The 57,671-nt window shown below is 38.0% G+C and carries 55 protein-coding genes and 1 pseudogene (1 of these 56 running past the window's edge); 4 read left to right on the top strand and 52 right to left on the bottom strand.

The features are described 5' to 3' along the window. Both ACLIBG_RS05285 and ACLIBG_RS05280 read left to right on the top strand, forming a co-directional pair. Positions 1-1,053, top strand: the 3' portion of a protein-coding gene (locus ACLIBG_RS05285; protein WP_439311710.1) for an MFS transporter. The gene continues 183 nt to the left of window position 1, outside the view; the window shows 1,053 of its 1,236 coding nt (coding positions 184-1,236); its start codon lies beyond the left edge, outside the window; its stop codon occupies positions 1,051-1,053. Positions 1,054-1,181: 128 nt separating this feature from the next. Then, a complete protein-coding gene (locus tag ACLIBG_RS05280; RefSeq protein WP_439311709.1) occupies positions 1,182-2,243 on the top strand; it encodes an NAD(P)/FAD-dependent oxidoreductase in 1,062 nt (353 codons plus the stop codon). Between the two features lie 307 nt (positions 2,244-2,550). Here ACLIBG_RS05280 and ACLIBG_RS05275 read toward each other — a convergent pair whose 3' ends face one another. From ACLIBG_RS05275 to ACLIBG_RS05050, 46 genes are all read right to left on the bottom strand, one after another. Beyond that, positions 2,551-3,534 (bottom strand): metallophosphoesterase, encoded by a 984-nt coding sequence (locus ACLIBG_RS05275; protein ID WP_439311708.1) that lies wholly within the window; start codon positions 3,532-3,534, stop codon positions 2,551-2,553. A gap of 27 nt (positions 3,535-3,561) precedes the next feature. Then, positions 3,562-5,358 carry an ABC transporter ATP-binding protein gene (locus ACLIBG_RS05270; protein ID WP_439311707.1) on the bottom strand — a complete coding sequence of 599 codons (1,797 nt, stop codon included), beginning with the start codon at positions 5,356-5,358 and terminating at the stop codon, positions 3,562-3,564. Continuing rightward, entirely contained in the window at positions 5,355-6,518 is a 1,164-nt protein-coding gene (locus ACLIBG_RS05265) for a nucleotidyltransferase domain-containing protein (protein ID WP_439311706.1), read from the bottom strand. Before ACLIBG_RS05265 ends, ACLIBG_RS05270 begins: the two co-directional genes overlap by 4 nt. Next, entirely contained in the window at positions 6,515-6,979 is a 465-nt protein-coding gene (locus tag ACLIBG_RS05260) for a lasso peptide biosynthesis B2 protein (RefSeq protein ID WP_439311705.1), read from the bottom strand. Before ACLIBG_RS05260 ends, ACLIBG_RS05265 begins: the two co-directional genes overlap by 4 nt. 1 nt (position 6,980) lies before the next feature. Then, complete coding sequence (locus ACLIBG_RS05255) at positions 6,981-7,277, bottom strand: lasso peptide biosynthesis PqqD family chaperone (protein WP_439311704.1); 297 nt, start codon at positions 7,275-7,277, stop codon at positions 6,981-6,983. After that, positions 7,243-8,202 (bottom strand): aldolase, encoded by a 960-nt coding sequence (locus ACLIBG_RS05250; RefSeq protein ID WP_439311703.1) that lies wholly within the window; start codon positions 8,200-8,202, stop codon positions 7,243-7,245. The genes ACLIBG_RS05255 and ACLIBG_RS05250 overlap by 35 nt, the downstream gene beginning before the upstream one ends. A 75-nt stretch (positions 8,203-8,277) precedes the next feature. Then, on the bottom strand, positions 8,278-8,415 hold the full coding sequence (locus ACLIBG_RS05245; RefSeq protein ID WP_439311702.1) for a paeninodin family lasso peptide: 138 nt from the start codon (positions 8,413-8,415) through the stop codon (positions 8,278-8,280). A gap of 33 nt (positions 8,416-8,448) precedes the next feature. Continuing rightward, on the bottom strand, positions 8,449-9,378 hold the full coding sequence (locus ACLIBG_RS05240; protein WP_439311701.1) for an aldolase: 930 nt from the start codon (positions 9,376-9,378) through the stop codon (positions 8,449-8,451). Positions 9,379-9,563: 185 nt separating this feature from the next. Then, a complete protein-coding gene (locus ACLIBG_RS05235; RefSeq protein ID WP_439311700.1) occupies positions 9,564-10,280 on the bottom strand; it encodes a metallophosphoesterase family protein in 717 nt (238 codons plus the stop codon). 21 nt (positions 10,281-10,301) lie between these two features. Next, positions 10,302-11,459, bottom strand: coding sequence for an NAD(P)-dependent oxidoreductase (locus tag ACLIBG_RS05230; protein WP_439311699.1), 1,158 nt, complete (start codon positions 11,457-11,459; stop codon positions 10,302-10,304). A gap of 71 nt (positions 11,460-11,530) precedes the next feature. Beyond that, on the bottom strand, positions 11,531-12,586 hold the full coding sequence (locus ACLIBG_RS05225; protein ID WP_439311698.1) for an NAD-dependent epimerase/dehydratase family protein: 1,056 nt from the start codon (positions 12,584-12,586) through the stop codon (positions 11,531-11,533). Between the two features lie 146 nt (positions 12,587-12,732). Further along, positions 12,733-13,317, bottom strand: coding sequence for a dTDP-4-dehydrorhamnose 3,5-epimerase (gene rfbC, locus ACLIBG_RS05220; protein WP_439311697.1), 585 nt, complete (start codon positions 13,315-13,317; stop codon positions 12,733-12,735). A 101-nt stretch (positions 13,318-13,418) separates the two neighbouring features. Beyond that, the gene (gene rfbA, locus ACLIBG_RS05215) at positions 13,419-14,321 is read right to left on the bottom strand and encodes a glucose-1-phosphate thymidylyltransferase RfbA (protein ID WP_439311696.1); all 903 of its coding nucleotides are present in this window, start codon (positions 14,319-14,321) and stop codon (positions 13,419-13,421) included. Between the two features lie 164 nt (positions 14,322-14,485). After that, on the bottom strand, positions 14,486-15,688 hold the full coding sequence (locus ACLIBG_RS05210; RefSeq protein WP_439311695.1) for a hypothetical protein: 1,203 nt from the start codon (positions 15,686-15,688) through the stop codon (positions 14,486-14,488). Positions 15,689-15,798: 110 nt separating this feature from the next. Next, the gene (locus ACLIBG_RS05205) at positions 15,799-17,571 is read right to left on the bottom strand and encodes an ABC transporter ATP-binding protein (protein WP_439311694.1); all 1,773 of its coding nucleotides are present in this window, start codon (positions 17,569-17,571) and stop codon (positions 15,799-15,801) included. Positions 17,572-17,618: 47 nt separating this feature from the next. Continuing rightward, positions 17,619-18,713, bottom strand: coding sequence for a polysaccharide pyruvyl transferase family protein (locus tag ACLIBG_RS05200; protein WP_439311693.1), 1,095 nt, complete (start codon positions 18,711-18,713; stop codon positions 17,619-17,621). Between the two features lie 21 nt (positions 18,714-18,734). Further along, positions 18,735-19,946, bottom strand: a complete 1,212-nt coding sequence (locus tag ACLIBG_RS05195) for a hypothetical protein (RefSeq protein WP_439311692.1) — start codon at positions 19,944-19,946, stop codon at positions 18,735-18,737. A 58-nt stretch (positions 19,947-20,004) separates the two neighbouring features. Next, positions 20,005-21,036, bottom strand: a complete 1,032-nt coding sequence (locus ACLIBG_RS05190) for a glycosyltransferase family 2 protein (RefSeq protein ID WP_439311691.1) — start codon at positions 21,034-21,036, stop codon at positions 20,005-20,007. Positions 21,037-21,073: 37 nt separating this feature from the next. Further along, positions 21,074-22,123 (bottom strand): glycosyltransferase family 2 protein, encoded by a 1,050-nt coding sequence (locus tag ACLIBG_RS05185; protein ID WP_439311690.1) that lies wholly within the window; start codon positions 22,121-22,123, stop codon positions 21,074-21,076. Positions 22,124-22,199: 76 nt separating this feature from the next. Beyond that, a complete protein-coding gene (locus tag ACLIBG_RS05180; RefSeq protein ID WP_439311689.1) occupies positions 22,200-23,201 on the bottom strand; it encodes a glycosyltransferase family 2 protein in 1,002 nt (333 codons plus the stop codon). A 68-nt stretch (positions 23,202-23,269) separates the two neighbouring features. Further along, on the bottom strand, positions 23,270-24,502 hold the full coding sequence (locus ACLIBG_RS05175; protein WP_439311688.1) for a glycosyltransferase: 1,233 nt from the start codon (positions 24,500-24,502) through the stop codon (positions 23,270-23,272). A 23-nt stretch (positions 24,503-24,525) separates the two neighbouring features. Continuing rightward, on the bottom strand, positions 24,526-25,710 hold the full coding sequence (locus ACLIBG_RS05170) for a glycosyltransferase (protein ID WP_439311687.1): 1,185 nt from the start codon (positions 25,708-25,710) through the stop codon (positions 24,526-24,528). Further along, complete coding sequence (locus ACLIBG_RS05165) at positions 25,707-26,714, bottom strand: glycosyltransferase family 2 protein (RefSeq protein WP_439311686.1); 1,008 nt, start codon at positions 26,712-26,714, stop codon at positions 25,707-25,709. Before ACLIBG_RS05165 ends, ACLIBG_RS05170 begins: the two co-directional genes overlap by 4 nt. 59 nt (positions 26,715-26,773) lie before the next feature. Continuing rightward, positions 26,774-27,748 carry a glycosyltransferase family 2 protein gene (locus ACLIBG_RS05160; protein ID WP_439311685.1) on the bottom strand — a complete coding sequence of 325 codons (975 nt, stop codon included), beginning with the start codon at positions 27,746-27,748 and terminating at the stop codon, positions 26,774-26,776. A gap of 26 nt (positions 27,749-27,774) precedes the next feature. Beyond that, positions 27,775-28,743 (bottom strand): glycosyltransferase family 2 protein, encoded by a 969-nt coding sequence (locus ACLIBG_RS05155; protein WP_439311684.1) that lies wholly within the window; start codon positions 28,741-28,743, stop codon positions 27,775-27,777. A gap of 12 nt (positions 28,744-28,755) precedes the next feature. Next, entirely contained in the window at positions 28,756-29,172 is a 417-nt protein-coding gene (locus ACLIBG_RS05150; protein WP_439311683.1) for an adenylyltransferase/cytidyltransferase family protein, read from the bottom strand. After that, entirely contained in the window at positions 29,159-30,334 is a 1,176-nt protein-coding gene (locus ACLIBG_RS05145; protein WP_439311682.1) for a CDP-glycerol glycerophosphotransferase family protein, read from the bottom strand. The genes ACLIBG_RS05150 and ACLIBG_RS05145 overlap by 14 nt, the downstream gene beginning before the upstream one ends. Continuing rightward, positions 30,335-31,363, bottom strand: coding sequence for a glycosyltransferase family 2 protein (locus tag ACLIBG_RS05140; protein WP_439311681.1), 1,029 nt, complete (start codon positions 31,361-31,363; stop codon positions 30,335-30,337). Next, positions 31,339-32,559 carry a glycosyltransferase gene (locus ACLIBG_RS05135; protein WP_439311680.1) on the bottom strand — a complete coding sequence of 407 codons (1,221 nt, stop codon included), beginning with the start codon at positions 32,557-32,559 and terminating at the stop codon, positions 31,339-31,341. Before ACLIBG_RS05135 ends, ACLIBG_RS05140 begins: the two co-directional genes overlap by 25 nt. Then, positions 32,525-33,679 carry a glycosyltransferase family 1 protein gene (locus tag ACLIBG_RS05130; protein WP_439311679.1) on the bottom strand — a complete coding sequence of 385 codons (1,155 nt, stop codon included), beginning with the start codon at positions 33,677-33,679 and terminating at the stop codon, positions 32,525-32,527. Before ACLIBG_RS05130 ends, ACLIBG_RS05135 begins: the two co-directional genes overlap by 35 nt. A 12-nt stretch (positions 33,680-33,691) precedes the next feature. Beyond that, entirely contained in the window at positions 33,692-34,039 is a 348-nt protein-coding gene (locus ACLIBG_RS05125) for a helix-turn-helix domain-containing protein (protein ID WP_439311678.1), read from the bottom strand. After that, entirely contained in the window at positions 34,036-35,232 is a 1,197-nt protein-coding gene (locus ACLIBG_RS05120) for a DegT/DnrJ/EryC1/StrS family aminotransferase (protein ID WP_439311677.1), read from the bottom strand. Before ACLIBG_RS05120 ends, ACLIBG_RS05125 begins: the two co-directional genes overlap by 4 nt. Before the next feature lies 1 nt (position 35,233). Next, complete coding sequence (locus ACLIBG_RS05115) at positions 35,234-35,887, bottom strand: acetyltransferase (RefSeq protein ID WP_439311676.1); 654 nt, start codon at positions 35,885-35,887, stop codon at positions 35,234-35,236. After that, positions 35,862-36,488: a sugar transferase gene (locus ACLIBG_RS05110; protein WP_439311675.1), complete on the bottom strand. Its 627-nt coding sequence runs from the start codon at positions 36,486-36,488 to the stop codon at positions 35,862-35,864. Before ACLIBG_RS05110 ends, ACLIBG_RS05115 begins: the two co-directional genes overlap by 26 nt. 81 nt (positions 36,489-36,569) lie before the next feature. Further along, positions 36,570-37,595: a UDP-glucose 4-epimerase GalE gene (galE, locus tag ACLIBG_RS05105; RefSeq protein WP_439311674.1), complete on the bottom strand. Its 1,026-nt coding sequence runs from the start codon at positions 37,593-37,595 to the stop codon at positions 36,570-36,572. Positions 37,596-37,618: 23 nt separating this feature from the next. Continuing rightward, on the bottom strand, positions 37,619-38,692 hold the full coding sequence (locus tag ACLIBG_RS05100) for an EpsG family protein (RefSeq protein WP_439311673.1): 1,074 nt from the start codon (positions 38,690-38,692) through the stop codon (positions 37,619-37,621). Between the two features lie 16 nt (positions 38,693-38,708). Continuing rightward, positions 38,709-39,617 carry a glycosyltransferase family 2 protein gene (locus ACLIBG_RS05095; RefSeq protein ID WP_439311672.1) on the bottom strand — a complete coding sequence of 303 codons (909 nt, stop codon included), beginning with the start codon at positions 39,615-39,617 and terminating at the stop codon, positions 38,709-38,711. Further along, positions 39,614-40,732, bottom strand: a complete 1,119-nt coding sequence (locus ACLIBG_RS05090) for a glycosyltransferase family 1 protein (RefSeq protein ID WP_439311671.1) — start codon at positions 40,730-40,732, stop codon at positions 39,614-39,616. Before ACLIBG_RS05090 ends, ACLIBG_RS05095 begins: the two co-directional genes overlap by 4 nt. Next, positions 40,717-41,871, bottom strand: a complete 1,155-nt coding sequence (locus ACLIBG_RS05085; protein ID WP_439311669.1) for a glycosyltransferase family 4 protein — start codon at positions 41,869-41,871, stop codon at positions 40,717-40,719. Before ACLIBG_RS05085 ends, ACLIBG_RS05090 begins: the two co-directional genes overlap by 16 nt. A gap of 58 nt (positions 41,872-41,929) precedes the next feature. Continuing rightward, complete coding sequence (locus ACLIBG_RS05080; RefSeq protein ID WP_439311668.1) at positions 41,930-42,307, bottom strand: hypothetical protein; 378 nt, start codon at positions 42,305-42,307, stop codon at positions 41,930-41,932. A gap of 30 nt (positions 42,308-42,337) precedes the next feature. Beyond that, a complete protein-coding gene (gene galU / locus ACLIBG_RS05075) occupies positions 42,338-43,231 on the bottom strand; it encodes a UTP--glucose-1-phosphate uridylyltransferase GalU (protein WP_439311666.1) in 894 nt (297 codons plus the stop codon). 35 nt (positions 43,232-43,266) lie between these two features. Next, positions 43,267-45,090 carry a polysaccharide biosynthesis protein gene (locus ACLIBG_RS05070; protein WP_439311664.1) on the bottom strand — a complete coding sequence of 608 codons (1,824 nt, stop codon included), beginning with the start codon at positions 45,088-45,090 and terminating at the stop codon, positions 43,267-43,269. Positions 45,091-45,761: 671 nt separating this feature from the next. Beyond that, positions 45,762-46,409, bottom strand: a complete 648-nt coding sequence (locus ACLIBG_RS05065) for a CpsD/CapB family tyrosine-protein kinase (RefSeq protein ID WP_439311662.1) — start codon at positions 46,407-46,409, stop codon at positions 45,762-45,764. Beyond that, positions 46,396-47,121, bottom strand: a complete 726-nt coding sequence (locus ACLIBG_RS05060; protein ID WP_439311659.1) for a YveK family protein — start codon at positions 47,119-47,121, stop codon at positions 46,396-46,398. Before ACLIBG_RS05060 ends, ACLIBG_RS05065 begins: the two co-directional genes overlap by 14 nt. Positions 47,122-47,264: 143 nt before the next feature. Continuing rightward, on the bottom strand, positions 47,265-47,891 hold the full coding sequence (locus ACLIBG_RS05055) for a GNAT family N-acetyltransferase (RefSeq protein WP_439311657.1): 627 nt from the start codon (positions 47,889-47,891) through the stop codon (positions 47,265-47,267). Between the two features lie 102 nt (positions 47,892-47,993). Further along, complete coding sequence (locus tag ACLIBG_RS05050; protein WP_439311655.1) at positions 47,994-48,131, bottom strand: paeninodin family lasso peptide; 138 nt, start codon at positions 48,129-48,131, stop codon at positions 47,994-47,996. A gap of 251 nt (positions 48,132-48,382) precedes the next feature. On the opposite strand from ACLIBG_RS05050, the gene ACLIBG_RS05045 reads away from it, so the two are divergent. Then, positions 48,383-50,296, top strand: a complete 1,914-nt coding sequence (locus ACLIBG_RS05045; RefSeq protein WP_439311653.1) for a tetratricopeptide repeat protein — start codon at positions 48,383-48,385, stop codon at positions 50,294-50,296. 216 nt (positions 50,297-50,512) lie between these two features. On the opposite strand, the gene ACLIBG_RS05040 is transcribed toward ACLIBG_RS05045, so the two are convergent. The 6 genes and pseudogenes from ACLIBG_RS05040 to ACLIBG_RS05015 all read right to left on the bottom strand — a co-directional run. Then, entirely contained in the window at positions 50,513-51,424 is a 912-nt protein-coding gene (locus ACLIBG_RS05040; RefSeq protein WP_439311651.1) for a prenyltransferase, read from the bottom strand. Positions 51,425-51,449: 25 nt separating this feature from the next. Further along, a complete protein-coding gene (locus tag ACLIBG_RS05035) occupies positions 51,450-51,947 on the bottom strand; it encodes a hypothetical protein (protein WP_439311649.1) in 498 nt (165 codons plus the stop codon). A 225-nt stretch (positions 51,948-52,172) separates the two neighbouring features. Further along, complete coding sequence (locus ACLIBG_RS05030) at positions 52,173-53,507, bottom strand: DUF4129 domain-containing protein (protein WP_439311647.1); 1,335 nt, start codon at positions 53,505-53,507, stop codon at positions 52,173-52,175. Beyond that, positions 53,504-54,946, bottom strand: coding sequence for a DUF58 domain-containing protein (locus ACLIBG_RS05025; RefSeq protein WP_439311645.1), 1,443 nt, complete (start codon positions 54,944-54,946; stop codon positions 53,504-53,506). Before ACLIBG_RS05025 ends, ACLIBG_RS05030 begins: the two co-directional genes overlap by 4 nt. After that, complete coding sequence (locus ACLIBG_RS05020) at positions 54,943-55,896, bottom strand: AAA family ATPase (RefSeq protein ID WP_439311643.1); 954 nt, start codon at positions 55,894-55,896, stop codon at positions 54,943-54,945. Before ACLIBG_RS05020 ends, ACLIBG_RS05025 begins: the two co-directional genes overlap by 4 nt. A 92-nt stretch (positions 55,897-55,988) precedes the next feature. Then, a pseudogene (locus tag ACLIBG_RS05015) lies at positions 55,989-56,597 on the bottom strand (LrgB family protein); the annotation flags it as partial. Between the two features lie 105 nt (positions 56,598-56,702). On the opposite strand from ACLIBG_RS05015, the gene ACLIBG_RS05010 reads away from it, so the two are divergent. Continuing rightward, positions 56,703-57,662 carry an IS30 family transposase gene (locus ACLIBG_RS05010; RefSeq protein WP_439311396.1) on the top strand — a complete coding sequence of 320 codons (960 nt, stop codon included), beginning with the start codon at positions 56,703-56,705 and terminating at the stop codon, positions 57,660-57,662. Positions 57,663-57,671 lie beyond the last annotated feature (9 nt).

Here is a 57,671-nt window from a genome sequence, read left to right as displayed (position 1 = left end):
TTTACTGTAAATATGGTCTCATCTGTCATGCAGCCTGCTGTAGGAATGTACACCGATAAACGCCCAATGCCATATGCGCTTCCGATTGGTCTTATGTCCAGCATGTTTGGCATGCTCGGATTAGCGCTTGCTCCTAATTTCTGGACAATCCTCATTAGCGTTATTTTTATTGGCTTAGGATCTGCAATTTTTCATCCCGAAGGTTCCCGCGTTGCATTTTTAGCGGCGGGAACAAGGAGAGGTTTAGCTCAATCCATATATCAAGTTGGCGGCAATAGTGGTCAGGCGCTCGCACCGATTATTACTGCCTTAATTCTCGTTCCATTAGGACAAATAGGAGCGATTTGGTTCACATTTATTGCTTTTTTAGCGGTTCTATTTCTTACTTATATTGCAAAATGGTATAAAGAGCAAATCGCCGCTTACACCAAAACCAAATCAACTTCCAAAGCTTCCGGTCAAAAAGATGCCGGAGTATCCAAGGCGATTAAAAATGCTGTCATTGTTCTTGTATTTATTGTTTTTGCTCGTTCTTGGTATCATAGTGCCATTTCCAATTTTTATGCATTCTATGCGATTGACGGTTATGGACTGTCCATCGCCCAAGCACAAATTTATATTTTCACCTTTTTATTTATGGGGGCATTGGGAACGTTTTTGGGCGGTCCGCTTGCAGATCGATTTGGAAAGCGAAATATCATTATTACTTCTTTATTAATACCGGCGCCACTTGCGATTTTGTTGCCTTATGCCGGTCCTATAATCGCGTTACTCGTGCTCGGTTTAATCGGTTTTTTATTGTTATCCAGTTTTTCTGTTGCAGTCGTGTATGCACAAGAATTAATTCCGGGAAAAATTGGGACGATGTCCGGCTTAATTATCGGGTTGGCATTTGGAATGGGTGCGGTTGGATCTGTTGCACTCGGTTCACTTATTGATTGGTTCGGGCTAACTCCTACAATGCTGGTGATTTCCTTTTTGCCTTTGCTCGGTTTGTTATCTTTTCTACTGCCTTCTGATGAAAAGATCAGCAATTGGTACGCCACCAACTAGTCTTATCTTCATTCGCGCAAAATTGCTAGAGTTATTATTCATTTTTTGTTACGCTTAGTGCAAAGCGTAAACTACCTCGAACGGATTGAGGAGTTTTAAAATATGTCTATGAAAAGCGGGGTCATCTGATGAAAAGATTAGTAATACTGGGCGGCGGTTATGGTGGGATCAAATTGTTGTATGGATTAATAAACCAACATTTGCCCGAAGATTTGGAAATTATTGTTGTTGATAAGAATCCATATCATTCGATGAAAACGGAATTTTATACCATTGTAGCCGGAACTTCTGCGGATACAGATGTACGTTCAGCTTTCCCAACCAATGATCATGTAAAATATGTCTTCGCAGAAGTGAATGCCATTGATATAGAAAACCAACAATTAACCTTTAAAGATAAAAGCGATCCTGTTACCTACGATTATTTAGTCATAGGAATCGGATGCGAAGATAATTACCATGGAATAGAAGGAGCAGAAGCGTTCACAGAAAGTGTGCAAACCTTCTCAAAGGCCCGACATGCCGGGCTTGCCGTTGGAAATCTAAAAGCTTATGGTAAGGTATCTATTGTCGGGGCAGGGTTAAGCGGTATTGAGGTTGCTTCTGAAGTCAGAGAAAGCCGTCCAGATTTAAATATTCGACTACTTGATCGCGGGGCTTCTGTTCTAAGCGCTTTTGATCCAAAAGTACAAGCTTATGTTGCAGATTGGTTCATTCGAAATGATGTAGATGTTCTGCATCACGCTAATGTGGAATATGTAGAAAAAGATGGGGTTTGCAACAATGGTGTATGTTATGTAAATGATGTCACAATATGGACTGCAGGCGTTCAGCCGCATCATCTCGTTCGTGAATTGCCATTTGAAAAAGATGAGCAAGAAAAAATTGTAGTCAATAACTTTTACCAAGTCCCGACTCAACCGAATGTGTACGTCATCGGAGATTGCGCATCCTCTGAGTTTTCTCCAAGTGGGCAATTAGCGGGACAGCAGGGAGAACAGCTTGCAGAAGTTCTTCATGATATTTTCCATAACAAAGAGCCAAAAAAGCCAAAGGAGATCCGACTCCGAGGTACTTTAGGTTCATTAGGGAAATCGGACGGATTTGGAAGCATGTTCCAAAAATCTTTAACTGGACTATTACCACGCCTTGCAAAGTCAGGCGTACTCTGGCTGCATAAACGGCATTAGAAAAAGAAAAGCGCAAGCGCCCTGGTCAGCCGCAGGCATAGCTTAAGCAAGAAATCGTAGTGGCGGTTATTGCCACGAAGAGTTTTTGCTTAAGACCTCGAGGGGCTGGGCGCTTAAGCTAGACAGCTATGAACAAAATTTTATATTTTATGACCTTTAAATAACCCTATCGGCACACATTCTGTGATGCCGACTTTTCATTTGCACACAGAAACTCTCCTATATTTCGTTCGAAGCTTTACTTTCTTAGAAGCTTCAGTTTGCAAGTAATAGTATGAGACTTTTTAAGAAGTTAAAACTTGTACCATCATTTTCGTTTCAACGTTAAGATGTTAATTTCAGGTGGATTGAATAATCGAAATTTCAAAAACGGAATCGCTTCGCTCGTACCAAGGCCAGCACTGACATATTGCTGTGTTTCCCCTACTTCCCATAATCCTTGCACACGATCCTGCGGTGGAAAAAAGCTGTTCGGTTCGTACCACGGATCAGGAATAAACATGGCTCCTAAAAAGGGGAGACGGATTTGTCCCCCGTGGTAATGACCAGCAAGGATGACATCAAAATCGCGCCAAATTGTTTTTGAATCATTTTTAATATAGTCATAACGAATATCCGAAATTGGGTAGTGGGTCAGCCCAATGAATACATCCTTTTCTCCAGCTTGTTCAAAAACGGCCGTCTTTGCCCAGTTTTTTCTCTCATGACTTTTGTACGCTTCTGTCTTCATATAGTCTTTATAATCAACCCCATTAATCGTGCTAACATAATCCTTTTTCTTCACTAGGGATAATTCCACATTCGCAAAATGAACACGCGCATCTCCTTGTTCAACAGTCAAGACAGATTCTACAAACTGCACTCCTCTTTTTTCCAATTCTTTGATAAAGAAACTCTTTTCCAAAACAGGGCTTACGTCATAGCTTGGCGGATCATCATTTCCAAGTACAAAGAAACGGTTGTCCTGATGATCAAGTTGGTCGAGCAAAATAAAAAAAGGCACGTCTTCTTCTAACTTTTCCGCATCGTCAACCATATCTCCCGTAAACACAATCGCATCAAAATCAAGTGAATTAATGACGTTTGCCAATCTGTGCTGGTTTTTCCCAAACATTTTATCGTGCAGATCACTGACTTGCAGGATTGTGTAATCATCCAGCGCGTCCGGTAAATTTTCCAGAACAATCGCTTGTTCCCGAACTGTGATCCGTTCATTGTCCCAAAACATAAATACAAATAGACATACTAGGGCAACGATTAAGACAACAAAGCCTTTTTTTATTTTACTCACCGAAAATCCTCCACCTTGTTACACGATTTATCTCGTTGCACCGATTTGGTTATGCAGCAAATGCCGAAAGACACCTTGACGATCTTTGGACAATTGGGAAAAACCCCCGTTTTGAATGACATTCCCCTGATCTAATACGATAACCTGGTCTGCATGCTGGATTGTTGATAACCGATGTGCAATAACAACGATTGTCATCTTCCCTTTCAAGCCCTCCAGCGCCGCTTGGATTCTTGCCTCATTATCCGTATCAAGCGAGCTTGTTGCTTCATCAAGTATAAGAATAGATGGTTTGCGCAGAATGGCTCGTGCAAGAACAAGTCGCTGTCGTTCTCCACCTGAGAGTTTCATTCCTCTATCTCCGACTAGCGTATCTAATCCTTGGGGAAGATTGCGTACAAATTCAGCTGCAGACGAAAATTCCAGCGCTTTCCACATCTCTTTTTCATCTGCTTCCTCCATCACAAGCTGCAAGTTTTCCCTAATCGTTGCATTAAATAAAAAGGGATCTTGTGGAACATAGCTGACTGCTCGGCGCCACGCAATGAGATTTCTTCTCTCCAAAGGTGCTCCATCAATTAGTATGTGTCCGTCCTCCGGTTCATTCAACCCCATTAATATATCAATAAGTGTGCTTTTACCGGCACCCGATTTGCCGACGACTGCCGTCATTTCATTAGCACGAATAACAAGATTGATATTATTTAATGCATATGAGGGGCGCTTTTTATCGTAACGAAAAGACAAGCGTTGGCATCTGATTGACTCGTTAAGTTTGTAAACTCCCGAATCTCTAATGACTGATTCATCGAGTTCCTTTGCACGCTTACTATCCATTTGTAATTGTTTTACGGCTTCAAAAGCCGGCACGGTTGTGGCGATTTTTTCAACCGATGCTTGAATATCGGCTATCGTCGGCCATAACCTAGAGAAAATAACAACAATGAGTAACAATTGAGCACCCTCTGTTTGAAACAGTTGAACAGCTATATAAATAAAAACAGCAATTAAAATGGCAGATGCTATTTTATAATATAATTGCGAAGTTGTTCGTAACTTGGTATAGTTCACTTGTTCATTTTGCATTTTTTCGGTAATGGACATAAACCAGTTCATTCGAGACGCTTCCAGTGTGTTACTCTTTACATCTTTCATACCGTTGATTTGTTCACTAACACCGGCTACATAATCTTTTCCAAGCGTATAGTTTCTTCTTCCTAATGCAAGTGACTTTTTAAAAAACTTCCGATTAAAAATGAGCAAGATCGTTCCACAACATAAAACAAGTGCAGTAATTTTTGCGGATAGGAAAAATGCCAGACCAACTTGTATCATTGTAAAAATAAAAGAAGAAAAAAATTGCAGTAATGAATTAATTCCTGATGTTGTACGGGATATTTCCGTACGTAGTAAGTTAACGATATCTGATTTTCGTCTTTTAATAAAAAAATCCCAATTGGAATAAAGAACGGATTGATATGTCTCAGTCCGAATATGTCTTAAGAAGCCTTGATGAATGATCGTATTACGAATTGACATTTGTCTATAAAGCAAATGCTGACCAATGACTAAGATGACAAATCCACTTAAAATAATAGGCAATCCCGTCGAAATCGGAAGTTCCTTTAAAAACTGAAAATAATGCATAAAAGGAATACCGTCCAAGTTCACATCAACGATTCCAGTTATACTAATCATAGGTACGAGCAATAAAATAATGCCACCTTCCAAAAAGCCCATCAGCATCATTCCAAAGAGATTAAAATACATTCTTTTACCCGCGTATTTATGGATTTTCTTTAAAAAGTAACCAATTGCTGTCATACCGAGTCCGCTCCTTGCGTAACTGCATTTTTCTTCAGTTTTCGCCCCAACGCTAAAAAAGGTCGTAATCCAAAATATAAAAAGTGAAATCCATTTGGTAAAGGCAATGTTTCCTTGTCTTCCGGATACGGGTATAAAAAGCTTAATAAAAAAAGCACCTTTTGCTTGAATGACATGTTCGAAAATAGGTAAGAGGCGTGATAGTCTGACACTTTTTCTGGAATAGGATAATGGTGTAAATTGATCATTGACTCTAAGTAAAAAACAGTTGACTGGGCAAGTTGGTGAGAGCGAGGATGCAATTTCATGGATTGTTCACTGGTTGAAAATAATACATTCATCAAATAAAGTGCTTGGCCACCAATCTTAATAGCATCATATTTTTTAAGCAGCTTGGAAATAGTTTGCCAATCCGGCTTTCGTTCGACCAACTGCCCTATATCGTAAAGCCAGCGGAGACGCGACCACCCATGACGTGCACCATGCATAATGAGAAATAAAAACAAATATTCTTCGTTTAATGTATAAACAGATGACCCGAACATGTTGATATTGCACCGGTTTTCCCATAATTCTGTGAAGCTAGGTTCCTTGGACGGTCCTGGATTTAATCTCCAATGAACTTCCACTTTTTTATTCTCTTCCGCGTGAAAATATGTAACATGATGGTGTCGCCACTTCCAATCACCAAGCACCGTTTCGATATAATCATGCTTTTCATACCCATTTTCGACAAGTGCCTTTTCAGCAATTGCTAGCTTGTCAATCGGAATGAGTACGTCAATATCGCTCGATGTTCGGTTGGAGATTTCTCCGTACAATTGCTGTGCCAGTACTGGGCCTTTCATAAATAGTACACGGATATGATGACCTGTAAATATGCGGTTTATTTGTTCGATATCCGCACACATAGATAGCATCTGAAATGTATTTTTTTCATAGAGACGCTTCATGGAATGTTTGACATAATTAGGGACATAGTCAATATTTTTTATTTTAGGGTATAAAAGTGGAAATATACGATGGTGTTTTACTTGCTTTAAAAAAGCTTTCCAATCAAGCGATTCAAATGTGTATCCATCAATTTCAGGCTCCGCAAGCAATGTTAAAATATACTTCAATTCTGATGGAACACGTTCCAATTTCAATGTTTTATTCATCCCTTTTCAACTCCATTTGGCTCTTTTGCGAACATTGCTACTGTTGTAAACGTTTCTCTACCTTCTCCACCAGTTATATAATAAGGACCGCTCCGTAACCAAGCATGGGCCGTTAGCTCTCCCGTTTCATCTTTCCCTGTTCCGAGATAAAGGGTACTCGCTATATTTCGCCGATGAATCATCATTTGAGCTGCAATCGCCCGTACCAAACATTCACTTTCCCAAAAGGTATATCGACACATCATGTGAATGGACTCCGATATAACGGAAAGTTGTTCTTTTTCCCTTTGATGAACAGTTAAGCCTGTTTCCACCGACCTTTCCCCTAATAATGATGCTGTGCGTGACAAAGGGAACAGCTTAATGATCCGTGCCAAGGCAAGACAAAAGTAAGCTTCAACTAAAGTAAGCTTTCTTTTCCAATCCAATAATAAAAAAAGCTTCATTTTATTAGCTACCATATTAAACAGGACTCTCTTCCAGATGGATAAGGTTTTCCTCCAACAAGTGGTTTAAAAAGGTCATCACTTCTTTTTCACACACGTCTGTTTCCACTTCGTATAAGGATTGCAATCGATCTATCAGTGCCTGAATACTTATGGAATGTTCCATCTGTTCCCAGATAACGCCACCTATTGCACCAAGGTTATAATACTTATTATTGGCGATACTGAGCATGACCTTTTCACCGTCCATGTCACTAACAACATTTCCGTCTACTTGGCTAACGAATTGATGGAGCAATAAATTGTTCTTCATTTTCTCGTTCTCCTCCTGTTTTTATATGATGAAGCACAATATCAGCTAATTCATAAGGGGTAAATCGATTAGTTGGCCTTTTTATCTGATGAATGGTTATTTGGTTCGACAATTTTGACATCGCTTCAAAATGCCATTCAATTAGATCATATTGGAACAAGATCGACTTTCGGAATGTATGTTTATAAAGCAGCCTCAACCGTTCAAATTTATTAACAGGATTCCAGTCAATCGACGGCTCTTCTGTTTTAACGAGTTCGATAATGCCATGAAGGGGTAAAGGCTGATTTACAAATTGCTGATTTACCGGAATAGCATATTTCCTTCCATTACGGACAAGTGGTTGATAATGATTAGTATCCAGTTCATAGTTATGCAGACTCTCTTCCCACAATTTCTGATGTGGAAAAGCAGGCGTTATGACCGGTGTATTCGCCTCCGTAAATGTAATTGGCAGAAGATCATCCGAAATTAAGCGAAACCCTTTTTGCAAGAAGGCGGAAGCAATGGTTGATTTCCCTGCACCGGATCGTCCTACAATGCCATAAGCTTTTCCGTCGATTTCAATCGCACTGCCATGCATGGGTAGAATCTGACGTTGAATTAGAACAGCTGCCATACAAGAGCTGAGCAAATAAATCCGAATACGGTCTTCTTCCGCATCCATGAGCGGCGTAACGCAAATACGCTTCCCGTCTTCAATAGAATAAATAGCAAGTCCCGGAACTTCAAAATAACAAATGTTATCGTGAACAAGAAACCGTTTTTCATCTTGTTTTACTTTTTCCCATACAGATGTTAAATTCCTTTTTTCGATCACTAGATCAACCGTGCTTCTGTTTTCTGCAGCTACAAGTTCCGGCAAATAAAATTCACTCGCAATCGTTAAACCAAATGCTTTGTATATGTACGGACCGTTTCCCACTTCGATCCCCCCTATTTTACAAAGCCGCCTTAGAACCTAAGACGGCTTATGTAGTTCTAATTGTAACCTCGAACTTTAGCTTCCCATCCCGTCGCCATCCGAATCCCAAGAATCGCCACTGCTGTCACTATCACCGCCCATAATTGATACATTAAACTTCGTCATTTTCATCTCTAATGTATCGAGGGTTGGTTTTTCCCATGTCTTTTTCACTAAAATCACCTCCTTTACCTTTCTGTTTTTCACTTACTCACTCACTTCTTCCAGAATACAATCAGCCAATTCATATGCAGTGAACCGCGCTGTTGGTCGATGTAATTGATAGACGTTTACCTGACTTGCTAGTTTTGTCGTATACTGAAAGTGCCATGCTGACAGATTTAATCGATTTACTAAGAACGAACGATATGTATGTCGGAATAGCAAATGCAATGCGTTCAAACTTGAATGAACAGGACTCATTTCGATAGCATTGTTATCTATTTTGGTTAACTCGAAGACGCCAGCCAAAGGTACAGCAATCTCCGCAAAATTATCCTCAACCCGTACAGTATATTTATCCTGTCGATTGAAAATAGGAAGACAATCCTCCTTCTCCATACCAAAGGCTTCCATACTGTTCAGCCACATTTTTTGTTGTGGATATGCTGGGTGGACGATTGGAACATGTTCTTCTGAGAATGTAACAGGTATGACGTCATCACTGAGCAATGGATGCCCTTTTTCCATAAATGCAGCTGCCAGCGTTGATTTTCCCGCTCCTGAATCGCCTACAATTGCATACGCTTTGCTATCTATTACGACTGCACTTCCATGCAGCGGGAGAACTTTTCTTTGCAGAAGGATCACGCCCATGCACGTACCGAGTATAAAAAAGCGAACTTTATCTTCATCCGTTCCATCCATTGGAGACACGAATATTTCTGTTCCATTCTTTATTAAATAAATAGCGACACCGGGGGCGCGGAACATAACAAAGTCTTCGTGATAAACAAATATATCATTCGGCTTTGCCCATTCTTTCCATAAGGAGCGTAAATCCGCTTGGATGATAAACACATCTGATAGTGGAACGTTCGTTTGTACATCCGGAAGTTGTGGAAAGTGAAAGTCCCCCGTCAGTGTCAATCCAAAGGCTTTATAAACTGTTTTCATTTTTCTTTCAAGCTGTACCATGGACATCACCTCCCCCCGGTTCGTCGTACATGTTCCATATGCTGAATAAAAGGTTTAATATAATCGTTCTTTATATAGAACTATAAATCCAAAAAAATATGCAGATTCAATTATGTGCTTAATAAAGAACGACTTATTATTAATATGAACGAAAACTTTCTAAATGTCAATACTTATTTTACCTTTTAAGCACCCGCATTTTTTAACAATTGGATGAGGGTATGTTTACTCGGATAATCTGATTTTTTAATTTGTGATATTACACCTTGGACATCATAAGTAACCCTATTAATGGAAGCCGTTATCGAATTATCTTCGACTTTAACCAATGCATAAGATGCTTTATCCATCCCATCAAAAGGCAAGCCAACACTTCCTGTATTCACCACGCACTTTCCATCTGTATAACGAACATACGGTTTATGAATGTGCCCATAAATACACATATCGGCATTTGGTCTAGTGAATTTTTCATTTAATTCTTGATTCGTTGCATCTGGTAATACGATATCGAACAAGCTGTCAGGTGTTGCATGAAAAGCGTGTATCCTGAACCCGTTAGCTTCTATGTTCAACTCTGTCGGCAAATTTTTTAAATACGTCATATTTTCTTCGTCTAATTTGGAAGTGGACCACTTCAGCTCCTGCGTCATTCCCTCAAGTGCTTCATCCGGAACTTCCCCAGCGTTTATTCCTCTAACCAACCACTCTTCCGCATTCCCTTTAATAACGTGCGCATGAAGAGATCGAATTAACTCAAGGGATCTTAGGGGATCCACACCTCGAAAACAAATATCGCCCAATACAGCAATTTGATCTACCTGTTTCTTTTCAATGTCGGCCAATACAGCTTCTAAAGCCGTTGCATTACCATGTATATCCGCAATAAAGGCAATGTTCATTCTACAACAGTCCTCCTAATACTATTTCGTAACAACCGTTTTTTCCTGCATCGTCTCCTGCCACGCACGTAAAGCTAGACTATCCGGAAGCTCTACATCTTCAAATGTAACAACCTTGCCCGCCTCAACAGATTGCTTTATTACAGCATCGACAAGTAAACCAATAGGTACATGATTGTTGTTGCTCGTCATGTCCACTGCTTCCCCCCGCACTTGAAAACTGCCGATTCCTTTATCAATTTTCTCCCCAGGTTGTAAACCATTCTTCGCAATTGCCGCAACACTGAATTTAGGACTTTCGCCATTATTTAATAATACGCCACCGCCATTAATAACACGTTTAATCGTTTTTACGATTTCCAGATGGCACAGGTGATAGTTTTGTAAAAGCGTATAATACGGACCTTCTCCCATTTTATAATAACGAAGCGTATCCTTTTGACGCGGATCGTGCTCCGCTGTAATAAATACTCCTGGTGGCGCTTTAGGAGCTAATACAAATTCACAAATCGCATGGTTTAATCGCTTTGCTTCTTCGGCAAGCTCTGCTCCTGTTTCATTTAAATCATCAGATGCCGGTGCAAGCAATCCGTCCTCAGCAATTCCTGCTCCTAACCCATTGGCAACGAGCGCTTGTTCAATCTGGACTTTCGTTCCGTCCGTGAAGGAAGTCGTCATATCAAGACGTACACCGTTTCTTTTGGACCAATATACCATATCCTCTGGATTCGGATCCAATTTTAAGAAGCCTTTTATATTTCCATAAACTAATGGCTTAAAGCCCATTTGAACAACATTTTCATGTAATGCGGCCAAACAGCCTGGCTGATCTCCTTCTGCCTCAGTAATAAATCCTCTCCGCGCAAAATAGGAACCCGTCGTCACTTGAAGTTCCGCATTCATTGTAATGACAGGAAGAGATGCGTTTATTGCTTTGTCAATAACTTCCGTTCCATAGATAACGTCTCCACTACATTCCACAATCAAATCACAGCTTTCCGTGAGTTCTTTTACATCGTTCGTTAAAACGTTAGGAAACGGGTAGCCTTCCATTGTACTTAAATCTCGGCGAGTAAGCACTTTCGCCAGCTCCATTTCGGTTTGTTTTTCAATTTCATAAGCTAATCCTTTTCCAATCAACCCTGTTCCAGCGATTCCAATCTTCGTAATTTTGCGCATAAATTTCCCTCCATAGCAGCATCTTCAAAAGATATAGCTGCAAAATTTAAACATATTATAAAACATTAATTTTATTGCATTGACGCGAACGACCCCGCCTTTTCTATCTCTAAAATGCCTCCATATTTATCTACTTGCTTCACAATGCGCTCCCATTTCACTAATTGCTTATACCAATTTAACGTGATCGTTTGCTCTGTTTTTTCGAGTGTACCGTTTTCTAGCGCCTTGTATATTTGCAACGCGCCATCTGCTGCCGTATATTTTGCCTTCCACCCAAGTCTTTCTTCAATTTTTCCAAAATCCACCCGATAGGAACGATGATCTGGCTCGCCATACCAATCAACTTTAACTTCAATTGGCAATGCGGTTGCTATTTCTTGTGCAAGCTCGCCAAGCTGATAATTATTTCGGTTGGATCCTACATTAAATATTTCCCCGTTAATAAGCTCCGGATCCGTTTCCAGCAGTAAACACATGACATCTGTCGTATCCTCGACGTGTACCATCGGCCGCCACTGCGATCCATCTCGCATCAAAGGAATAACTCCCTTTTCCCATGCGCCGAATGCCATTCCATTTACCGCAAGATCAAAACGCATTCGTGGGGAAGGACCATAAACAGTCGCCTGACGTAAAACAGTAACCGAAAAGTAATTATCCGCAAGCGGAAGAACGTCTTGCTCTGCCTTTTCATTTGCTTTCGCATAAACAGTTAAAGGATTTGTATTTGCTACTTCATCAACGATGACTTCTCGATCCTGAAATCCGTAAATACTACATGAGGATGGTAAAATATACTGCCTGACGCCCATCTTTTTTGCAAGCGTTGCTGCACGAACCCTCGCAGAATGGTTAATTTCATATGTCACTTCCTTAAACATTTCACCTGATGGGTCATTAGAAATGGCAACCAAATCTATCACAACATCCACTGTCGAAAAATGTTCCTCTGTTAAATGACGGCAATCTTCCTGCAACATCGTCAAATTTGAATGTGGTACAAGTTTATCCAATCCAAAGTAAAAACGATCAATTGCTGTAACACGATAACCTCTATCCAGTAATTTCGGCACCAATACACTCCCAATATAGCCACCGGCACCTGTCACGAGTACATGCTGCATAATAACTTCCCCTCCTCGATAATACTTCCATTTTCATTTATTACATGCTGTCTTTGTTTTTCCAACATTTGATCGGCAACATAGCTCAAAATTACAGCAGTAAACACACAACTTCTCAATTTATCCCACCACAAATTGCAAATTAATCATAGGGCTTTTTGCTGAACATCTGCCCGGTTTTCAAAGGTAAAGTTCATTGTTGCTTCTTTTAATAAAGGCTGTTTTCTGTCCTTTTCCGATAAAATCGGATTTGTTACAGGCCAATTAATTGCAAGAGCGGGGTCATCCCAACGTATCCCCCGATCATTTTCTGCGGAATAATACGCGTCCACTTTATATTGAACATGTGTGTTCTCGGCTAATGTACAAAACCCGTGTGCAAAGCCTTGTGGAACGAGCAGCATCCGGAAGTTATCACCATCCAATTCAACCCCTACCCATTCACCAAATGTCGGTGAGCCTTTTCGGATATCAACAGCTACATCATAAATAGATCCCGTTATCACACGAACAAGCTTCGTTTGCGCCATTGGAATAAGCTGGTAATGAAGCCCGCGAATAACACCTTTATCCATAGAAAGCGAATGATTATCTTGCAGAAAATCATAATGAAGTCCTAATTCTGTAAATGTTTTTGAATTAAAACTTTCCATAAAAAAACCCCGGTTATCCGTAAATACTTTCGGCTCCAGGATTTTCACACCATCTAGTTTTGTATTAATTATTTTCATTCATCGATCACCCTTTCGTTTAAAAGACTGTAATATTTCGTATCAGCTTTTTGATCATTTTCCCCTATGGTCAGATCCATTCCAAGCATCGTTATGAAGACTCACTGCGCGAGCAATTGATCTGTTCTTTTCACTTTGTTCATCTCGATGATTTGCAGTAAATATTGTCCGTATTCACTCTTTTTTAATGGCTCTGCCAACATCCTTAATTTCTCCTCAGAAATATATCCCTTATGGAAAGCAATCTCTTCCAAACAAGCGACCTTTAACCGCTGCCGTTTCTCAATAATTTCGATGAACTGAGAGGCTTCAAGCAACGTCTCATGGGTACCTGTATCCAACCAAGCAAAACCGCGCCCTAACAACTCGACATGCAAATTCCCTGCTGCTGCATATTCCTTTAAAACATCGGTAATTTCCAACTCACCACGAGCAGAAGGGGTTACCCTTCTTGCAATATCAATCACGTGATTATCAAAGAAGTATAAACCTGTAATGGCATGATTAGATTTTGGACGTTCCGGTTTCTCTTCAATCGATAAAACCTTTCCTCGTGAATCAAACTCCACTACCCCAAACCGCTCCGGATCCTTTACATTGTAACCAAAAACAGTAGCACCTTTTAGTTGATTACGGACCCGCTCCAGATGAAATGTGAATTCATGCCCATAAAAAATGTTATCCCCAAGAATTAAGGCCACGTCATCCGTACCAATAAAATCCTCCCCAATTATAAATGCTTCCGCCAGTCCGTTCGGCTTGTGCTGGATTTGATACGTAAGCTCAATACCAAGCTCCGATCCATCACCAAGCAGTTGTCTGAACCTAGGCGCATCCTCAGGTGTTGCGATAATTAAAATTTCACGTATTCCAGCAAGCATCAGCACAGAAATTGGGTAATAAATCATCGGTTTATCATACACCGGCAACAACTGTTTCGATATAGATCGGGTTAACGGGTATAGCCTCGTTCCGTTGCCCCCTGCTAAAATTATTCCTTTCATCGTATAAGATCCTCCTTGTTAGTTTTAAATGGCAAAATAAAAAACATCTCCATTCGATAGAGACGCTTCATTTGGTTCACTATTACCAGTTGTTATATTTAGTTGTATTTGAATATTTATAGTACTCTTAATCTAGATAGTTTAAGTGTTAACTGTATAGGATTTTAGATTAAAAGTGATTCCCCCTTATCGAATGAAAATTCTGATTTGCGATCCATGTTTTCTTCAAGTAACATAAATCTACTTATCCAAGTCATGACCTCATCTATACATATCTTTCCTTTTTTCGAGTTAATTTCATCCAATTTAAGAACGATTAACTCTATGTAAAATATGTAACGGTAAGTTTTAGGTTCCTGTAAATTATACGTGTGTTTAAAGTCAATATTCGTTTTCAACTTTTCATAATATAAGTCAAAACTTCCTCCCACCACTCCGCTTAATTTTTTTATCTCTACATTATTTACCTTATTAAACCCCCCTTTAATCGAAGCCAACATAAATAAAAAATAGTAAATATCAAAATACATACTTCGTTTGCCATAAGTATTCCAATCAATCACACGAGCACTTTTATTTATTAGAATGTTACCTTCCCAAAAATCCCCATGTGAAGATGCTAGAGCTATTTCATCTACTTTATTATTTTTTATCATAGATTTTGTATAACACAGAAATTTTTCGATCTCTTGATATCTATACGAAGAGTTAGAGTCTTTCAATTGAATTTCCCTTAATAAGGATTTAACGCATTGTAATTTTTCATGTGTATATTTTTCAATCTTTACTAGCTCCGGAGTAGTTGAAAATGATATGTTCTCAAGAATAGGAAATACCTCAGAGTAAACCCTATCAAGGTTATTGATACTATAAGAAGGTCTTTTAAGATTAATATACTCTTCTACAATGTAATATTCATCTTTGTCCCAAGTAATTATATTTGGTGCTAGTTTACATACAGTTGACTTTTGAATATTGCAAATTAAGGTTTCAATGTCTTCTGGGGGGGTGTGTTTAGAAAAACTGGTTAATACTAATTTGTCTTTTAAGTTGAAAATTTTTTGTTCTCCTTGTCGTAATTGTAGTAATAAGTTTCCGTAATAGTTAGTTTCTATACTTAAAATTGTAGATTTATTTCTTTTATATTCTTTTTTCCTTTCATAAAATTTTACTGTGAAATTTAACACTCGAATTGCCCTAAGTACAATGGCAGGAAATAAATTTAATACACGATTTCTCGGCTTCCTCTCAAAAAAAGTAAATGGGTTCGTCTTAGTAAGTAAATCAAGATAAAGCCTTAATATGCTTTGTTCTACATTAACAAATAATTGGTTTTCAATTAGAATAAAATAACTCTTCCTAACCATCATTTAAAGCCCCTTTTACAAACTATTAATTTTACAGTTTGTAGATTGGTTTGTTCGTGTTACTGCATCTTTAAAGCTTTCATCATCACTAAAATTACCCTCGATACATTTTAAATGATGGATTTTTCAAGGTTATCATTAACAAGCCTTCCTTTATTCAACCTAAATACAATGTCACAATTTTCTATTGTACTTAACCTATGGGCAATAATAATTAAGGTCTTTTCTCCTTTTAATCCATCAAACGCCTTCATAATTTCCTTTTCTGTTTCATTATCCAAGGCTGACGTTGCTTCATCCATAAATAAAATCTCAGGATTGTGATATAGGGCTCGTGCTATTCCTATGCGTTGTCGCTGACCACCGGAAAGTCTCACCCCACGTTCTCCTACCGATGTTTCTAATTTATCCGGAAGCCCTTCAACAAATTCTTTGAGTTGTGCCTGCTCTAAAGCCCGCCAAACTTCATTATCATCGATGGAGTTACTATCAATTCCAAAAGCAACATTACCACGGATCGTATCATCCGAAAGGAATATTGATTGTGGGATGTAACCAATTTTTTGCTGCCATAATTCCTTTTGATCATGTAGAGTTTTTCCATCTACCAAAACATTACCTTGTTCTGGACGAAACAGCCCTAAAATTATATCTACAAGTGTTGTTTTTCCAGCACCCGATTCCCCTATAAATGCAACTGATTGCCCAATTGGTATAGTTAAAGAGATATCTTTTACTGACCACTCCTTTTGTTCCGGATAGCAAAAGGATACTTCATTTAACTTTATTGAATCCTTAAATGTTTTTTCTCCTTTATTAATTACTATTGAATTTTTATTAACTTTTATATTCCCATCTTTATTCGAAAACAAATCATCATAGACAACTGTTAATGCAGGCTGATTGTATCGAATACTTGTTATAAGCGACATTACACGGGTAATAGAAGGCATTAATCGGAAAGATGCCATAGCAAATAGGGCCATTGTCGAAATGAGTTGAGCTATACTTGTTCCTTGAAAAACGATGATTAGCATTGTGATTAGAACGATAGATACTAACAAGGTTTCGATAAATAACCTTGGTACTAGTTCTAACATCTTCATATACCGACTATTGTTAGCCCTGATCTGACTTTGTGCAGTGTAGGAATTGATAAAGAATCCTTCTTTACCTGAAACTTTAACTTCTTTACTTGCCCCTAACCCTTGATTTACCCATTTAATCATCGTTCCATTTACCTTTTGCTGTTCTTTCCCAAGTCGACTTATTTTCTTACGCAGAAATGCAAAAAATAAAAAAACACTTCCTCCTAATAGGACAGAAGCTACTGTAGTGGCTATTGGAGCAGTCACCAATAGTAATATTAAAATACAAGTAATAACCAAAAACTCTGTCAACAATTGAAAACTCGCCATGATTATACCTTGAAATACCTTAGATACCTCTCCATTTATATTACGAAGTAACTCTGCACTATTTCTTTGCAAATGGAAGGAATATGGTTTTGTTAAATATTCTTTAAATAAATTGCTAGATAGCTTAACTTGTTGATTTAAAATGACTCTAAACTGTGCATAATTAAAAAGTAGTAAGTATAGATTTTTTAAAACGAAAACAGCCAGTAGCCCTATTACAGAAAATATAATAAAAGATGTTGTTGATTGAAATTCAAACAAGTCGTAAATATATGACAAAACAGCTTGTTCCTGGATAATTTCAGGATTTGTTATAATTCCGACAAATGGAACAATTAATCCAATCCCTATTGTTTCAAATATAGCTGCCACTATCATCAAGAAGAATAAAACTAAAAATTTTCTCTTCTCTCTTCTGTTGAAAAGTAGCATCAACTTTTTGATTGCCTTTTGCAAACTTATCACACCTTTTTCGAGATTGATTATATTTTTATGGAGCGATACATGATAATTTACAGTAATAATTTATCTAGTCTTTCAAACTGATTAGCAGCTTCAGACAAATACCTTCGATTATTTAATCTGTTGTTTAGTAAAACTTTTATTACTTTTTCAATTTCAAGATCCTCGATATTTTTAATAAAGCTACAATCACTTTCAATCTTTAAGTCTTCTAAAGCGTTGAATGTTTTATCGCTATATACTATTGGAAATACAGGCTGATCAAATAACAATCCTAAAATTATAGAATGAAATCTTATACCTACTATAGACATGCATGATTCAAATTCATACAGAAAAGAATCTATATCTTCACCATAATTAACAACTTGTATGTGCTTCTTGTATGAACTATCAAGGCTTTTTAACAAATATTTTATTGCGCGTATATCACCTTCCCTTTCACAAAAGGAAAATAGTTTTATATTATGGCCGAGCTCTACACACTTTTTTATTATATCCCCTATTTTTTCAATATATTTGTCCTGGTATTCTTTTAAGCCGTTTCTATTCTGGATATCAATAATTGAAAACCCAATACAATTATCTTTTGGTTGAGAATAGCTTTTTTCTAAATTAAATACTATATCTGGTGCATATCTGATATTGTCAGGATCCTTAAAGAGATTAAAGGAGTATGTATCCCTAAAACATACGTCATCAAACTTAGTGAAAAAGTCCATATATTTTTTTCGGTATAGGTCTTCCTTAAAAGGTCCAAAGTTCGCACCTAGAATATACGTTTTTTTACCTGCTTTTTTGAATTTACTCGGTAAGTATTCTCGCTTTTTTAATACTTCTTCCCAACCTTTAGTTTCCATAAAAATAGATCCACCTATAATAACTAATGCATCGTAGTTCTTATAATTCAAAAATAGGCTGTGTATTTTATCGAATAAATTATATGTCAGGTTTCCTACATTTAGACATAGTGACTTAATTATCTTTACGTTTTTGTAACTTCTGAATAAAATATTATAATTTTTGTTTGCTGTTCGTAAGTGAAAGGTCACATTTGGGTATCTTTCAATAAGTACCTTTAGAAATAGGTCATCACCTAGATTCCGAGCAAAGTATGCATCGACTAATATTCTCTTTTTTATCACTACTTTCACCTCTAAACAGTATTATGAAGCCTCGTTTCTAATAGATTTAGTCCTGAACATACTTTTCAATTTAATAACTCTACCTTTACCCATGAACTTGTTTTTAAAGTTTAACTTTAATTTAAAACCAATAGACATAATTTTTGATGATAACGGTATCTTAAAGTTTTGGCGTAGCATTTCATTATGTATTTCTTTTAAGTTATCTTCACTTTGCTTTTTGGCAATTATCGTCGCAATAAAGTTATTCCTATTAGAGTAATAAGCTTCTAAGTTAAATACGTTTGAATAACGTCGTATTTCCCCTATAACTTCCAATGTTAATAACGTTCTTAAACACTTTGGACATTTACCACAGTTATTCTCTTCATAAAAACATACATTCAAATATTTATAAGAAGGTTCATATTTTGCAACAAGCTTCGTTTTCTCTACTCTGGTCATCATAGGGCAAGAGGAATAAAAGCGAATGGTTTCAGTCGATAGCATACTCATATTAAAGATGTCATAACCATTTGTGTTTTTTTTGTTTAGCTTAAAACGTGTAATTGGTACACTGGAAGAATAGTAATAAACATTAAATAATCTTTGTAGTATTAAAACAGCCGACAAACTTCTCAATGTATTCGTTTGTTCAAAATTCATCATAAGTATTTCACTAATATTACTGTCTACCGTAATAAATTCCTTATTAACTTCTTCAGCGTATTTTCTGGTTATTTCAGCTCTTTCTTTAAACAAATCCCTAGCCCTCTCCCCTCCGTTATCACCATGAGAGCCAACATTAAAAAATGTAAAGTAATTAATTTTATATCCTTCTGGACAATCGTCATTTAAGTGATCAATAATGGTGGCAAATGAATCAACACCACAAGAAAGACCCGTACCAACAGCCCCTTTGTTTTTTATTGGATCATGACGTAGTAGATTACACGTTATTTTAATTTGTTTATACCCATGAATTTTAACTAATAATGGAATTAAATAGTTGTTAATAGAATAATACAGATTCTGAGAGAGTGGCGCCAAAATCCGCATATCACTCCCATGTTTTAAAGCATAAAATAATAAACCAACTACAAAACCATCAGCTGTTTCATCGGTTAAATATTCACCATATTTATCATCAATCTCATACCATAAAATGTTTTCATTTAAATTATGTTCAAAGACAGCTGTTACTCTTGTACCGGAATTGGTCTTAACGATTTTCGGCTTATAAATATTTATCATTAAATTAGTCAACTCCTAAAAATCGTTACATTGTAACATATTTGTTTTGTGCACATTTTCATGTGTAATGTTTAACTGAATTTGGCCCCTTAGTTAGCAAAATATATATGTTATAAAACTTGTAAAATAAACTTCCTAATAAGTAACTACTAATTAGTAAATTGGAAATTACTCTGATTTTAAGAGGCTCTTTCAACATTAATTCCTTGAAGTATTTGTTCTTTTTAATGTTTATCCCGGTTCCCTTCCAATTTTTAAATAATGTTTTGCTCACTTTACCTTTTTTGTTATAAATTATATCTCTGTTAACCCAGAAGGTGTGAATGAAGGATAAAAATTCAAATTCCTCTTTATTATGATTGTATATATTATTGTTTCTCAAATCTTGTTGAATAAAATTAGTTGCTTTTCCCACCTCTAATAATGTAGATGAAACAGAGTTAGTTGCTGATGTATTTCTAGCAGTAAAGTAATAGTATAGGTATTCATCAATAAGACATACTATTGGATTATGCATACCAAGGGAGCATGTAAAAGCTAAATCCTCTGCTTTAACAATATCGTTAGGAAAGTTTATATTACTGTTTATGATAAATTTTCTTTTTATGAACTTACTCCATAATGATGGGTTTATCTTACTAGTCATAATCATCTTTAAAAAATCGTCTCCTACCAACATTTGATAACTGATGTTTTTAGACGAGCTTTTTTTTATTGATTCGCCATCCGCAAAATAAAATTTATAGCATACAATATCGTAATCATTTTGTTTAGCCTTTTTATATAAAATTTCAATGGCATCTTCAGCTAGCCAATCATCACCATCTACAAAAAGTAAGTACTCTCCTTTTGCCTCTTTAAAGCCAATCTCCCTTGCCTTCATTGCTCCTTCATTACTTTGATTAATTACATTTATCCTAGCATCCTTCTTTTTCACTTTCTGAATTTCATTCAATGTATTATCTGTAGAACCATCGTTAACTACTATTATTTCTATATCTTTGAAAGATTGATAAATGAGAGATTCTATACATTTCCTTATGTGGTTTTCAATATTGTATGCAGATACAATTAGACTAACTCTTGGCATTTTACTAGACTCACCTCTATTACATTTAGCTTTAATGCTAAACTTCATTTTTGTGATTTTTTTGCGAATAAGCTAATACATTATTATTTCGCCCCAATATATAAGAAAGCTTTTTTCTAGCCTTAATAAACCCCTGGTATACAGTGGGATGAATTAAAAATAGCTTAAGTTCCATTCTATTTTTTTCTTTCAAGATATTTTTATAAGTATAAAATTCCGCTCTAAACTCTCTTTTCAACTTTTCCATAACGTCCTTCTCAACCGGAAAGTACTTTTGCACTAAATAATAATGAATGATAATTAAATGCAAATAAGTATTCGACCCCATTTGAAGTAATTCATTATATTGTTTTAACTCAAAAAATAAAACACGATCTTTAATTGCTTCTAAGGCCTCAAGTCTCTTAAGATTATATTTTTGATTTGTAATACTATTTTCGTTATGAAAGTAGTAATATAAAACCGCATCTGTGAAAACAAATTTTTGTGCAGCTTGAATAATATGGTGAATTACAAATTCATCATCGTTCACTTTTCCATCCGGATAGCGAACATGTTTAAAAACTTCTCTCTTATATAATTTGTTCCAGGGAACAACAGTTACTAAATTATTTTCATTAAATAAGTTGTTAAATGCTTCTTCTTTATGAAAAGTGTGCGTTTGCTGTTTGGTTATCGTTTTATTGCTCTCTATTATATGTTCATTTATGTTTGCGTTGTAGACTTTTGCTATCTGACACATAGAGATATCGGCGTTGTTTTCATGAAGGTGCTTTTGCAGAATTTCAAACATTCTTGGATGTATACTATCATCAGAGTCAACAAATCCGATTAGTTCACCACTTGCCATGTCCAAACCTTTATTTCTAACCGAAGATAAACCTACATTTTTTTGGTGAACCACTATGATCCTTTCATCTAGCTCAGCAAATTTATCACATATTTCTGGGCTCTTATCTTTAGAGCCATCATTAATAATAATGATTTCGAGGTTTTGATAAGTTTGATTTAATATACTACTAAAACACTTCTCAATGAATGCTTCCCCATTATAGACAGGGACAATGACAGTGATTAATGGCTGCATATTTGTATCCCCCCTCCTATACAGCAAACGATAAGTTATTTCTACCCCTTCTAGCAAGATTCATATTCAAGTATTATTAACTATTTAATACGAATCGATTTCTAATATAATAAATCACCAACGTCAGCTTAGGTAGTCTAGACCAGCATTGAATTAAATAAGTCTCCTTTTTAGATACATATTGATTATCTACAAATAAAGGTTTCCATAAAATAAGTTGATGTGTCACGATTTTCAATGCATTTCTTCGTACATCTTTATTTTCTTTCATAATATCTATGACCAGTCCTCTAAGGGATTTATAATAGTCTGCCGCCATAATATCCAGTACACACTTAGATGTATTGTTTTGTTTTAAATAATCCATTGACTCGCGAAAATTTTGTATAATATCTAACCGTTTATTACTGTACTTCGCTAACTTCTTCCTAGTCATACTTTCTGAATGGATTACATAGAAGTATAGTCGCTCTTCAGTAAATATTACTTTATTGGCTTGGAGAATAAGACGATACTGTACAGCAGCATCTTCAAAATTTCTATCAACCGGGAAACTAACATTCTTAAATAATTCCCTTCTATACAGCTTATTGCACAAGCCATACCCCGTAAGTTTACCTCTGTACATTTTAAACAAGGCCTCTTCATTGCTCATTAAATGAACCTTAGTACTAATAGTAGGTGTACCTAATATTTGACTATTTTCGTCTACTAGATAATTCATACATGTACTTATGTCAGCACTGTTTGATTCGCAAAGGTCAAATAACTTAGCAAGCATTGTTGATTCAAGCTGATCATCGCCATCAGCCATAAGAATGTATTTTCCAGTCGAAGCCTCAATAGCACGATTGCGCGCTGCCGACACTCCTTGGTTAGGTTGATAAATATATGTTATCCTCTTATCCTCCTGCTCATAGTACTTACAAATTTCACTGCTTTGATCTGTAGATCCATCATCAATAATTATTAACTCGAAGTCTGTAAATTCCTGATTTAATATAGATTCTATACACTTCTCCACATATTTTTCCAAGTTATATACAGTAATGGAAATACTAATAGAAGGAGAGTTCATTCTTTTTTCCCCCTTTTACCCTATAACCTCTCAACCTACTTTTTGCGCATGCATAAGTTTTCTTTTGATTAAACAGTGCTTTGTTTTCTTGATGTATTTCTTTCAAAATATGTATTTCTTTCTTTAAAATTTACAGGAGTTAGCTGTCCTACGTTTTCTCTTTTTAAAGCTTCGCCAAATTTGATTCTCAATTTTGGATTTTCTATTAACTTTACGATACTTTGTAGTAACTCCTGTACATCTACTCCTGAAATTAACCCCGTCTCTCCATTTTTAATCTGCTCTGCGGCACCTGCTGTATCAGTTGCCACAATAGGTTTTTTTAAAGCACGTGCTTCTGCGATGGTTAAACAGTAGCCCTCATGCCTGGAAGGTTGGACATAGATATCACTTTGACGTATATAAGGATAAGGATTGCTTTTTAACCCTTCTAATATAAATGAGTCTTCAACGTCTAATTCCTTTATCAAGTTTTTAATATGCACCATCCATTCACCCTCACCAATCCAATGCCACTGTATGTTATACCCAAGCTTTTTTAATTCGTAGAGTACCTTTACGGCTATATCCGGTCCCTTCTCTTTCATAACCCTTGCTACCGTTACAATTTTAAGAGTTGAAGAAGTGTTGAACACGTCTTCTTTTTCTGCAAACTGAGTAATTGTAGAAACCGGAAGAGAGCTTACCTGAGTCTCTATTTTATTGCTTAATGTCGGTATTTTTTCTTTTAAGTTAGTTGCAGCAGTTTTTGAAACTACAAATATGCGATTGAATGACTTATACATTTTCTTCGCAAACCACAGATCGAATCCTATTTGATTTACATCAAAATGTATCCATTGGTGCTTTTCTGCTGCCTTCACCCGGGTTGCAATATAGTATGTGATTATATCCATTGGTCCTGCGTAGGCTACTGCGATGTCGTACTCATCTTTCATCATTGGGACTTTCTTAAATATTATTTTAAACAACATTCGCCTGTCTTTAGTTACTCGTATATAGCTTTGGAGAGCAAATAGAAAAAGCGCCTCTTTATATCGGCGCTTATACAAATGTTCTTTTATTTTTTGTTTTGGATTATAAGAAAGGTGTCGAAGATGTCGACCAACTTGCGGGAAGTCTTTCATTTCCTTTATAGTTACATGTTTAGGTATATCCTGATAAAAACCACCCTTTTTTTGTAACAGTAAAACTGTAATATCATATTCTTCTTTCGGTAGTTCATGAAGCATATTCAAGAAAGCTCGTTCTGTTCCTCCCACATTCATACTTATCAGCATAAATAGGATTTTTTTCTTCATATTTCCTACTCTCACCCTTTTCATTAAGTCCCAATAAGTTTATAAAAGTTCTGAAGCTCTTCTACGTTACCCTTTTTCTCTTTCTTTTGATAAGCTATAATTCGTTCCTTTAATTCATGATTTTCAATCAGTTGCTGAATACCTGCTGCCACAGCTTCTGGTTTCATATCTACAACGATTCCGTTTTTACCCTCCATCATCTGACTATGCACGGCATCAAAACGTGTGGTGACAATAGGTGTGTTTAGCATTCTTGCTTCTGCAAGTGCTATGCCATACCCTTCAAATCTCGATGTCTGGACATATAGATCAGCTTCTTTAATGTAAGGATATGGATTCGATTTAACTCCCAAGAGTATCATTTCCTCTTCCAGCCCAAGCGACTTGATCTGCTCCCGTATCTCTTTTTCCAGAGGGCCTTTACCAAGCACATACCATCGAAACGATATTCCAGATTGTTTGAGTCTTGAACATGCTTCTATAGCAATATCATAGCCCTTTTGCCTTGCGATTCGGCCAATAGTTAATATCCTAATTCCATTAAAATTATCTTCATATCCTTTTCCGCTTATAGCCATTTTATTTATCAATTCTGGGTTGGTAATATCATAAATCACTTCTAGCTTATTTTCTACAGGTAAGTTATTTGCTAGAAAGATTTCCTTTGTTTTCTCAGAGACAGAAATGATCTTATCCATATTGTTATAATGCTTCATCTGAAATGTTCTTTCAATTCCCTTTAAGTTATAGCTGACGTTGACCCACGCATACTTTTTATCCGCTAATACCTTTTCGGACACATAAAACGTTGGAACCCCTTGAGCATATGCAATTGCCACGTCATAGTGTTTTTGATTAGATGGAATAACCGATCCAATACTTTCCCAAAATAACCTAGCTTTTGTAATATTATTTGGCTTACCTATCCTCAACTTAGACGAATAAAAAAGCCTCGCTGATGTATAGCGAGGAGGAAATAAAAAAGCAGTTTTCCAAAGCGGCTTTGAAGAAAAGTACGTGTATTTAAATGGTGGTAATATCTTTACCTCCTTTGGAACAAGCGTTTCCAATTCTCCTCCATACAAAAATAATTGAAGATCTACATCATACAAATCATAATCAATTAAACTTAAGAGAGTAACTAAACTTTTTTCAGCTCCTGCACACGCAAGTGAATCAATAACAAACAACAACTTTTTTTTATTCATAACTGCTCCGCCAATTTCTTGTTCTCTAGGCGTGATATCAATAGTTTATGAATGGATGGACTAATCCGGAAAGCACCGTAAACAATCTTTTTCTTTATACTTACTCGCGGATTATTCATCAATCTAAAAAACAGCTTATTATATAATTTTTTAATTTCTTTACGTCTATCATTAGCATTCGGAAGTTCCTTTTGGGATTGTAAATAATACCAGAAAAAATGCTCTGAAAAATGAAGAAGTGATTTTTCTTCCACATCTTTTAGCTTTTTTTCTCTAAAGAAAATAGCACGTTCATATAGTGCCAATAATTTATCAAACTTTTCTATAGTCATTGGTATTGGTGTGACACTACCTTTACGCCCCTCACAAACGACATAATAGTAAAGAGGTTCATGAACATAAACAACTTCAGCTGCAAGATACAAAAGTTTATGAGCAACAAATTCATCATCGTCAACATAGCCTATCGGGTATTGAATACTTTTAAAAAGAGTTTTTCGGTACATCTTGCTCCATGGAACGGAAAACAAACGGTCTGTATCATATAGACCATTCAAGGCCTCAGCACCGGAAAAAGTCGTTACAGAATAGTCTTGGACTGGGTCTTTCCTACGATTCTCATTCTTATCTTCTCCCTCTTCTATCGGATGAAAATTACATAGTACAATATCAGCCGCAGTAGTAACCATTTGATCGTACAATACTTCTAGCATTTGCTCGTGGAGAAAATCATCACATTCGATAAAAGTTATGTACTCTCCGGACGAATGAGAGATACCGATATTCCGTGCTGCACCAATATCTCTATTTTCACTATGTATTACCGATATTCTCGAATCAAGATTTGAATATTTATCGTAAATTATCCTATTATTATCTTCGTGCCCATAATCAACTAAAATAAGTTCGAAATTAGTAAAAGTTTGCTCTAATACAGATTTGATACAGAGAGGCAAGTTTAATCCATCATTATATATAGGTGCAATTACACTTATTTTTGGCATAGCATAGATATCCTCCAATTCCTGAAAAGTTTGTATCACCAGCACCAGTGTTTGCCTTGTTAAGTTTTTCTCCCTAAGTCAGTAAACAAATGTTTATGAATATAAGGACTAAAGCGAAAAACGCTATATACAACTTTTTCTCTTTTATTAGTCTGGCGGCTTTTAATTATTCTAAAAAATAACTGATTGTAGATTTTTTTAATTTCAGTACGTCTATCATCTGCTTTTGGTAGTTCAATTTGTGAATTTAAATAATACCAGAAAAAATATACCGTAAAATTATCTAATGCCTTCTCTTCTAGTTCTGGTAAATTTTTTAACCTAAAAAACTCTGCCCGATCATGTAAAGCGAGCACCTTATCGAACTTTTTTTCTGTCATTGGGGAATGAGTAGTACTTCCATTACGTATAACATAAAAATATAATGGGACATGAACATATACGGTTTTTTTTGCTTCATAAAGCAGTCTATGTGCTGTAAATTCATCATCATATAAGTAACCGTCGGGATATTTCACGTTCTTAAATAGTTCTTTTCTATATAATTTGTTCCATGGTACAACATAGGTATGACCTTCCTCATATAAACCATATAAAACTTGCCTGTTTGTATAAGTTGATACGGTATAATCTTCTAGTCTGTCTTTCCTTTGATCCTCAATACCCTCTTTTGTAGGGAGAAAATCACACATAGCAATGTCCGCCTTGTTGGTAACAATTTGCTTATAAAGAATTTCTACCATCTGTTCGTGAAAGTAATCATCACAATCGATGAAAGTAATATATTTACCAGAAGCATGAGCAATGCCGGTATTACGAGCAGCGGCAATACCGGCATTGTTCTTGTGTATAACGACTATTCTTTCATCCTTCTTTGCATATTCCTCACAAATGCGTCCACTATTATCAGTAGACCCATCGTTAACGAGTATTAATTCAAAGTCCTCGAATGTCTGCTCTAATACAGAATTAATACACAATGGTGTATATGCCTCTAAATTGTAAATTAATGCGATAATACTTACTTTTGGCATAATTGTGCCTCCAGTCATTAAGTAAGTTAACCCCTTAATATTTTCTTATTCTTTGCTGAAATATAACATTGATAATTTATCATCAACAGTTGCAACTTCACTTTCCAAGATAGTTGTTTTGATTTTGAGATATCTTTAAAATGTTTTCTCACTTCACAACTAATCCGAGCGAATTGTTCGTTAGCGTCTTGTTTATCTGTAATTTCCCTTAAGATTGTTTGAACATTGTCTATTGACCACCAAACAAACCTCATCCAAACTTCCCTCATTAATTGTGGATAGATATCGTTAATAGTATTTATGATTTCATCCCACGCTTTATAGCTATCAATTCTACCCTTATGAAACTTTGTCGTAAGAATGCTTTTCTCTCTATACCGGTAAATATAACCCGTTTTAGGGGTGTTAACGATGCGTTTTGCATTTAAAAACAGCTTATATGAAACAGCCAAATCTTCATGGATTCTACCTTCAGGAAAAGTAATATTATTAAAACAATGGCGCCGATACAGCTTATTCCATAATGCAAATCTGTATATTTTCCCTCGAAATAACTCTCGTAATGCATCTTCCTGCGGGAGCACGAGTATTCGATTGGCCTCTCTAAATTGTGTTACTTCGTCTTCAAACTGGCGGGCATATCCACAAATCGAGATATCACTGTCATTCTCTTTTAATATGTTCTCTAAATTCTCAAACATATCCGGTAGAATCCAGTCATCACTATCTACAAATCCGATCATCTCTCCGGTTGCATTTTTAATCCCTGTATTTCTTGCTGCACTTACCCCTTTTGAGGATTGATGAATAACGATTATACGCGGATCTATTTTTGCAAAAGCTTCGCAAATAGATGGACTGTTATCAGTTGATCCATCATTGATTAATAAAATTTCCAGCTCTTTTTTTGTTTGATTACAAATGCTTGATAGACATTTTTCTAGATAATTTTCCACGTTATAAACGGGAACAATAACACTTATCACAGGATTCATTTATTCAATCCCTCACATCCCGATTTTTTCTTTTACAATGGTTGAAGAGACGCCGGCTGTATACGGAAAGTAAACAACATCGACATCGACTTTTTTAAACTTTTCCTCCAGTTTCATAAAAAGAGCATCTCCTTTCCAATCGTCCCCAACAAATAAGACGTTAAAAAGAAAATGCTCCCAAGCGATATATTTATCTCGGTTTTTCTGTGGTACTACTTGATCGACATATTTCAGTCCTTCGATGATTTCCATTCTCTCCTCAAACGGAATGACCGGCCGCTTTTGTTTGTATTCCATAACAAGTTCATCTGTGCTTACACCAACAATTAAATAATCGCATTGTGCCTTTGCTCGCTTTAATATATTTAGATGCCCAACATGAAATAAGTCGTACACGCCTGTTGTATAACCAACTTTATACTGCTTCATTCACTTCCACCCTTTCCGTTCCAAAACAAACTTTTTCAATCCGTTTCATTACTTGTGCACTAGCATATCCTTTTTCATATGTTTCGATAGCTTTTAAATATATCTCTACTTTCTTTTGGTATGCTTCGATTTCAAATTGCTCTATTACCTCAACCAATTCTCGTTCGCTCTTTACCTTTGTAAATGGTAAATCGTCCAGTTGAAAATACATTTTCCGTTCCTTCTTTGTATATTGTTCAACGTCTGGAACGTATAAAAAGCAAGGGCGTCTTGTTAATGCAAAATCAAATATAAGCGAAGAATAGTCGGATATAACAATATCCGCTAAATAAAGTAGCTCTTGCATATCGTTATATTCAGAAACATTCACTGCGCTTTCACCCTGAATGAACGACTCGCCTTTCGCAGCTGCGTGCGGGTGCAGTTTGACAAGCAGCTTCCATTCTCCTCCAAACCGACTTTCCAATGCTTGTAATAAAGCAGTTGTCGGCAAGTTATACATTTCATTCGCGTCATCCTTCCTGAAGGTCGGTGCATATAAAACCACTTTCACATCGGAAGGAAGGGCGAGCTTTCTCCGTATTGCTTCCATTTTTCCGGCAGGTTGATTTAATAACAAGTCATTGCGCGGTGTTCCACATTCCAATATTTCCCCTTTATACCAGAATGCACGCTGGAAAATAGATGTGCTGTACTTGCATCCCGACAACAAAAGATCGCATTTACGAGCATCTTTTTTTGCCATATGAACATAAGAAGAAGGAAGCATTTGCTGGGCATCCTTTTCGATCTGTTTTAACCGTAAGGAACTATGCCATGTTTGAATGTAATATTGATCCTTTCTTTTCAGGAAAAAATCCGTCGTTCGGTAATTGGTAATAATCACTTTAGCTGTACACAGTTCATAGAAATAGCTTAGGGACATCGTTTTTACCTTTCTCACCTTTGGCAGAAACGGCGACTTGGATAAATCGTTGAATGCCCATACGAGATCGAACGTTCCGCGCGGATAATTTGCCTGAATGTATTCGGTTATATATTTCGGGTTACACCCATATTGCGAACCGTAATAACTGAATAGAAAAATTTTATTTTGCTTCATTGGCAATAAGTTAAAAAATTTAATAAGGGCCAGAGCTGCCAGTTTTTTAAAACGATACATTTAGTCCACCTGCCTTAATCCTGCCGGCTGAGTTGTAATGTTCATTTTTCTTAGAAGTTTTCTCATAGCAAGGTATACTAGATTTGCATTCGGATGAAACGAAAACAAGTGCAGCTGCCGACTTAAGTCGCGATCGTTTTTCACGGCTTTTTTCAAGTTGTTCATATGGTCTTTAATATATTCTTTTATTTCATTACGATAGATTCCAAGCGTATCTTTCTCCTTATTGAACACAAGCAAATAATAATGAAATAGATTCGTTTTCAACAGTAGTTTATACGATTCATTCGTCAGCCACGCATATTTTTTTTCAATAAACGCGTGACGTTCCTTCAAGCCGTCAATGATATCCAGGTTCCGCGCCGAGTATGTGGTCACGATGCTGTCATCCCGTTGCCTGTAATAATATAACGGTTCATGTAATAACACATAAGCACGCACACGATCCATGACAAGGTGTGCCCAATACACATCTTCGAACAAAACGCCCTCTGTAAAAGGTAAGTCCCGAATGATCGCGGTTTTATATAATTTCCCCCATGCAAAATTTTTTATCTTTTCATTAACAACAAGCTCTTTCATCCCGGTTTGTTGGTCGAAAACAACTGGGCGCGCCGTTTGTTTGTAATTCCGTTCATCCACAAGCAAATGGTCCGGATAGGTATAATAAAAAGCCGCCTGTGCAACATCTGCTTGGTAGGTGTGTATTGCATTTATGAGCTTTTCTACCATCTTCTCATCCAGCCAATCGTCGCTGTCCACAAACATCGTAAACGCACCGGTTACATGTTGCATTCCGGTGTTTCTCGCAGCTGACAACCCGCCATTTTTTTGATGAATAACGGTAATTCGGTCGTCTTGTTGCTTATAATTTTCTGCAATCTCCCCACAAAGGTCGGGTGACCCGTCATTTACAATGATAACTTCTAAATGTTTATATGTTTGGTTCATAATGCTGTCAAGGCAACGGTGAATATATTCTTCCACACGATAGACCGGGACGATTATGCTAACCTTTTCTTTGTCCAACTGCATCGATCCCCCTGCATGAGTTGATAAAGCTTCGCAAGCTCCATTTCATCATTAAATTTCATCTGTTTACAGTTTTTCGTAAGTTTCTCCCCTAGTTCTGGCTGATCATATAGCTGCGCAATCCCATCCGCTATTCCTGCAATCGACAAGTCACAAATGATACCATCTACTCCATCATTTACTTGCCCATGGGCAGTCGGATAATTCGTAATTAATACCGGTTTGGCAAGCATTTGTGCCTCTGTTACGGTAACAGCCTTTCCTTCATATCGAGACGGTTGCACATACAAGTCAGCTGCTTTCATATATGGATATGGATTTGTTTTTTTACCTAATAAAATAAAGTCATCTTCCAAACCACTTCGGGAAATAAGCTGTCGTATTTCTTTTTCATCCCCTCCATAGCCAACGACATACCAAACAACAGGATATCCTCTATCTTTCAAGAGCTTTATCGCCTTTACCGCTTGATCAATGCCTTTTGCATAGGATAATCGCGCCACGGTAATTACTTTAAACCGGTTATCTGCTTCCATTGGTGAATCGACATGTTCTTCTGCCAGAGTTCGAACCATCTGAGAAGAAATCATATTTTCAATAACGAGTACCTTGTCGGCCAATTTAGGATATTTTTTGATAAATGCCTGTTTGCATGCATCAGATACTGCAATAATATGATGAAACTTATTCCACAGCTCCAAGTCCATCCCCTTATTTGTATCAACAGTGGAATAGTCGGTATGAATCCAGGCTATTTTTATTTTTGCGTCGACTTTTTCAGCTACGGTATAATGGGGCCATAAATAACTGATCGCGACATCATACGTCCCTTTTACACGTGGCAAAAAAGGAAGTGCATACGTCCACATGTATTGCATTTGTTGAATCCCCTTTTCATCCGATGCTGTAAATGCCCCCCGCACTTTTGCAAAGACCCTAGCTAGCCCTAACAAAAATTTCCCGTGTTTGAAAACATCCTTAATGGACATTCGGAACGTCTTCCATACAAGCAGTTCCGGCAGTAGTGTTATTTTTTTCGGCAGCAGATGCATAAAATCGCCTGTATGACTATATAGCATGAGATCAACTTTGTACGCATTATCATCAATTTGATTCAACATACCGGCCAAGCTTCTTTCGACACCGCCCACTTCCATGTCAAAGGAGGTGATTAATACGTTTTTCATCTGCATCCCCTGCTCCTATTTGATAAAGTCTCATTAATGAATTAATGCCACCGGTTAGTGAATAGCCGGCATTCTCAAAGTGATTCACAATTTTTTGACGTTTTTTTTCCTTTTTACTCACGGATTCCAAGATGGTCTCAGCCCATACAGCAGGTTCCTCTTTCAAAGATAGCTGTTTCACCAGCCCGAGACCAATATCCGCTTCTGGCTGAATGGCTTCTGAAGTGACACATGGAACTCCGCATGCTTGTGCTTCCAGTAAAACAAGTCCTAGCCCTTCATAGATGGATGGAAATACGAATACATCCAGGCGCTGTAACACAGTTGATATATCCCTTCTGAGACCCAAAAAGCGCACATGATCAGTCAATTTTTCCTCATTCACCTTTTGTTTTACTTGCTCTTTTAATTCTCCGTCTCCAACAAATAAAAGTTTAATGGATGGGTCTCTTTGGATGAGACATTTCATAACCTCCAGTAAAAATAACTGGTTTTTGGCTGCGATAAACCTACCTATATGTCCAATGACAACGCTTGTACCCAATCCTGCTTCGATGTTGAATTTGCGAGTTTTTGCTAAAGGGACATCTTCCATCATCGTTTGGTAATCGATGACGTTTGGAAAATAGGCAAAGGTTGTTTTTCTTATGCCTCGTTTTCCAAATAGATAGAAACCCGCTGCTCTGCTGCAAGCTAATAAATGCGTGGAAAAGAGGCAAATGATCAAACGCATGAGCAACGTATAAGACCTTCTTAATATTCCAGTATCACAATCGGCTGTCGTATGTGCATGGGAAACACGTATCTTTACTCGGGCCAAACATGCTGCAATTACAGCAATGCCGCAATGAAATAATGTGTGCGCATGAACGGCATCATATGGGCCTTCATGTTTCAATAGGTCGTAAAGCTCTTTTATTGAATTGGTTTTTTTAAGATGGAAAACCGTGCCGCCAAGTTTTTGAATCTCTTTATCATAAAATGCTTCTTCCTCGCTATAGGAAACAAAGTCAAATTGTACTTGTTTCGAGTCGACGTTTTTAAAGATATTCATTAGCAACGTTTCCGTCCCACCCGTATTCATCGCACCGGTAACATGGAGTATCTTTTTCTTCTTATTGTCCATATACTCCCCTCTTCATGAATTCTTTCTGCATATTTGGTCTTGTTTCCATTTAGCAAATTCAATGACGGTTTTGTACTCAGAAAGTTGGTCTGCCTCGATTCCGCTTTCTTTCAGCTCATTCACAAATTGTACCCATGCTTCCTCGGGAATGGCATCTTTTTTTATCTCGTTCCCCATTAATACTTGAAAATCAACGCTTAAAACAGCTGCAATCTTTTCCATAATTTGAATGGATGGATTTTGATTAACGTTTCGTTCAATATTGCTTAAGTATGATTTTGAAATTTGTGCACGGTCGGCAAGCTCAGATAAACTGAGCCTTCTCTCCACTCGTATTCTTTTAATATTTTCCCCTATCATTCTCCCATTACCTCATATTCCCCTAGTATATAAAACCGCTTCTTCCGCTTCTTTTCCAGCACATCACGTATGCATTGAATGACACGTTGTTGGTCATTCTCACTTAAATTCGAACCTGATGGAAGACAAATACCACGAACGAATAAATGTTCAGCAATATGTATGTTTTCTTGGTGTGAATAATAACGAGCACCTTTAAACAACGGCTGCAAATGCATCGGTTTCCAGACATGACGCGCTTCGATATTTTCCTTTTTAAATGCTGTCAGTATTTGTCCTACCGTTACACCGGTTTTTTCTTCATCGATCGCAATTGCTGTTAGCCAACGATTTGATCTTGTATTATCCAGCTCCGGCATAAAGGAAATACCGTCAATATCTCCTAATGCATGATAATACTTTCTGAAAATCATTCTTTTTGTATCAACTCGTTTTTCCAATTGCTGTAGCTGAATTCTTCCTACGCCCGCAAGCAAGTTACTCATGCGATAATTGTAGCCAATCGTATGATGCTGATAATATGGCTCCGGGTCGCGTGCTTGCGTGGCAAGAAAACGTGCTGTATTAAGTGAAGCAATATTGTTTGAAACGAGCATGCCACCACCGGAAGTTGTAATAATTTTATTTCCATTAAAGGAATAAACCCCAAATGTGCCAAGCGTACCACTTGCTTTCCCTTTATAGCTTGAACCAAGTGATTCAGCCGCATCTTCAATGATTGGAACGTTGTAATAATTACATATTAAAAGGAGCTCATCCATTTTGGCGCTTTGACCGTATAGATTCACGACTATGACTGCTTTTGGTAGCCTGCCTTCCAGTGAGGCGATATGCAAAGCCTTTCTTAAAGCTAAAGGAGACATATTCCACGTCTCTGGTTCGGAATCGATAAATACCGGTTCTGCTCCTTGGTAAAGGATCGGATTGGCACTAGCAACAAAAGTGAGCGTGGAACAAAACACAGCGTCCCCTTTTCCTACATTCAATACGGAAAGAGCCAGGTGCAGGGCAGCTGTTCCGGAATTTACTGCTACCGCATCACTAATTCCAACATGGCTTGCAACCTCCTTTTCAAACGACTCTATGTTCGGCCCAACCGGCGCAACCCAATTTGTATCAAATGCTTCTTTGATATAATGCAGTTCCCTGCCACACATATGTGGAGGGGATAAATGTATTTTAGGTTTTCTCATTTCACATCACGACCTCATGATTATATTTTTCGCCTTTCTTGACCATTCGAGCCGGACATCCAACGGCTGTGGAGTAAGCAGGTATTGACTTAATGACAGCTGCACCCGCTCCAATTACGGACCATCTTCCAATGGTACGTCCGGGAATAATCGTCGCTGCCGCTCCAATATGCGTACCTTCCTCCACCTTGACTTCTCCGGTTAACGTTGCATTCGGCGAAATATGTACATAACTACCAATGTGGCTTTCATGCTCGACAATAGCTCCCGTGTTGATGATACAATGCTCTCCAATTGACGATTCTGTGTTTACAACTGCATGTGGCATGACCACTGTTCCGTACCCGATCGATACCGTCGGACTAATCGTTGCTGTTGGATGAATCAGTGTCATATAGTGTTTACTTTTCAGGTTCAGCTGTGTTGCTATTTTCTTTCGTACAGCATTATTTCCAATTGCAATAATGACTTTGATATTCTTTTCCTTAAATTTATAGAAATAAGAAAGAGGACCATACAGTCCCCCGTTCCTTTTTGATATACATGCATATTTATCATCTAATACTGCCGCTATTTCATATTCCTTCCTGTACAAAATCATGTCTCGGATAACTTTGCTATGACCACCATCACCGATAATAATGACTTTTTTCATACTGGATCACTTCTTTCGATCGTTTAAATTTTTCAACCGTTGCCTGATTTTCCTGATTGATGCCTTCTTTTCTGCACACTTTCCCTATCGTTTGAAGCAAAATTTTCAGATCGAGCATGAAGCTATGATTTTTAACGTACCAGCTATCCAGTTCAAATTTTTGTTCCCAGGAAATTGCATTCCTACCGTTCACTTGGGCCCAACCGGTTATACCTGGCTTCACTTGATGGCGTCTATTTTCCTCCTCCGTAAAAAGAGGGACATATTCCATTAGGAGAGGGCGTGGCCCTACAAGACTCATTTCGCCTTTAACAACATTAAGTAGCTGTGGCAACTCATCTAGGCTGTATTTTCTAAGGAATTTCCCAACAGCAGTTAAACGGATGTGGTCAGGTAGTAAGTTACCTTGTAAATCTGTCTTGTTATTCATCGTTCGAAATTTAATAAGGTAAAATGGGCGGCAATATTGCCCCGGACGCTGTTGTATAAATAAGACAGGGCTCCCCATATCGCGTTTTATAACGATCGCAATAACGAACAATAATGGCGAAAAAAAAGCTAGCATGAAAACCGCAATAAACAAATCAACGCCTCGTTTCAATTTTTACGCTCCTTTACAACAAATAATATTTGATTCTACTAATTACATATAACTTTTCTTATACCGTGTACTACCGGAGGCCTAAACGAGTTGTTTACTCTCATAGCCATTTGGGTTATGTTGCTGCCAACGCCAAGTGTCGACACACATTTGTTCCATATTTTTTTTTGCCTGCCAAGCTAATTGTTTTAAGGATTTTTTCGGATTTGCATAACAAACTGCCGCATCTCCCGGGCGACGTTCTACGACACGATATGGAATATGTTTCCCGGTAGCTTTTTCAAATGCCTGCACAACCTCAAGCACCGAATAGCCTTGACCTGTCCCCAAATTAAAAGGTTCCACAACCGTGGAAGATCGTACAAATTCCAACGCCCTTAAATGCCCATTTGCTAAATCCGTTACATGTATATAATCTCTTACACCTGTTCCATCTCCTGTAGGATAATCATTTCCGAATATATGAAGCTGCCTGATTTTTCCTACTGCAACTTGTGAGATATACGGAAGCAAATTATTCGGAATTCCGTTTGGATCTTCACCAATAAGACCTGATCCATGGGCTCCGATCGGATTAAAATACCTTAATAAAGCAATACTCCATGAAGGATCAGATGCATATAAATCAAGTAGCATCTCTTCAATCATCTGCTTCGTTCGTCCGTATGGATTAGTGGCCGAAAGAGTCGCATCTTCTTTAATAGGCATTTGCTCCGTTTGCCCATATACGGTTGCCGAGGAGCTGAAGACTAGCTTTTTCACGCCAAATTCCCGCATTACTTCACATAATCTAATCGTTCCAGTCAAATTGTTATCGTAATAACGTAAAGGAACAACTACTGATTCCCCGACCGCCTTTAAACCGGCAAAATGAATAACTGCTTCAATATCATTTTCTTCAAAAACATTCGTCAGGCTTTTTCGGTCTGAAATATTGATCTGATAAAATTTAAAATCCTTCCCGGTAATTAACCGCACTCGATTCAAAGCTTCTTTTTTACTGTTGGAAAGGTTATCAACAACAATAATTTCTTCACCGTTGTTTAATAATTCTACACACGTGTGGGTTCCAATATATCCCGCCCCACCGGTAACAAGGATTGCCATGAACGTCCTCCTTTCTCCACTAACTACATGAAATAATTGCTCCGATACATAATGTTTAGTGTCATTACGTTTTCGTAGTAATAATAAGCTAAATAACAAACAATAATACCGTAATATATCAATTTTCTATTACTCTCAGTAAACAGTTGAATAATCCAAGATAAAAGAATGAGTGTGTAAATCTCAAAGTAAATAGAAAATCGAGCGAAAATCCAATTCTGTGTTGAGATAATCATAAAAATCAACCCAACAAGAGCCATGTTTACAATGTAATCACTGCTCGGAAAAATACGTCGCAACTTTTCCCTGCCCAAATAGGCTATGACCAAAGGGACCGCAGCAACCAGCACGCGCAGCGTATTTGCCCCTCCCTCGGCAAAAGATTCATAATGCCCATATTGCGTATCTTCAATGGCTGTGAACAGTAGATTTGAAAACTGTTCATAACCTAGAACAATAATGACGGAAAATATAATGAGTGCTACTGTCGCTTTTGACCAAGCTTTGTACCTTACAAGAAAATAAATCGGAATTAACACAAGCGCACTTTGATGGAAAAGAGAGGCAACAATTATTATAAATGTATATGCTATGAAATTCCCTTTTATTAAAAAGCGGATAGCTGTAAATGCTATTGCAGCGGCGAGCACTTGCCTTATCCCATTCATGGAGACTAAAAATAATCCTCCAGTAATATATACATATAAACTGATCTCAATCATTCTTGAATAATGATAAAATACAATAACAAGAAGCAGATTCGTTAGGAGCGCTGTTATAAAAATTAATATTTGGGGGTCTTCTGAAACGTAATTCTTTAGTATAAACTGTAATAGACCAAACCCAATATCCTTATCAGCCAGAACAGATTCCCAAGTAAAATAGTTCGTTTCAAAAGAGTGAATGTAAAAATAAGTATCACCAATATTTGCCCTAAGCCCCGATACTAATGTAAGTGATACAAATGCAACAAAGATTAAGAGTTTATTTGGTTTTTTCGGTATGACAGCATTTATATTTTTTGATGGAACCGCATAGTATCTTGCCAAAAAGGAGAAAAAGAATACAACAGTAAGATTAATCCAGAATATAGTCATTGAAATATCCTTCCAATTAAGCTTTCGACGAACGGAAACTGATAGCTGTTCTCGTTTTAATTAGAATATAACTATATAGAGCAACACCTATGGGAATGGCGGCCAATGTCATTCCTTTCCGCGGAGTTTCCTTAAAGAATGACGCATTTTTCGCAAGTAAACTGCTCGATACATAATGAATCGCCTGCCTGAATTGAAATAATGTACCAGCAAATGGCAAGGTCATCAATTGCTTGCGATAAAAAGAAAATCCCTTTGGGTTGTTCCGATATTGATGTAGCATATTCTTGGAAGAGCCATCCGGCATATATTCGACATGACAAAGCACCTCATTCATTAGCAACATCTCATAGTCTAGGTCAAGCATATAATATTTATAAGCAAGCCCAACGTATCTTTCATTTTTATAAATCGGGTACGGATATTTCTTTGTCAGCTCTGATCGATATACCAGTTTTTTGTCTCCCCGTACACGATGGGTATTGTATAACCCAAATAGGGTAGAAGTTTGTAGCTGTTCCGGAAGTGTCGTTCCAATTAAATGGTTACTTGTATCCGCGTCAAACCCAATAATTCCACTGACAGCCGTGGAACCGTACTTCTTCCAGAACATAACAATTTTCTCCACCGCATCATCTGGCATATAATCATCCGAATCAATACAAACATTCAATTCCGTGTCTATTCGTTCATAAGCTGTATTGTGTGCGCCATGCATGCCCTGATTTTCTTGCCACATATAAATTATTTCGAATTGCTCTTCTGCAATCCAATCCTGTACGAGCTGTTTTGTATGATCTGTTGAACCATCATCAATAATAAGCCATTTGAAATCTTTGGATGTTTGCCGTTTTAAACTTTCATAGCAAGTTGCTAAACAATACGCTCGGTTATACGTCGGCGTAAACACGGTCAATGTCTTCAAGGTAACTGCTCCTTTAATACTGTATACGTTTGCTCAGTTTGCTTTGCTGTATGTCTGATGTCATAACCTTTTTCGTAAAAAATACCCATGTCTATTTTTCTCGTTTTTGTTACATGCATCTGATCGATCATTTTATTTACCCAGGTAGATTTATCGACTAAAGACAACTGTTGAATCAGACCCATGCCAATATCAACCTCAGATGTGATCGTATCGGAAATCAAACACGGCAGCCCTGCACTTTGCGCTTCAATTAATGTTACAGGCAATCCCTCATGCAAAGAGGGAAATACAAAAAGATCAAAAGCCTGCAATAATCGATGAATATCCTCTCTAACGCCGAGAAGTTTTATTTTTGCGTCCAAGCCCAACTGGTTGATTCTCTCCATTATTTTTGTCTTTAACAGTCCATCGCCAACTAGTATTAACATAGCATCAGGATGGCTTTTACTAAACTCGGCGAATGCATCAATTAAGTACAAATGGTTTTTCTGTTTGGAAAACCTGCCCACATGCCCAATTACAAATGTTTCATTCTTAAGCTTTAGTTGACTTCTCACTTCATTGCGTACCTGGGGCGAAAAGGAATATTTATCTGTTTCAATTCCGTTGTTTAAAATAAAAGTCGCATCGGAGTCCTTGCCATATAGCCAGTTCGCTGCACTGGATGAACAGGCATATAACCTGGTAGCACTGCGTTTTATGAGGGATCCTACATACGATTTATAGATTTTAACCAGTAATCTGCCTTCACTTTCCGTATTGTGACTATGTGCGATCCTCATCGGTATATTCACCCGTTTTGCTTCTCTTAGCACAAGTCCGCTCATTTTATCCATGTGGGAATGGACGATGCTGTAAGTTGCATGTTCCCGGAAAAACTGTTTTAACTGCTTCACGTAACCAAAGTGCCCTACATCGGTAATATAGGGGATTCGATGAATGTGTCCGCCCAATGCTTCAATTTCTTTATCGAACACACCACTTTTACACGTTAAAAAATCAAATTGTACTTTCGATCGGTCAATATTTCGGTACAGGTTCATGAGCAATGTTTCAGCTCCGCCTCGATTCATATTGACAACAACATGTAATACCCTTACTGGACTTGCCACAACGCTTCCTCCCGTTCTTCCATATATGCTTCATATATTTTTACTTTTTCTGCTAATACTTGTTCAACACTGTAACGATCAACAATTTTTTGCCGGCCATTTAATCCAAGACGAGTGGATAAAGAGTTATCCATAGCGAGTTGCTCTACTTTCTTAGCAAATAGCGACGGGTCCCAGGACTGCAGCAAATAACCTGTTTCATTATCATCAACCAGTTCTCGGTGTCCCCTGTTGTCGACAGCGACAATTGGAAGCCCGCTACTCATCGCTTCCATGACGTGAACAGGTAAGCCTTCCCGGAAGCTGCATGCTACAGCTGCATCGCACATGGAAATTAAACGGTCTATATCTTTACGAAACCCAAGAAAATGAACAAGATGATCGACCCCGAGTTTCTCTGCTAATTCTTTACATGCCTCCAGTTTCGCTCCTTCCCCGGCGAGCACCAATTTTACGTTGGTGCTTTCTTTTTTAAGGAAAGTAAGCATATCCAATAGAAATGCCTGATTTTTATTTTTATTAAACTCAGCTGCATAAAATAATAAAAAGTCATCCGGTTTGTAACCAAATGACTTTTTTAACGCGCGCTTTTTATTCCCTGCAATCTGTGTATATTTATTTGTATCGACTCCCACCCCCGGTAGCTGCACCATTTCTTTTACGGGAAAACGGTGTGCTTTTGTCAATTGGGCATCTTCGGTATTTATTGTTATTAAACAGTCGGTGAAACGTGATAAATAGCGTTCAACCGGATAATATAGCGCCCAATTGAGCCAAGGCGCTCCTTTACAAAAATGAAACCCATGAGCGGTGTAAATTACTTTCGTTCCTTTCTTCCTTGCCCCGGCCGCCGCCAATCGACCAAGCACTCCACCGATAGGTGTGTGGCAATGAATGATAGAGTAATGATTCTTATTTATAATTTCATTCAACTCTTTATAGGCGCTCACATTTTTTCGGGAAAATGGCGAACGCTGAATGGAAATATCGTATTTATTGTCTGTATACGGTAAATCTATGTTTCCAGATGCCGCTACATCTACTTGATACCCTTGTTGCTTGAACCACTTCATATAAGGTAGATGAAACGCTTTAAAGTGATAATCGACCGTTGCACAAAACAAGATTTTTTTAACCATTCATAACACCCTTATATTTGTGTCATAAGTCTACAAATCCTCTTCATATCTTTTATGTCTATTGAACCCCTTCTTCATCACCTAAACGATCAACAAAAGCCTTTAACTCCTTAACCATTCGATCAGCCTCGGCCTGTATGGCTTTTGTATGTTCTTCCCTGCGATCATTAGCGTCATTATGAACTTTACTTTTCGCATATTCTTTAACTTCTGTTAAAACTTCCTGTCTTTTTTGCTCTACTGTTGTAACGATATCTCGATGCTGCATCGTGCCTTTATCTTGATACTCTTTCTTATAATGCTTTAAGATTTCATCTTGCATTTGCTGTTGTTGGTTTGCTAAAAGATCAGCATAATAGTTTTTTGCAGCAGCATAGGTTACGCTTCCTCCAAAAACAAAAGCTAATACTACTAAAATAATTACTTTTCTTTTCATTTATATTCCCCTCATTTTCTTTCATCCGATTTAACTAATGAACGTTTTATCTCTGCATTTATGCTCAACAATAGATGCTAAGTAATCTTTGAATTCTTCTTTTAAGTCGTCTCTCTCAAGGGCAAATTCAATGGTTGTTTGAATAAAGCCCATTTTTTCGCCAACATCATATCTTTTGCCTTCAAAATCATATGCATAAACCGCTTCTTGTTTATTAAGAGCAGCAATTGCATCTGTCAGCTGAATTTCGCCTCCTGCACCGGGCGATTGATTGTGCAGTATGTCAAATATAGTTGGACTTAAAATATATCTCCCTAAAATCGCCAAATTGGATGGTGCTTTTTCTTTATTAGGCTTCTCCACTAAATCATGTACATGATAGAAGCGGTTTTCCATCATCTTGCCATCGACAATCCCATACCTGGAAACATCCTCTTTTTTTACTGTCTGCACACCAAGTATAGATGCATGATAGCGGCTGTACTGGTCCATCAATTGCTTTAAGCATGGAACATTCGATTTAACAATATCATCACCCAACAATACAGCGAATGGTTCATTTCCAATAAATTTTCTTGCACACCAAATGGCATGCCCTAAACCTTTTGGCTCCTTCTGTCTTATGTAATGAATATCCACCATTTTAGAAGCCTTTTGGACTTGGCTCAGTAAATCCAGTTTTCCTTTTTCCAGTAAATTTTGTTCTAATTCAAAGCTATGGTCAAAGTGATCCTCAATCGCTCGCTTCCCTTTTCCAGTTACAATAATAATATCTTCAATGCCGGAAGCAATTGCTTCCTCTACAATATATTGAATCGTCGGTTTATCAACGATTGGCAACATTTCCTTAGGCATAGCTTTCGTTGCCGGCAGAAATCTTGTTCCAAGCCCTGCTGCCGGAATGATTGCTTTTTTCACCCTCATTTTTTCGTTCCCCTTTTCAACTTTTTTGGCGCGGTTCACATAATTACAGCACTCGTGGACTCTATTTCAATACCATGATTTGCAACATTAAGTAATTCTTCTTTTAACATATCTTTATTTATACTCAACAGCTGGGAAATTAATGCTTCCACGTCTGCTAAATGGACTTCTGTCGTTTTACCAATATAAATTTTAGGATACAGCTGCTGTTCATGCGTTTCATCTGCTGTCAATAATTCTTCGACCAACTTCTCCCCCGGTCTAATCCCGGTGAATTCCAGTCCGATATCCTCTATTTCATAGCCGGATAATTGAATCAGATTTTTTGCCAATTCAACAATTTTAACCGGGTCACCCATATCCAAAACGAAAATCTCTCCACCCCTTGCCAGTGCACCCGCCTGTATAACGAGCCGCGATGCTTCAGGTATCGTCATAAAATAACGAACCATATCAGGATGCGTCACTGTAACAGGACCGCCTTGTTCAATTTGTTTTTTAAACAATGGAATGACACTGCCCCGACTGCCAAGCACATTACCGAACCGAACGGCAGCAAAAGTTGTTTGACTTTGATTGTTCATACTTTGAATAACCATTTCAGCAATTCGTTTTGATGCACCCATAACACTTGTAGGATGAACAGCTTTATCTGTTGAGACTAGCACAAAGGTTTGCACCTGATACTGATGAGCTGCTTTTGCAACATTCATTGTTCCGACAATATTGTTTTTAAGTGCCGCTTCTGGATTTCGCTCCATTAAAGGGACATGTTTATGTGCCGCCGCATGGTACACCACATCAGGACGATAAATACGCAACACATGCATCATTTTATTTTCATCTTGAACATCTGCAATTTCCGTTACAATTTCAATGGTGCGTTCCTTACATTCTTCCTTTAATGCCATTTCAATGGTATAAATACTGTTTTCCCCATGGCCAAGCAGGATGAGTTGGCGCGGATGAAAAGCTGCTACCTGTCTCGATATTTCCGACCCAATAGAACCGCCGGCCCCTGTCACCAGTACGACCTTGTTTGTAATGTCCCGGCCAATCCGTTCCATATCAATATCTACAAGATCTCTTGGGAGCAAGTCTTCCACTTTGACATCCCGAATCTCGGTAACGGAAACTTTACCAGTGATCAAATCTTCCAATAAAGGTAATATTTTTGTATCTGCATGTGTTTTTTGACATTGAGCATAAATCGTTTTCAACTCTTTCCTATTTAACGATGGAATCGCAACAATAATATTATTAATCTCCATCTCTTTTACAACTCGGGCAATATCCTTTACGCCCCCAACAATCGGCAATCCTAAAAGGTCAAGCTGATGTTTGGCGGAATCATCATCTATAAAAGCTACAGGCAATAGCTGACTGTCTTGATTATGTAGTAGCTGCCTGACAACCATTGTACCGGCGGAACCAGCACCAACAATTAACGTGCGCAACTGCTCACTACCTGAATTCATCACCCGGTCTCTGTACAAGCGCCAAAAGAAACGAGATCCCCCGAGCAGCAATAAGTGTAACACTGCCGTGACAATCAAAAATCTTCCATATATAAGCTGAAACAACAGTTGCTGTATAGCAATCGCTGAAATGATACCAAATGCTGAAATCTTTAAAATGATAAATAACTCACCGATGCTCGCATATTCCCACACTTTTTTATATAACTTAAATTTGAATGCCCATAGATGATGACTTAATAATATAGCAAGTGTTGCCGCTCCAATTGGCCATAATTCCATTAAAGGATCATTGACAATAATCCAGCTTATATATAGAGCAAAAAGTACAATACTGGAATCAATTATAATGAAAAAAGACAACCGTTGTTGATAAGTCATTAGCTCCCCCCTAATGAATAAATTTATAATTTCATGCAAATGTAAAGCATTTATGGATAAGGTCTTTTTGATTTACTGCATGATGGTGTGGTAAGTGGTGGCGTTTCGGTCGACCATATTGAAAGTAAGAAGCAATGTACCATACTCCGTCGAATGGAATATGCATAATTTCATGTCCTACCTGATTACCCACCTTATAAAAACCGCATCCATAAATGCTTTATACTATTTTTAAATGTGTGTTCAAAAAATGCCGAATTAGAAGCAAGAATGTCAAGACGGCGCCGTTTCGAGCAGCAGAATGTATGCATTTCAATACATGAGCACAAGGAATGCTGCCTTGAATCCGCATCGCACGCAGGAAAAGTGCTGTGCTTTTGCAAGGAGCGGAGAAACAAGCCAACGAAGAGATTCGCCGCTAATAATTTGGTGTATTTTTGAACTTCCTCTTTAAGCTAAAAAGCTTTGGGCATCTAACCCATCCTCACACCACACTACCGACGACAGGCGTCTAAGGTCTTTTACAACCCACAGCATGATCGAGTGCCTACATCGATAATGGCAAGTAGACATCACCAAAATAAAAGTTCAATCACCAATTTTTAACGATTGAAATACATGTTGAACTTTATAACGAACGATGAGATTAAAAATAAAAGACGTGCTATTTACTATTTGTCGTTAATAATAACGCCTGCCGTATTGGCATGGGCTAATTCCAATACCCGTCTCGCCTCCGCAACTTTCTCTTTCGTTGTCTTTTTTCGGTTTACGACAAGAATGACGCCATCACATTCATTTGCCAGCACTCTCGTCTCCGTATAATCCAAAATGGTTGGCGAGTCGATCAGGACAACATGATAGATATTTGTTACTTTTTGCAGTATGACAGACATCATTTCATTACCGAGCAATTCTGCCGGGTTAAACAATGTAGAGCCACTTGTTAATAAGTCCAGTTGCCCAATTCCTGTTTTGTAAACAACCTCATCAAAGGTTGACTTTCGTGAAAGTATATCTGTTAAGCCTTTATCATTCGGGGTTTCAAAAAAATCATGAATTACAGGCTCTCTTAAATTCGCATCGATTAATAATATTTTTTCCTTTTGTTGAGCCATAGACACAGCCAGATTGGAAATGATTGTCGATTTCCCTTCACCCTTCCCCGCCGATGACATTAAAAAAATCCGATTCGCTCTCTTTCCGGGTAGAAAGTTAATGTTTGCTCGTATCATTCTAAATTGATCCGCTATGACCGAATCTGCATGAGAGTATGTTATGAGCCCGCCTTTGTTACGTGGCTTTTTATTTAATATCAACCGCATCCCCTCTCACTTTAATCGACTTTGTTTGAGATTTTTTTGTCGCTTTCCTTTTACTGTTCATGTTGGAAATGACCCCGATTACCGGTACCCCTAATAATTCCTCAACTTCTCTAGTTTTTGTAATGGTCCCATCTAACGAATCGAGTAAAAAGACAAGCCCTACTCCCGTTGCAAGGCCGAATACAGCCGCAATAATCGTTATTTTATTTGTGTTTTCATTAATTGGATTTGCGCTTTCTTTTGCTTCTGATAAAACTTGAACATCGTCAAAGTCCAATATCGAGCCTACTTGATTTTTAAAAACACTTGCTGTTGTATTCGCAATAGCTGCTGCTTGCTTTGCTGTTGCATCTGTTACAGTAATACTGATTACCTGTGATTCATCAACTCGTTCTACTTCCAGTTGACTTGCAAGACCGCCGGCTGAATGGCCTAATTGAAGCTCGTCAATTACACTTTCCATTATAATTTGATCTGTTATAACGACCATCAATGTTTTCATTTCACCGTCAGGGCCAACAATCATACGTGCAGAAGATTGATAGAGTGGCTGATCATTTATTTTATTCAAGAAAAAACCTGCTGTTGTTGCAATGATTGTAATTAATAGGATGATCCATGCACGTCTTTTGAGTACATCATAAAAATCTTTCATATTAATCTCTTTCTCGGCACCTATGTAGTGCTCCTTGCTTTGCTTACCCATAATTTACCACCCTCTTATTCTATGTCGTACTTTAAACTTTATTCTTGTTTATTTATTCTTTATAACGAACGTTGTTTGCAAAAAAATAGGGTTTTTTTCATTATAGTTCTTAATAGTGAACAAGTCAACACAAAAACACAAGATTATTTGAAATATAAAAAGTATTTAATGATATCATGCCGTTCCTTACTGTAACTACCTTTGATTATATATGAATTATTTTTATAATTATGTATATGTTGAATTACATTCATCAATTTTTCAATATGTACAACAGTCGGTACTAGCGTAGTATTGGAATCAACCAGTGCTTCACCATATTGTTCAACAATCGAGCCTAACATCATTCTAAGCATCCGAAATAACCTTTTTTCCGTTAACCCAAAATAGTACACGGGACCGTACTTTTTTGCATGATCTAACGTTATTCGTAAAAAAGTCGGGAAATATCCCTTCCGTTGATAGTCTTCATGAATACAAACTTTGTCAATCTCCCATATATGGCCTTTCATCACTTGCAAGAGATCGTACTGTGAAAAATCTATTTTTCCCGCTGCCTCGACCGTACTATTCGGGTTATTCGGTTTATAAGGAGCGAATTCAACTGTCCCTATTACTTGCTTTTTGCGAAAGTGACTTTTATTAATTAAATTATATCGAATACCCTCTTGTGCATACGGATCATTGACCCAATTATATTTTTTGCAAAAATACTCCCACGTGTTAGCGAATTGTTTTTGTTGTTGTTTTGTCTGTACAAGTTCATACATTATAATAGCCTGCCTTTATAAAAAATTCATTATGTTGATGAAGTGCAGCCCTGGCTCATCTAACCGAGGGGCTGCACATTAAGTATGTTTTTTATAACGAACTTAACTATCTAGTGAATTTCCACCATCACCGTCTTCTGGTAAACCATCTCCATCACCACCGGCTTCATCTCCATGATGCTTCATCGTCATACGCACATCTAGCACTTCCAATTGTGGAGTTTTCCAAATTTGTTTCATCATTTCACCCCCTTCAAACAGCTGTGCAACACTATGTTAAGCACCATAGCAGTATATGCAGCAGCATATAAAATTATTACACTCTGTTCTTTATTGCGAACATAAATTCATGATAACTCACACTTTAGTATTAAGCAAGTGATTTTTTATTTTATTTAGAAAATATGCTTCATTATGTTGTTATTCGGCTTGTACTACAGGATCTTTTTGTTCATAATAGAATGCATAATCACGATGTTGGGGTGAATAAGATGGGAAAAACAAAACGAAATGACCCCTGTCCGTGCGGCAGCGGTAAAAAGTATAAGAAATGCTGTGGAAATTCCAATGTGATTGAATTGAGTTCACACGTTTATAACAATGAGCTTGATCAATTGCAGGAAGGATTAATTGAGTTTATCACTGCTCACTATGAACAGGAAATTGCCCAAAAGGCAAAGCCGTTTATGCCTCCTCTCGCTTTCATGCAGGATGAGGAAGTTGCCCAGGAATATTTAACCGGACTAACCGTGTGGCTCCTTTTTAATGAACCGATGAACCATCAGGGGCAAACAATCATAGATATTTATGCAGAGCAGCTGCCAATGCATGGGCTGCGGTCAAGAGTTAGAAATACATTTACCGAATGGTTATCCGCTTCTCTTTCCGTTTACGAGGTCGTTGCCATGGATGAGGATGACGAAATGGCCACCATTCATGACTTGCTCACAAATAAAGAGTACCGGGTTCCTGTCGATACCTATGATTTAATGGATGACACCATACTTATTGGTGCGCTCGTTCCCTATATAGGCTACCATCAATTTTGTTTTGGATTGGTAGAACTTTTCTCTGTTGATCAGGAGGAGATATTATCCATTTTGAAGCAGTATCCAGTTTCATTAGGCCGCTTTGAAGAAGACAGTTTTCCCGAATTTTTACAGGACGTACTAATGCTAGAATTGGATGATTTAGAATGGGACAACCCAATCCATGAGATGGTGGCGAAATTATTTACAAAGCGGATGAATGAGCAACAGTATGGCGAAGAAATTATTACTGCAGGGATAATGATTTGGCAATGGTATTGTGAAAAAGAACAGCCCATGTTCAAAAAAATTGCGAACTATGCAGCAGCACTGGAATACCTCGTGATAACGGAAATCGATGAGGCTAGCACCATTACACAAAAAGAGTTGGCAAAAGAATATGGAATATCAGCAGGTACCATCTCCACAAATTACCGTAAATTGATTGCATCCATGGAAGATTACATGTTAAAAGATGATGTTGATGACGAGATGGACTTGTTAGCTGAAAATCCACATGACAACCCGCCCGCCTTTAATATGGAAAGGGAAATGCGTGATATACAACGACTGCTAGATGAACAAAACTTTGAATCGGATGAAGATATCCAAGCTTTTTTGGATGAAGTGTTAAACGACGATACGAAAAAACCGCAAATTCCCATGTCTGCACGGGATCAAGCACAGGATTTATTGTTTGATGCACGAGAAGTCCGCGGAAATAAGCGAAATCAACTCATAGAAAAAGCGCTTGAAACGTACCCGAACAGCCCGGACGCATATATACTTATGGCGGAAGGAGCCCAATCACTGGAGGAATATAAACGCTATGTCCAAAAAGCAGTTGATGTAGGGAAGAAAGATTTAGGCAAAGCTTTTTTCATGGAAAATAATGGCCACTTCTGGGGTTTGACTGAAACACGTCCATATATGCGCGCTAAAGCCATGTATGCGGAAATTTTGAATCAAACCGGGAAATATGAAGAAGCGATAAACGAATACGAAGAAATGTTGCGACTGAATCCAAATGACAATCAAGGAATTCGCTATTTGCTGCTGACGATATACATGGAGTTAGAAATGTACGATGAAGCAAAACAACTCATGGAAGAATACGATGAAAACTCGGCGGAGTTTTTATTTAATAAAGTGTTGCTCCATTATGCTACAGAAGGGCTAACAAAAACGACAAAGCGTCTGATCAAAGAAGCGCAATCTCAAAACGCATACATCAGTCCTTATTTGATAGGAGAGATGAAAATACCGGATATAGAAATAGAATATGTCGGGATAGGGGACGAAAACGAAGCAATAGCCTATGTTCAGCAACATATCCATCTGTGGGAGGAGAATCTAGAGTTGCTTGAACAACTTTAATCATAAAACAGCGCCAACGGGTTAGGCGCTGTTTGCTTATTTTTTCAACTTTTATTCAACCGATATCAGCGGATAACATTGTCTTATCAACTTTCTTCCACCTGATATCAGCGCACATCCCCTATTTATCAGCTATGTTCACCCCCGTATCAGCGGAAACACCTGTTTTATCAGTATTTACCTGCAATCCTTAACATCCACAACTCAAAACAAATCTCACATAACTAAAAGAAACAGGGATAACGCTAACATTAGGCCAAAAGCCGAATGATGATACGCGACCCATTTCATGACAATTTTCTTTTCTTGTTGGTTTGCTCCTTTTCGTAAACTCCATCGCAACTTAATTGCTAAAGGAAGGGCGAGTATAGATAATACTGAAATCCATGGTAAAATACCGATAAAAAGAAGTATAATAAGCCAAACATAGATGGATAGAAGTATGCCGGATAATAGTCGTATGGCCCATTTTCGGCCAAGTATAATAGCAATCGTACGGCGAAAACCGGTGTCCTTTTCAATATCGCGAATATTGTTCGTTAATATCATGGATGAGATGAGAAGCGCAAACAGGATAGCTGGAAAAACAATCGTTCCATCAACAGTATTTCCTTGAACGACGTATGGCAAGATCGTTGCTGCGAGTCCGAGAAAGATCGCTGCCACCAGTTCACCTAGTCCGATCGACGACAACGAACGCTTTCCGGCTGAATAACCGACACCGAACAGCATCCCTAAAACACCAACTATCAAAATCCACCATTCACTTTGAACGACTAACCAAATACCGATAATAGCCGCAATACCAAGCATCCCACCTGCTACAATTGGCAATTGATGATATTCAGGTGTATGAGCACCCACTTTTCCTTCCGTCCACTTTTCACAATCTTGCCCATTTTTAAAGTCAAAATAATCATTACAAATATTTACTGCCATTTGAATCAGAAGCATGGCAACCAAAATAGCAATAAAGTAACTGACATGAAGGTTGCCTTTTTGAGCGGCCAATGCTGTCCCGACGAGTGCTGGACTAATTGTCCCTGTTAATGTTAATGGCCGTATGAGCTGGAACCATGAAGCCCGATAAGTGTAGCTTTCCTTCCTCGCGTTCATTACTATATCCATGTTTCTTCCTCCTTTTTTCGCTAAGTTAAAGTAAAACCATAATAATAATAAGTGTAGTAAGCCCCATTACTTCAACTGATGTCAAAATTGTTATATTTCTCATCGCTTGATTTAAAGGTTTTGTCTCGCCTTTTGCTGCGTAATTCCAAATTGGGTCATTCAACAACATCTTCATTGTCTGTTTATGGCCAACAAATACCCCCCACAATAAACTAAGCGTACCGATAATGATGGCGAGCAAAAATAAACTACCGTACGTAGAGTTAAAAAGCACTTCCCATTGTTTGATGGGTCCAAAAATTGTTCCTAGTGAAATGCCGGTCAATATAACGCCTGCGCCCGCCAATGCGAATAATTTATGAGTTCCTTTCATTAATGCCGTTAAGAAATATTGTTGTTCCAAAATAGCCATCTTTTTTACCACTGGATACACGCCCCAGCCAACAAATAAGATTCCGCCAAACCAGGCGATACCAAGCAAAATATGAATGGTTAGTACAATTTGTCGCATCGTAAGCAGCATAACCCCACCTCTTTTCCTGCCTATTTGAAAAAGTTAAAAATATCCCTTTTTATATATAAGGACTACTTTCATTATGAAATAGGTCGATCATGCGTTCCTTGACGTACATCAATTTTTTTAAATAGTCTATTTCATGGAAAGCTAATTTAATCATCATTAGCCGCATAAAAAGACGTGCATGCTCACCCTTTATAGTGATCGCATACACGTCTTTTACTTGGTGCTTTATTTTAATCGAATTTCTCTTAATTGATCCAGTAACAATTTATAATCTGCTTCGGCTGACTTCCTTTCCCCTCCATAGTAAACGGCTTGATAATCATTGCTTATTTTCAACAACCCGGCAGCCAGTTGCTCGTTTTTCTCACCCGACACGCGCTTGTCCTCCTGATTGGCCAGCGCATGTATCATTTTTCCTGCATAATCCTTCGCCGTTTCCGTTGCCAATCGCTTCAAACCATTCTTTTCTCCCCATTTTTCGACCTGGTGGAAGTACCAATATACGTTATGGAAATAATAGCGTGAAAACTTCTGCTTCCACTTCCTTTGCAGACGTCTTATAAAAAAAATGATTTTCTCCATTATCTTCTTCCAACCTAAACCACCAAAGGTAAAAGTGCGTTCTACATTTACTGCTTTTTTCGGTTGCCATCGTTTTAAATAGCGGGAAAGCAGCCAAAGAGCTGCAATAATTGCTATCGCAGCTATAATTCCTACTATCCACGCTAACGGCAATGAGAACAATAATTCCTCAGAATCCTCTTCAGGAAGGACCGGGGGAGAAGGTTGCGGATCAGGCAATTCCCCCTTCCCCTTCGTTTCGGGAAATAAGCCGAACAGCCACGATATAGCGGTCACACCCTTTTCGTACAACCATTTAACGCCCGCCAATCCACTTTTACCCAACGTATGCAGTGACTCTCGGACAGACGGGAGAAATAAGAGAGAACTTGCAATCACAATCAAGCTAAACAATACCCCGACAACACTAAAAAGTGTTCCGGAATTGCCAGCTTTATGGACCTCTACTCGTAAATTTCCCTCTTCCTGTTCATGGCTTTGCAATGTTAAAATCATTCCCATTAAGCTCATCATAATCGCTACAATAAATGAAAAATGAAAAGCTGGCGTATCCCAATCTTTCACTGTAAAGGCAAACACAAATACAGCATATAAAACGACATTTCCTTCAAACCGGTGCAGTAGCTGCTGCCTCGTTGTCTTTTTATATACAAAACTAACACTGCGAATAAACACAAAACTAACAGCAATAGTTAAGTAGATGCCAAAAGACCATAGACCCTCTGGAACCGTTAGTCTCCAGTTTTGGATAACGATTAGTATAAGAACGAACCCATTTATTGTAATCACCGGTGTAGATGACACTTTTCCCGCTAACAAGTTATTTATCACAAATCCGCTTAACCCAGCAACAATCCACCACATCACATGGACATAAACCGCTTCATCCCATTCCACCCCTGCAAACAATGCAATAATAAAATAGATCCAGATAGCTTCACTAAACAATACGACAAATGCTCTAAATAAAACATTCATGAGCTTTCAGCCCCTTTACTTTTAAGCAGATCGTCTATTGGCTTAGCATGATCATGCAGCTTGATGGAAAACTTACTTTCATAGACATAATAAAAATGAATCGCCATCTTCTGGTGGTATTGTTCATACCAACGATAATGCGCTTCCAAAATACGTTCACAAAAAATAAATACCGGGACCGCTCCCCCGTGGTAAGAAACGTCAGCAAATGGTGAGACATGTCTGTTAACGTTTTGCGTTAGTTGTGCCAATTCATCCAGTACAGGCGTGATTTCACTTCCCGGTGCAACAAATCGCTGCTTTCTTTTGTTCTGATTAAGTCCATTACTTGTATACCCAATATGGATTTCCTGTTCATGGTATGCTACTGCGAAAGAGGCAATGGTCGATAAGAATGCTTCAAAGCTATTTTCCTTTTCCAATCGATATTGATGTTGTTTTTCTTCATCATTCGCATATTTTTCTTCATCAATGAAAAACCCTTGAATATCAAGAACAATGAACAATTGCTCAGATATAATCGGCTGGTACACGTTCGTCTGCATTTTCCCTTTTCTTGCACTTGCTCGCCAATTAAACCTGCGCCAATCATCACCAGCCTCATAATCACGAATTCCATTAATTAATAATGGATCTTCAAGGAAACCACCTTTCTTTCCTTTAATTTCCCATTGCATGGATGGACGAAATGGGGGAACGCGCACAGGAAGCAATTCCGGATAAACGAAAACAGTTTTATTTAATGTGTGCACGTGCTCTTTTTCGGCAAAACGAAACCCATCACCGGAACGAACAGTGACCTGACCAATATCGTATACGCCGCGCTTATTACCTTGTCCTTTTACAGTCCAATTTACTTGCTGATACGATAGCAAACTTAAAAATCGAGCAACATATGTATTTTGGCAGGTATCTCCCCAAGTCATTTGTTTACTTGCCGGGAATTCCCATTCCAGCCAAATCAGTGGCAGCCATTTATTATTTTTCAGTTGTGCATTTGCCTGAAGCTCCTCCCCGACAAACAACCGCGTTTTAGAAACTTCCAGACCTAATTCAATTTTTGTTAGTGCCTTCTTTTTCCAAACAATAATAAATAAAGATAAAATAAGTAAAAAGGAAAAGACGACAATCAAAGGAAGAAATTTAAACCACACAGCTATGACTAAAAGAACAAGCATACATCCGATAGTGAGAGGTTCAAACAAGATGCTTGTTTTCTTGACAGGGGTAACATTTTCATTCTCTTCCAAGCCAGAAGCTTGCCTGCTTGCTGAGGTGCCTTCCTTGGAACGAATTCCTTTTTCACCCGTTCTTTGCTTATCGACCGCGTCAATTACCTGCTTGCTGTCATTCGGATTTGTTCGCATCGTTTTTCCACTACCCATTTTTTCTTTGCGCTGAACCGCTTTCTCCTCAGTCGGTTCATTGTCCGCATTCATCCCCGAATCACCTGCTCTTGAGGCACCTCAACATGTTCTAATAGACCTGTTAAAATTTCCTCTGTCGTCGTATCATTAATTCTTGCTTCTGTTCTTAAGATAAGGCGATGGTTCCAAACAGGGAGCACCATTTCTTTTACATCATCCGGTGTGACATAGTCACGCCCATTTAAAAAAGCCCACGCTTTCACGGTTTTATAAAGCGCTTTACTTGCCCGTGGACTTACCCCAACCGAAACAAGTGCATGGTTGCGCGTTTGCTGCGCCAATTGTGTAATATAGTCCAAGATGGACGGATGAACCTTCACCTGTTGGCTACACTTTTGCATTGCTTCTATTCGGTCTGGTTGAAAAACAGCTTCTATTTTTTCAAAAGGAACCTCATCCCCAACTTGTGCGAGCATTTGTGCTTCTTCCACTTGAGAAGGATATCCAAGATTAATTTTCATTAAAAACCGATCCATTTGTGCTTCTGGAAGCGGGAAAGTCCCTTCCATATCAACTGGGTTTTGTGTCGCCAGAACGATAAAGGGTGCGGTTAGTGGGTATGTTTCACCTTCAATCGTTACTTGTGCTTCCTCCATACACTCAAGCAAACTTGATTGCGTACGAGGCAAAGCCCGATTAATTTCATCCACTAACAACACGTTCGTAAATACAGGCCCTTTTTTTAAATAAAAATCATTTGTCTTCGGGTTAAAGATGGATCCACCCAACACATCTGATGGCAGAAGGTCCGGGGTACATTGAATCCGGGAAAATTTAGAGTCAATTCCTTGGGCGAACGCCTTTACCATCGTAGTTTTCCCAATGCCCGGGAGGTCCTCAAATAATACATGGCCACCAGTTAGCAAAGCTGTAATTAAAAGTTTAAACTCTTTTTCTCTACCGATCACGACTTTTGCCATTTCCTCGGAAAATGGATGCAGTTGTTCATGAGCTATGTTCATTTTATATGCCTCCGTTTGTTTCATGCTTTTTTACTATTATCATATAGTGTGGCAAAAGTTAACTTATGTTGTCAGAACGGAATCTTCAACGCTTAAATGAAAAGCATTGTTACCAATGGTGCCAAAATGGAAACAAACAATGCACTTAAAATCATCGCAATCGTGCTGATCGAGCCTTCCATTTGACTGTTCTCCATTGCTCTTGCCGTGCCAATTGCGTGAGAAGCACTGCCAATGCCAACACCGCGTCCGATCGTCTCATGTATGTGAAACAAACGGAAAATGTATGTACTCATTATTGTACCGCCAATTCCTGCGATCATCACAAAAGCAGCCGCCAATGTAGTAACGCCTCCTGCTGCATCTGCAATATCCATGGCAACTGGTGTTGTAACTGATTTAGGACTTAACGAATAGAGAATCGTTTCATCAAAGTCGGCCCATTTTGCCATCAGGACACCTGTTGATATTCCAACAAAGGCTCCCGAAAACGTTCCAGCGGTAATTGGTATGGCCAATTCTTTCAAAATTGTGCGTTGCTGATAAAGCGGGTACGCTAATGCAACTACCGCGGGACCGAGCAACTCACTGATCCAGTCGCCACCGATCATATAAACGTTATATGGAAGATGAAATAGGTATAATATGACAATAATAATGGCAGTAGCTACAGCAACCGGCAATAATAAAGGGCTCGGGTATTTTTTATAACGTCGATTGTAAAATTAAGCTAGACAACTAAAAAAGTCATTCGTGGTACACTCGATATGTGTTTCCAACCACAGAAAACATAGGAGTGATCACAAATGACCTACACCCATCTTACCACGGATGAACTTGTGATGATAGAATCTTATTATCATCAGCGTATCCCTGTTATGAAAATCTCAGAGCTTTTAAAACGTTCACGTCAAACGATTTACAACGTTACTAACTTTTTCCACAAAGGGCATACTGCCCTTGATTACTATAAGCAATACAAAGAAAATAAAAAACGTTGTGGAAGACATACAATCATTTTGCCTGAGAAACAACAGGCATACATCAAAGAGAAAGTTGCCAAAGGCTGGACACCTGATGTCATTATTGGTCGTGCTGAAAAGCCTGTGAACTGTTCTATGCGTACCCTTTATCGTCAATTCAAAAATGGAATATTTGATAAAACGACGCTTCCAATGAAAGGAAAAAGGAAACCAAATGGTCATCAAGAGCGTCGAGGAAAACAAGCTTTTAAGCGAAATATTGCTGAAAGAAAAATAGATTATCCCGCCTTCAAGAGAGAGTTCGGACACATAGAAGGAGACACCATTGTTGGAGTTCATCACAAAAGTGCTGTCATCACATTAGTTGAACGTCTTTCAAAAGTTATCTTTACCTTGAAACCAAAAGGACGTAAGGCAAGTGATATTGAAACTACCTTGAATCAATGGTTTCAGTCCATTCCTAGAAACATGTTTAAATCAATCACATTTGATTGCGGGAAAGAGTTTTCCAATTGGAAGTCACTTTGTAATCAACACGACGTCGCTATTTATTTTGCAGATCCAGGAACGCCTTCTCAGCGTGCCTTGAATGAAAATTCCAACGGCTTACTGCGAAAGGACGGTCTGCCAAAGGAAATGGACTTTAATCAAGTCAATCAGGCTTTCATTACATCAGTCGCAGACAAGAGAAATCAAATACCAAGAAAATCTTTAAATTATCAAACACCATTGGAAACATTATCAAGGTACGTAAACGAATCAGATTTGTCTAGCTTATATTGACAAATGAAA

Origin of the sequence: Virgibacillus sp. W0181 (assembly GCF_051846915.1) — a bacterium.
Classification (GTDB): Bacteria; Bacillota; Bacilli; order Bacillales; family Amphibacillaceae; genus JBPYCR01.
This window is presented reverse-complemented; position numbering and strand designations above follow the sequence as displayed.

What these genes read in the sequence shown, in the direction of transcription:
- ACLIBG_RS05165 (WP_439311686.1), bottom strand. Translation starts at nt 26,714, where the DNA reads ATGCCAAAAATAAGTGTAATTGCACCTATATATAATGATGGATTAAAC.
- ACLIBG_RS05155 (WP_439311684.1), bottom strand. Translation starts at nt 28,743, where the DNA reads ATGAATCCTGTGATAAGTGTTATTGTTCCCGTTTATAACGTGGAAAAT.
- ACLIBG_RS05055 (WP_439311657.1), bottom strand. Translation starts at nt 47,891, where the DNA reads ATGTATGAACTTGTACAGACAAAACAACAACAAAAACAATTCGCTAAC.
- ACLIBG_RS05180 (WP_439311689.1), bottom strand. Translation starts at nt 23,201, where the DNA reads ATGAACTCTCCTTCTATTAGTATTTCCATTACTGTATATAACTTGGAA.
- ACLIBG_RS05175 (WP_439311688.1), bottom strand. Translation starts at nt 24,502, where the DNA reads ATGAAGAAAAAAATCCTATTTATGCTGATAAGTATGAATGTGGGAGGA.
- ACLIBG_RS05040 (WP_439311651.1), bottom strand. Translation starts at nt 51,424, where the DNA reads ATGGATATAGTAATGAACGCGAGGAAGGAAAGCTACACTTATCGGGCT.
- ACLIBG_RS05280 (WP_439311709.1), top strand. Translation starts at nt 1,182, where the DNA reads ATGAAAAGATTAGTAATACTGGGCGGCGGTTATGGTGGGATCAAATTG.
- ACLIBG_RS05145 (WP_439311682.1), bottom strand. Translation starts at nt 30,334, where the DNA reads ATGTATCGTTTTAAAAAACTGGCAGCTCTGGCCCTTATTAAATTTTTT.
- ACLIBG_RS05185 (WP_439311690.1), bottom strand. Translation starts at nt 22,123, where the DNA reads ATGCAGCCATTAATCACTGTCATTGTCCCTGTCTATAATGGGGAAGCA.
- ACLIBG_RS05080 (WP_439311668.1), bottom strand. Translation starts at nt 42,307, where the DNA reads ATGAAAAGAAAAGTAATTATTTTAGTAGTATTAGCTTTTGTTTTTGGA.
- galU (WP_439311666.1), bottom strand. Translation starts at nt 43,231, where the DNA reads ATGAGGGTGAAAAAAGCAATCATTCCGGCAGCAGGGCTTGGAACAAGA.
- ACLIBG_RS05150 (WP_439311683.1), bottom strand. Translation starts at nt 29,172, where the DNA reads ATGAAGCAGTATAAAGTTGGTTATACAACAGGCGTGTACGACTTATTT.
- ACLIBG_RS05025 (WP_439311645.1), bottom strand. Translation starts at nt 54,946, where the DNA reads ATGAATGCGGACAATGAACCGACTGAGGAGAAAGCGGTTCAGCGCAAA.
- ACLIBG_RS05210 (WP_439311695.1), bottom strand. Translation starts at nt 15,688, where the DNA reads ATGGTTAGGAAGAGTTATTTTATTCTAATTGAAAACCAATTATTTGTT.
- ACLIBG_RS05070 (WP_439311664.1), bottom strand. Translation starts at nt 45,090, where the DNA reads ATGACTTATCAACAACGGTTGTCTTTTTTCATTATAATTGATTCCAGT.
- ACLIBG_RS05240 (WP_439311701.1), bottom strand. Translation starts at nt 9,378, where the DNA reads ATGGTACAGCTTGAAAGAAAAATGAAAACAGTTTATAAAGCCTTTGGA.
- ACLIBG_RS05270 (WP_439311707.1), bottom strand. Translation starts at nt 5,358, where the DNA reads ATGACAGCAATTGGTTACTTTTTAAAGAAAATCCATAAATACGCGGGT.
- ACLIBG_RS05190 (WP_439311691.1), bottom strand. Translation starts at nt 21,036, where the DNA reads ATGCCAAGAGTTAGTCTAATTGTATCTGCATACAATATTGAAAACCAC.
- ACLIBG_RS05050 (WP_439311655.1), bottom strand. Translation starts at nt 48,131, where the DNA reads ATGAAACAAATTTGGAAAACTCCACAATTGGAAGTGCTAGATGTGCGT.
- ACLIBG_RS05100 (WP_439311673.1), bottom strand. Translation starts at nt 38,692, where the DNA reads ATGACTATATTCTGGATTAATCTTACTGTTGTATTCTTTTTCTCCTTT.
- rfbA (WP_439311696.1), bottom strand. Translation starts at nt 14,321, where the DNA reads ATGAAAGGAATAATTTTAGCAGGGGGCAACGGAACGAGGCTATACCCG.
- ACLIBG_RS05255 (WP_439311704.1), bottom strand. Translation starts at nt 7,277, where the DNA reads ATGAAGAACAATTTATTGCTCCATCAATTCGTTAGCCAAGTAGACGGA.
- ACLIBG_RS05085 (WP_439311669.1), bottom strand. Translation starts at nt 41,871, where the DNA reads ATGGTTAAAAAAATCTTGTTTTGTGCAACGGTCGATTATCACTTTAAA.
- ACLIBG_RS05230 (WP_439311699.1), bottom strand. Translation starts at nt 11,459, where the DNA reads ATGCGCAAAATTACGAAGATTGGAATCGCTGGAACAGGGTTGATTGGA.
- ACLIBG_RS05060 (WP_439311659.1), bottom strand. Translation starts at nt 47,121, where the DNA reads ATGGGTAAGCAAAGCAAGGAGCACTACATAGGTGCCGAGAAAGAGATT.
- ACLIBG_RS05160 (WP_439311685.1), bottom strand. Translation starts at nt 27,748, where the DNA reads ATGCCAAAAGTAAGTATTATCGCATTAATTTACAATTTAGAGGCATAT.
- ACLIBG_RS05260 (WP_439311705.1), bottom strand. Translation starts at nt 6,979, where the DNA reads ATGGTAGCTAATAAAATGAAGCTTTTTTTATTATTGGATTGGAAAAGA.
- ACLIBG_RS05035 (WP_439311649.1), bottom strand. Translation starts at nt 51,947, where the DNA reads ATGCTGCTTACGATGCGACAAATTGTACTAACCATTCATATTTTGCTT.
- ACLIBG_RS05135 (WP_439311680.1), bottom strand. Translation starts at nt 32,559, where the DNA reads ATGCAGATGAAAAACGTATTAATCACCTCCTTTGACATGGAAGTGGGC.
- ACLIBG_RS05130 (WP_439311679.1), bottom strand. Translation starts at nt 33,679, where the DNA reads ATGGACAATAAGAAGAAAAAGATACTCCATGTTACCGGTGCGATGAAT.
- ACLIBG_RS05030 (WP_439311647.1), bottom strand. Translation starts at nt 53,507, where the DNA reads ATGAATGTTTTATTTAGAGCATTTGTCGTATTGTTTAGTGAAGCTATC.
- ACLIBG_RS05170 (WP_439311687.1), bottom strand. Translation starts at nt 25,710, where the DNA reads ATGAATAAAAAAAAGTTGTTGTTTGTTATTGATTCACTTGCGTGTGCA.
- ACLIBG_RS05195 (WP_439311692.1), bottom strand. Translation starts at nt 19,946, where the DNA reads ATGATAAATATTTATAAGCCGAAAATCGTTAAGACCAATTCCGGTACA.
- ACLIBG_RS05125 (WP_439311678.1), bottom strand. Translation starts at nt 34,039, where the DNA reads ATGATAGGGGAAAATATTAAAAGAATACGAGTGGAGAGAAGGCTCAGT.
- galE (WP_439311674.1), bottom strand. Translation starts at nt 37,595, where the DNA reads ATGGCAATCCTTGTTACCGGTGGGGCGGGATATATTGGAACCCACACG.
- ACLIBG_RS05225 (WP_439311698.1), bottom strand. Translation starts at nt 12,586, where the DNA reads ATGCAGCATGTACTCGTGACAGGTGCCGGTGGCTATATTGGGAGTGTA.
- ACLIBG_RS05010 (WP_439311396.1), top strand. Translation starts at nt 56,703, where the DNA reads ATGACCTACACCCATCTTACCACGGATGAACTTGTGATGATAGAATCT.
- ACLIBG_RS05020 (WP_439311643.1), bottom strand. Translation starts at nt 55,896, where the DNA reads ATGAACATAGCTCATGAACAACTGCATCCATTTTCCGAGGAAATGGCA.
- ACLIBG_RS05235 (WP_439311700.1), bottom strand. Translation starts at nt 10,280, where the DNA reads ATGAACATTGCCTTTATTGCGGATATACATGGTAATGCAACGGCTTTA.
- rfbC (WP_439311697.1), bottom strand. Translation starts at nt 13,317, where the DNA reads ATGAAAATAATTAATACAAAACTAGATGGTGTGAAAATCCTGGAGCCG.
- ACLIBG_RS05115 (WP_439311676.1), bottom strand. Translation starts at nt 35,887, where the DNA reads ATGAAAAAAGTCATTATTATCGGTGATGGTGGTCATAGCAAAGTTATC.
- ACLIBG_RS05045 (WP_439311653.1), top strand. Translation starts at nt 48,383, where the DNA reads ATGGGAAAAACAAAACGAAATGACCCCTGTCCGTGCGGCAGCGGTAAA.
- ACLIBG_RS05120 (WP_439311677.1), bottom strand. Translation starts at nt 35,232, where the DNA reads ATGAGAAAACCTAAAATACATTTATCCCCTCCACATATGTGTGGCAGG.
- ACLIBG_RS05265 (WP_439311706.1), bottom strand. Translation starts at nt 6,518, where the DNA reads ATGAATAAAACATTGAAATTGGAACGTGTTCCATCAGAATTGAAGTAT.